General features: G+C 54.0%; 57 protein-coding genes, 1 tRNA gene and 4 pseudogenes (1 of these 62 running past the window's edge). 30 read left to right on the top strand and 32 right to left on the bottom strand.

The genetic code is table 11. The features are described 5' to 3' along the window. Positions 1–623, bottom strand: the 5' end (the start) of a protein-coding gene (locus tag CWM53_RS07410; protein ID WP_100730036.1) for a UbiD family decarboxylase. Its footprint begins 871 nt before the window's first position; only the first 623 of its 1,494 coding nucleotides appear in the window; the start codon lies at positions 621–623; its stop codon lies off the left edge, out of view. Between the two features lie 211 nt (positions 624–834). Here CWM53_RS07410 and CWM53_RS07405 point away from each other — a divergent pair, with 211 nt between their 5' ends. The 7 genes from CWM53_RS07405 to CWM53_RS07380 all read left to right on the top strand — a co-directional run bounded on the left by CWM53_RS07405 (position 835) and on the right by CWM53_RS07380 (position 6,247). Next, the gene (locus CWM53_RS07405) at positions 835–1,734 is read left to right on the top strand and encodes a LysR family transcriptional regulator (RefSeq protein WP_025712481.1); all 900 of its coding nucleotides are present in this window, start codon (positions 835–837) and stop codon (positions 1,732–1,734) included. 102 nt (positions 1,735–1,836) lie between these two features. After that, the gene (actS, locus tag CWM53_RS07400) at positions 1,837–2,550 is read left to right on the top strand and encodes an amidase activator ActS (protein ID WP_100730037.1); all 714 of its coding nucleotides are present in this window, start codon (positions 1,837–1,839) and stop codon (positions 2,548–2,550) included. A gap of 80 nt (positions 2,551–2,630) precedes the next feature. Continuing rightward, positions 2,631–2,704 (top strand) — tRNA-Gly (locus CWM53_RS07395). 164 nt (positions 2,705–2,868) lie between these two features. After that, positions 2,869–4,053, top strand: coding sequence for a tyrosine-type recombinase/integrase (locus tag CWM53_RS07390; RefSeq protein ID WP_100730038.1), 1,185 nt, complete (start codon positions 2,869–2,871; stop codon positions 4,051–4,053). 106 nt (positions 4,054–4,159) lie between these two features. Then, positions 4,160–4,519 (top strand): hypothetical protein, encoded by a 360-nt coding sequence (locus CWM53_RS31630; protein WP_206053091.1) that lies wholly within the window; start codon positions 4,160–4,162, stop codon positions 4,517–4,519. Beyond that, positions 4,459–5,403: a DUF3644 domain-containing protein gene (locus CWM53_RS07385; RefSeq protein WP_206053092.1), complete on the top strand. Its 945-nt coding sequence runs from the start codon at positions 4,459–4,461 to the stop codon at positions 5,401–5,403. The genes CWM53_RS31630 and CWM53_RS07385 overlap by 61 nt, the downstream gene beginning before the upstream one ends. 52 nt (positions 5,404–5,455) lie before the next feature. After that, complete coding sequence (locus tag CWM53_RS07380) at positions 5,456–6,247, top strand: Cthe_2314 family HEPN domain-containing protein (RefSeq protein ID WP_100730039.1); 792 nt, start codon at positions 5,456–5,458, stop codon at positions 6,245–6,247. Between the two features lie 8 nt (positions 6,248–6,255). Here the strand turns inward: CWM53_RS07380 and CWM53_RS32325 are convergent. The 3 genes and pseudogenes from CWM53_RS32325 to CWM53_RS07365 all read right to left on the bottom strand — a co-directional run. Continuing rightward, a pseudogene (locus tag CWM53_RS32325) lies at positions 6,256–6,396 on the bottom strand (DNA-binding transcriptional regulator RamA); the annotation flags it as partial. 56 nt (positions 6,397–6,452) lie between these two features. Then, positions 6,453–6,704, bottom strand: coding sequence for a DUF1471 domain-containing protein (locus CWM53_RS07370; protein ID WP_100730040.1), 252 nt, complete (start codon positions 6,702–6,704; stop codon positions 6,453–6,455). A 125-nt stretch (positions 6,705–6,829) separates the two neighbouring features. Then, entirely contained in the window at positions 6,830–7,621 is a 792-nt protein-coding gene (locus CWM53_RS07365) for an SDR family oxidoreductase (protein ID WP_100730041.1), read from the bottom strand. Between the two features lie 148 nt (positions 7,622–7,769). On the opposite strand from CWM53_RS07365, the gene CWM53_RS07360 reads away from it, so the two are divergent. Beyond that, positions 7,770–8,663 carry a LysR family transcriptional regulator gene (locus CWM53_RS07360; RefSeq protein WP_100730042.1) on the top strand — a complete coding sequence of 298 codons (894 nt, stop codon included), beginning with the start codon at positions 7,770–7,772 and terminating at the stop codon, positions 8,661–8,663. 24 nt (positions 8,664–8,687) lie between these two features. Here CWM53_RS07360 and CWM53_RS07355 read toward each other — a convergent pair whose 3' ends face one another. After that, positions 8,688–9,677 carry an aldo/keto reductase gene (locus tag CWM53_RS07355; protein WP_100730043.1) on the bottom strand — a complete coding sequence of 330 codons (990 nt, stop codon included), beginning with the start codon at positions 9,675–9,677 and terminating at the stop codon, positions 8,688–8,690. Between the two features lie 26 nt (positions 9,678–9,703). Beyond that, on the bottom strand, positions 9,704–10,555 hold the full coding sequence (locus CWM53_RS07350; RefSeq protein WP_100730044.1) for an aldo/keto reductase: 852 nt from the start codon (positions 10,553–10,555) through the stop codon (positions 9,704–9,706). A gap of 293 nt (positions 10,556–10,848) precedes the next feature. Between CWM53_RS07350 and CWM53_RS07345 the strand changes: the two genes are divergently transcribed. Together CWM53_RS07345 and CWM53_RS07340 are read left to right on the top strand one after the other, a co-directional pair. After that, positions 10,849–11,799, top strand: a complete 951-nt coding sequence (locus tag CWM53_RS07345) for an AraC family transcriptional regulator (RefSeq protein ID WP_100730045.1) — start codon at positions 10,849–10,851, stop codon at positions 11,797–11,799. A 149-nt stretch (positions 11,800–11,948) separates the two neighbouring features. Continuing rightward, a complete protein-coding gene (locus tag CWM53_RS07340; RefSeq protein ID WP_227521692.1) occupies positions 11,949–13,379 on the top strand; it encodes an MFS transporter in 1,431 nt (476 codons plus the stop codon). 124 nt (positions 13,380–13,503) lie between these two features. On the opposite strand, the gene CWM53_RS07335 is transcribed toward CWM53_RS07340, so the two are convergent. Further along, complete coding sequence (locus CWM53_RS07335) at positions 13,504–14,250, bottom strand: SDR family oxidoreductase (protein WP_100730079.1); 747 nt, start codon at positions 14,248–14,250, stop codon at positions 13,504–13,506. Between the two features lie 336 nt (positions 14,251–14,586). On the opposite strand from CWM53_RS07335, the gene CWM53_RS07330 reads away from it, so the two are divergent. Continuing rightward, on the top strand, positions 14,587–15,534 hold the full coding sequence (locus tag CWM53_RS07330) for a zinc-dependent alcohol dehydrogenase family protein (protein WP_100730046.1): 948 nt from the start codon (positions 14,587–14,589) through the stop codon (positions 15,532–15,534). Between the two features lie 50 nt (positions 15,535–15,584). Here CWM53_RS07330 and CWM53_RS07325 read toward each other — a convergent pair whose 3' ends face one another. Then, complete coding sequence (locus CWM53_RS07325; RefSeq protein ID WP_004110853.1) at positions 15,585–16,496, bottom strand: LysR family transcriptional regulator; 912 nt, start codon at positions 16,494–16,496, stop codon at positions 15,585–15,587. A gap of 178 nt (positions 16,497–16,674) precedes the next feature. On the opposite strand from CWM53_RS07325, the gene CWM53_RS07320 reads away from it, so the two are divergent. The 6 genes from CWM53_RS07320 to CWM53_RS07295 all read left to right on the top strand — a co-directional run bounded on the left by CWM53_RS07320 (position 16,675) and on the right by CWM53_RS07295 (position 21,711). Beyond that, entirely contained in the window at positions 16,675–17,133 is a 459-nt protein-coding gene (locus tag CWM53_RS07320) for a cupin domain-containing protein (protein ID WP_100730047.1), read from the top strand. A 12-nt stretch (positions 17,134–17,145) separates the two neighbouring features. After that, positions 17,146–17,922 carry a carboxymuconolactone decarboxylase family protein gene (locus CWM53_RS07315; RefSeq protein WP_100730048.1) on the top strand — a complete coding sequence of 259 codons (777 nt, stop codon included), beginning with the start codon at positions 17,146–17,148 and terminating at the stop codon, positions 17,920–17,922. A 22-nt stretch (positions 17,923–17,944) separates the two neighbouring features. Then, positions 17,945–18,682, top strand: coding sequence for an SDR family oxidoreductase (locus CWM53_RS07310; protein WP_100730049.1), 738 nt, complete (start codon positions 17,945–17,947; stop codon positions 18,680–18,682). 198 nt (positions 18,683–18,880) lie between these two features. Continuing rightward, positions 18,881–20,089 (top strand): MFS transporter, encoded by a 1,209-nt coding sequence (locus CWM53_RS07305; RefSeq protein WP_100730050.1) that lies wholly within the window; start codon positions 18,881–18,883, stop codon positions 20,087–20,089. Between the two features lie 85 nt (positions 20,090–20,174). Then, complete coding sequence (locus tag CWM53_RS07300; RefSeq protein ID WP_100730051.1) at positions 20,175–21,218, top strand: alpha/beta hydrolase; 1,044 nt, start codon at positions 20,175–20,177, stop codon at positions 21,216–21,218. 64 nt (positions 21,219–21,282) lie between these two features. After that, positions 21,283–21,711 (top strand): cyclophilin-like fold protein, encoded by a 429-nt coding sequence (locus tag CWM53_RS07295; RefSeq protein WP_100730052.1) that lies wholly within the window; start codon positions 21,283–21,285, stop codon positions 21,709–21,711. A gap of 170 nt (positions 21,712–21,881) precedes the next feature. Here the strand turns inward: CWM53_RS07295 and CWM53_RS07290 are convergent, their stop codons facing one another. Next, positions 21,882–22,766: a LysR family transcriptional regulator gene (locus CWM53_RS07290; protein WP_100730053.1), complete on the bottom strand. Its 885-nt coding sequence runs from the start codon at positions 22,764–22,766 to the stop codon at positions 21,882–21,884. A 264-nt stretch (positions 22,767–23,030) separates the two neighbouring features. On the opposite strand from CWM53_RS07290, the gene CWM53_RS07285 reads away from it, so the two are divergent. Both CWM53_RS07285 and CWM53_RS07280 read left to right on the top strand, forming a co-directional pair. Continuing rightward, positions 23,031–24,089, top strand: a complete 1,059-nt coding sequence (locus tag CWM53_RS07285) for an alpha/beta hydrolase (RefSeq protein ID WP_133123798.1) — start codon at positions 23,031–23,033, stop codon at positions 24,087–24,089. 141 nt (positions 24,090–24,230) lie between these two features. Beyond that, entirely contained in the window at positions 24,231–25,358 is a 1,128-nt protein-coding gene (locus CWM53_RS07280) for an MFS transporter (RefSeq protein WP_128347774.1), read from the top strand. Here the strand turns inward: CWM53_RS07280 and CWM53_RS07275 are convergent. Continuing rightward, on the bottom strand, positions 25,355–25,855 hold the full coding sequence (locus tag CWM53_RS07275) for an Lrp/AsnC family transcriptional regulator (RefSeq protein ID WP_087050470.1): 501 nt from the start codon (positions 25,853–25,855) through the stop codon (positions 25,355–25,357). The two genes, CWM53_RS07280 and CWM53_RS07275, sit on opposite strands and share 4 nt — an antisense overlap. An 84-nt stretch (positions 25,856–25,939) precedes the next feature. On the opposite strand from CWM53_RS07275, the gene CWM53_RS07270 reads away from it, so the two are divergent. Continuing rightward, on the top strand, positions 25,940–27,112 hold the full coding sequence (locus tag CWM53_RS07270; protein ID WP_043016100.1) for an MFS transporter: 1,173 nt from the start codon (positions 25,940–25,942) through the stop codon (positions 27,110–27,112). Between the two features lie 73 nt (positions 27,113–27,185). Here CWM53_RS07270 and CWM53_RS07265 read toward each other — a convergent pair whose 3' ends face one another. The 4 genes and pseudogenes from CWM53_RS07265 to CWM53_RS07255 form a co-directional block, all read right to left on the bottom strand. Beyond that, positions 27,186–28,250 (bottom strand): alpha/beta hydrolase, encoded by a 1,065-nt coding sequence (locus CWM53_RS07265; RefSeq protein WP_100730055.1) that lies wholly within the window; start codon positions 28,248–28,250, stop codon positions 27,186–27,188. Between the two features lie 107 nt (positions 28,251–28,357). Continuing rightward, positions 28,358–28,831 (bottom strand): annotated as a pseudogene (locus CWM53_RS32155) (flavodoxin); the annotation flags it as partial. Beyond that, a pseudogene (locus CWM53_RS32150) lies at positions 28,819–29,577 on the bottom strand (IS3 family transposase); the annotation flags it as partial. The pseudogenes CWM53_RS32150 and CWM53_RS32155, both read right to left, overlap by 13 nt. A gap of 420 nt (positions 29,578–29,997) precedes the next feature. Further along, entirely contained in the window at positions 29,998–31,386 is a 1,389-nt protein-coding gene (locus CWM53_RS07255) for an MFS transporter (RefSeq protein WP_100730057.1), read from the bottom strand. A gap of 129 nt (positions 31,387–31,515) precedes the next feature. Between CWM53_RS07255 and CWM53_RS07250 the strand changes: the two genes are divergently transcribed. Further along, the gene (locus CWM53_RS07250) at positions 31,516–32,445 is read left to right on the top strand and encodes a LysR family transcriptional regulator (protein ID WP_100675796.1); all 930 of its coding nucleotides are present in this window, start codon (positions 31,516–31,518) and stop codon (positions 32,443–32,445) included. Positions 32,446–32,807: 362 nt separating this feature from the next. On the opposite strand, the pseudogene CWM53_RS07245 reads toward CWM53_RS07250, so the two are convergent. From CWM53_RS07245 to CWM53_RS07235, 3 genes and pseudogenes are all read right to left on the bottom strand, one after another. Further along, a pseudogene (locus tag CWM53_RS07245) lies at positions 32,808–33,610 on the bottom strand (carboxymuconolactone decarboxylase family protein). A 102-nt stretch (positions 33,611–33,712) separates the two neighbouring features. Next, positions 33,713–34,276: an NAD(P)H-dependent oxidoreductase gene (locus tag CWM53_RS07240; RefSeq protein WP_074387621.1), complete on the bottom strand. Its 564-nt coding sequence runs from the start codon at positions 34,274–34,276 to the stop codon at positions 33,713–33,715. Between the two features lie 2 nt (positions 34,277–34,278). Next, positions 34,279–34,587 carry a superoxide dismutase gene (locus CWM53_RS07235; protein ID WP_074387622.1) on the bottom strand — a complete coding sequence of 103 codons (309 nt, stop codon included), beginning with the start codon at positions 34,585–34,587 and terminating at the stop codon, positions 34,279–34,281. Positions 34,588–34,725: 138 nt separating this feature from the next. Here CWM53_RS07235 and CWM53_RS07230 point away from each other — a divergent pair, with 138 nt between their 5' ends. Together CWM53_RS07230 and CWM53_RS07225 are read left to right on the top strand one after the other, a co-directional pair. Further along, positions 34,726–35,625, top strand: a complete 900-nt coding sequence (locus tag CWM53_RS07230) for a LysR substrate-binding domain-containing protein (protein ID WP_074387623.1) — start codon at positions 34,726–34,728, stop codon at positions 35,623–35,625. Between the two features lie 171 nt (positions 35,626–35,796). Then, positions 35,797–36,072, top strand: coding sequence for a hypothetical protein (locus CWM53_RS07225; RefSeq protein WP_074387624.1), 276 nt, complete (start codon positions 35,797–35,799; stop codon positions 36,070–36,072). A gap of 6 nt (positions 36,073–36,078) precedes the next feature. Here the strand turns inward: CWM53_RS07225 and CWM53_RS07220 are convergent, their stop codons facing one another. Together CWM53_RS07220 and CWM53_RS07215 are read right to left on the bottom strand one after the other, a co-directional pair. Then, positions 36,079–36,651 (bottom strand): DUF1349 domain-containing protein, encoded by a 573-nt coding sequence (locus CWM53_RS07220; protein WP_061153369.1) that lies wholly within the window; start codon positions 36,649–36,651, stop codon positions 36,079–36,081. A gap of 26 nt (positions 36,652–36,677) precedes the next feature. Then, positions 36,678–36,971 carry a YciI family protein gene (locus CWM53_RS07215; protein WP_061153370.1) on the bottom strand — a complete coding sequence of 98 codons (294 nt, stop codon included), beginning with the start codon at positions 36,969–36,971 and terminating at the stop codon, positions 36,678–36,680. A gap of 219 nt (positions 36,972–37,190) precedes the next feature. Here CWM53_RS07215 and CWM53_RS07210 point away from each other — a divergent pair, with 219 nt between their 5' ends. The 5 genes from CWM53_RS07210 (at position 37,191) to CWM53_RS07190 (ending at position 41,832) form a co-directional block, all read left to right on the top strand. Further along, positions 37,191–37,520 (top strand): metalloregulator ArsR/SmtB family transcription factor, encoded by a 330-nt coding sequence (locus CWM53_RS07210; protein WP_074387625.1) that lies wholly within the window; start codon positions 37,191–37,193, stop codon positions 37,518–37,520. A 52-nt stretch (positions 37,521–37,572) separates the two neighbouring features. Then, positions 37,573–38,865, top strand: coding sequence for an arsenic transporter (locus CWM53_RS07205; RefSeq protein ID WP_074387626.1), 1,293 nt, complete (start codon positions 37,573–37,575; stop codon positions 38,863–38,865). Positions 38,866–38,874: 9 nt separating this feature from the next. Then, positions 38,875–39,297, top strand: coding sequence for a glutaredoxin-dependent arsenate reductase (gene arsC / locus CWM53_RS07200; protein WP_074387627.1), 423 nt, complete (start codon positions 38,875–38,877; stop codon positions 39,295–39,297). Between the two features lie 497 nt (positions 39,298–39,794). Beyond that, positions 39,795–41,348: a peptide MFS transporter gene (locus CWM53_RS07195; RefSeq protein WP_074387628.1), complete on the top strand. Its 1,554-nt coding sequence runs from the start codon at positions 39,795–39,797 to the stop codon at positions 41,346–41,348. A 184-nt stretch (positions 41,349–41,532) separates the two neighbouring features. After that, positions 41,533–41,832, top strand: a complete 300-nt coding sequence (locus CWM53_RS07190; RefSeq protein ID WP_061153372.1) for a DUF1889 family protein — start codon at positions 41,533–41,535, stop codon at positions 41,830–41,832. A 61-nt stretch (positions 41,833–41,893) separates the two neighbouring features. On the opposite strand, the gene CWM53_RS07185 is transcribed toward CWM53_RS07190, so the two are convergent. Genes CWM53_RS07185 through CWM53_RS07170 form a run of 4 tightly spaced genes read right to left on the bottom strand, consistent with a single transcriptional unit; the run spans position 41,894 to position 46,593 of the window. After that, the gene (locus CWM53_RS07185; RefSeq protein WP_100730058.1) at positions 41,894–43,342 is read right to left on the bottom strand and encodes an MdtP family multidrug efflux transporter outer membrane subunit; all 1,449 of its coding nucleotides are present in this window, start codon (positions 43,340–43,342) and stop codon (positions 41,894–41,896) included. Further along, a complete protein-coding gene (gene mdtO / locus CWM53_RS07180) occupies positions 43,339–45,276 on the bottom strand; it encodes a multidrug efflux transporter permease subunit MdtO (RefSeq protein ID WP_100730059.1) in 1,938 nt (645 codons plus the stop codon). Before mdtO ends, CWM53_RS07185 begins: the two co-directional genes overlap by 4 nt. Before the next feature lie 12 nt (positions 45,277–45,288). Beyond that, entirely contained in the window at positions 45,289–46,314 is a 1,026-nt protein-coding gene (mdtN, locus tag CWM53_RS07175) for a multidrug transporter subunit MdtN (RefSeq protein ID WP_008806390.1), read from the bottom strand. Positions 46,315–46,320: 6 nt separating this feature from the next. Continuing rightward, entirely contained in the window at positions 46,321–46,593 is a 273-nt protein-coding gene (locus CWM53_RS07170; protein ID WP_100730060.1) for a YtcA family lipoprotein, read from the bottom strand. Positions 46,594–46,799: 206 nt separating this feature from the next. Between CWM53_RS07170 and yjdI the strand changes: the two genes are divergently transcribed. Continuing rightward, a complete protein-coding gene (yjdI, locus tag CWM53_RS07165; protein ID WP_074387633.1) occupies positions 46,800–47,030 on the top strand; it encodes a 4Fe-4S mono-cluster protein YjdI in 231 nt (76 codons plus the stop codon). Between the two features lie 11 nt (positions 47,031–47,041). Continuing rightward, on the top strand, positions 47,042–47,314 hold the full coding sequence (locus CWM53_RS07160; RefSeq protein ID WP_002916201.1) for a GNAT family N-acetyltransferase: 273 nt from the start codon (positions 47,042–47,044) through the stop codon (positions 47,312–47,314). 42 nt (positions 47,315–47,356) lie between these two features. Here CWM53_RS07160 and CWM53_RS07155 read toward each other — a convergent pair whose 3' ends face one another. The 9 genes from CWM53_RS07155 to CWM53_RS07110 form a co-directional block, all read right to left on the bottom strand. Further along, positions 47,357–48,769: a cyclic diguanylate phosphodiesterase gene (locus CWM53_RS07155; RefSeq protein ID WP_077268444.1), complete on the bottom strand. Its 1,413-nt coding sequence runs from the start codon at positions 48,767–48,769 to the stop codon at positions 47,357–47,359. Further along, a complete protein-coding gene (locus CWM53_RS07150) occupies positions 48,766–49,671 on the bottom strand; it encodes a fimbrial protein (protein WP_074387707.1) in 906 nt (301 codons plus the stop codon). The genes CWM53_RS07155 and CWM53_RS07150 overlap by 4 nt, the downstream gene beginning before the upstream one ends. Before the next feature lie 17 nt (positions 49,672–49,688). Next, positions 49,689–50,174 (bottom strand): fimbrial protein, encoded by a 486-nt coding sequence (locus CWM53_RS07145; protein ID WP_074194464.1) that lies wholly within the window; start codon positions 50,172–50,174, stop codon positions 49,689–49,691. A 27-nt stretch (positions 50,175–50,201) separates the two neighbouring features. Beyond that, positions 50,202–50,729, bottom strand: coding sequence for a fimbrial protein (locus CWM53_RS07140; RefSeq protein ID WP_012540617.1), 528 nt, complete (start codon positions 50,727–50,729; stop codon positions 50,202–50,204). 10 nt (positions 50,730–50,739) lie between these two features. Then, positions 50,740–53,355 (bottom strand): fimbrial biogenesis usher protein, encoded by a 2,616-nt coding sequence (locus CWM53_RS07135; RefSeq protein WP_100730061.1) that lies wholly within the window; start codon positions 53,353–53,355, stop codon positions 50,740–50,742. A gap of 80 nt (positions 53,356–53,435) precedes the next feature. Next, positions 53,436–54,140 (bottom strand): fimbria/pilus periplasmic chaperone, encoded by a 705-nt coding sequence (locus CWM53_RS07130; protein ID WP_165784154.1) that lies wholly within the window; start codon positions 54,138–54,140, stop codon positions 53,436–53,438. Between the two features lie 49 nt (positions 54,141–54,189). After that, a complete protein-coding gene (locus CWM53_RS07125) occupies positions 54,190–54,726 on the bottom strand; it encodes a fimbrial protein (RefSeq protein WP_012967260.1) in 537 nt (178 codons plus the stop codon). Between the two features lie 70 nt (positions 54,727–54,796). Beyond that, positions 54,797–55,345: a type 1 fimbrial major subunit FimA gene (gene fimA, locus CWM53_RS07120; RefSeq protein WP_061153378.1), complete on the bottom strand. Its 549-nt coding sequence runs from the start codon at positions 55,343–55,345 to the stop codon at positions 54,797–54,799. A 480-nt stretch (positions 55,346–55,825) separates the two neighbouring features. Then, positions 55,826–56,069: tyrosine-type recombinase/integrase (locus CWM53_RS07110; protein ID WP_165785038.1), on the bottom strand; the 244-nt coding region annotated here is incomplete at its 5' end.

Here is a 56,069-nt window from a genome sequence, read left to right as displayed (position 1 = left end):
TGGCCCGCCGCTTCAGCTTTCATGCGGAAGGCATCGATATGACGACCCGGCGTCAGCCACATTGAAAGCTCATCGCGGCTCTGAACACACAGGCGGTGAATGGTGATATCGGATTCACGAGTTTGCGGATCGGCGGCGTAGCACAGGCCCATGGTGATATACGGGCCGGCATCTTCTTCGGTGTTGGTTGGCGCAGGCAGCAGTTTACGCAGATCGAAATCAGCATCGCTGGCGAGATGAACCACTTCCTGGCATACCGCCGCGCCCTGCACCATGGTTGGGGCAATAGCATTTTCAACGGAATCTTTCAGCAGATGACCCAGTTTTGCCGGCTCACACTGCAGGAACTGGCTAACGCGCTGGCGCGAGCCGTTCAGACCGATGGCTACGCTGATATCGTCGAAGCCCTTAATTTTGTTAAAGACCATGACCGGGCCGTTCTTGCGTGTTGGACGCTGGCAGGTGCCGCCGGCGCCCACGTAGCGGTAAACGCCGGAGAGTTCGGCATGGGGATCGACTTCGGTATCGGTTTCAACATATTCGCCCGGCAGCGTTTTTAACAGCGCCAGAGCCGAACGTAAATCATGTACCGGTGACGGTTTTTTTTTATCTGAGTTTGCCATGAGTGTTCCTTTGAAAAGCAATTTTGCTAAGCGCACAATATTTTTCTTCGATAAATTAAACAAATACCGTTTACCGGATGCTCAGTAGATCAAAAAAGTTGGCTTTAAAAAAATGTTAATGAACAATTAATCAATATGGTGAATTTAACGCGGCTTTTTATTTCTCAGCGTTAGTGTGATACTGCCCGGAAGATAATTAATGAGGTCGGTCATGGATCTTAAACGCTTACGCTATTTTTGCCGGGTAGTGGAACACGGTTCGGTGAGTCAGGCGGCGAAGTCGCTCAACATGGCGCAACCACCGCTCAGCAAGCGGATTCAGGAGCTTGAAGAAGAGCTGCAGGTTTCGCTTTTCGAGCGCCGCGGCAACCGCATTGAACCGACGGAAGCGGGGTATTTCTTATATCGGAAAGGCTGTGAAATTTTACGCCAGGTTGAGGATACAGCCCGCGAGACGGCTGATATTGCGCAAAAGGCCCGTGTGGAAGTACGTATTGGCTTAACTCATCTGTATCAGAATTATTTCCAGCCTTTATTAATGGAGCTCTATCGGCGCAACCCTGAGACCGCGATAAATATCTCGGTGACCGACTCAAGTCATCTGGAAACATTATTAAATGAAGGTGCTATCGACCTGGCGTTAATACAGCGGCCTTATCGCAGCGAAGGCTTCGATTATATCTCCTTCGACCCCATTAAACTGGTAGCGGTCATTAATAAAAAATGTCTGTCGCAGCCGCCTTCCAACCCCTATGACTACAATGCGCTGGCGGCGATGCCGCTGGTGCTGCTGCACCGGGCGAAAGATTCCGGCACCTATGAAATGCTAATGGACCTGTTCCGTAAATCCGGCGTTAGCGCGAAGGTGATTATGCATATTACCCAGCCCGGAGTGATCCTCGACTGGCTGGAAGACGGGCTGGAAGCGGCGACATTGCTGCCATCTTCGGAAGTGAATGCCGAAAAACTTCCTCATTGCTATGTGGTTGATGTCTTCCCCTCACCGCAGATATTCTATCCGGCGCTGGTGAAATTGCCGTCGATGCCGTATCTCCCGGCGCTGATGGATATTATCGCCGGGGGTTATCCGTTTATCGCGCCGAGGGAGTAGAGATCAGAGAAAAAGCGTAGAGCATTGGGGATTGTTGCATGGACTGGTATGATATTCGCCCTGGTTGCGAGGTAAGTGGTTGTGTTAAGTGCAGGATGCCTGATGATGAAACGCTTTTATATGACACTGATGCTGGTGGCAAGCCTGGTGCTGGCCGGTTGCTCCAGCACCTCCGATTCCGGTGCGACCTACACCGTCAAACGTGGCGATACCCTGTATGGCATCTCCCGCACCACCGGCACCAGCGTTCGCGATCTCGCCCGTCTGAATAACATCTCGCCGCCTTACACCATTGAGGTGGGGCAGAAGCTGAAGCTTAACGGTAGCGGCGCGTCAAAGACGACGAAGAAAAAGTCTTCCTCTACGCGTACTGCGGCGGTCACCCCTTCTTCTGCGGTACCTCAATCCTCCTGGCCGCCGGTGGGACAGCGCTGCTGGCGCTGGCCGACCAGTGGCAAAGTGGTCCTGCCTTATTCCACCGCCGATGGCGGCAATAAGGGCATTGATATTGCCGGGACACGCGGGCAGCCGGTGTATGCCGCCGGGGCGGGCAAGGTGGTGTACGTCGGCAACCAGCTGCGCGGCTATGGCAACCTGATCATGATTAAGCACAGTGAGGATTACATCACTGCCTACGCCCACAATGATAAGCTGATGGTGAATAACGGTCAGAGCGTGAAAGCCGGCCAGCAAATTGCCACCATGGGCAGTACGGATGCCGATTCAGTGCGTCTGCATTTCCAGATCCGCTATCGGGCGACGGCCATCGATCCGCTGCGCTATCTGCCGCCGCAAGGCAGTAAACCTAAGTGCTAAAAGGTTATTTTATCGCCAGTCAGTATCCGGCGGGCTTGTCACAGGGTGCGTAAGGGCTATAATGCTTCTCGCACCTCTTCGCGGGCGTAGTTCAATGGTAGAACGAGAGCTTCCCAAGCTCTATACGAGGGTTCGATTCCCTTCGCCCGCTCCAAACTCAAGTCTCCTGAAGTCTACCCAACTCAATTTTCCCTAGATAAATCAGCGGTTATAGCTTTCTGTTAGTCTATTGAACTCAATTGTACTCCCCCAGGGTCAAGCTCAATGTGGGGGTATGGATGGGGGTATAATTGTACCCCCTGCTGAGAGGTACCCCCAATGAAGCTGACAGCTCGTCAGGTTGAAACTGCAAAACCCAAAGAGAAGCCCTACAAACTGGCTGATGGTGGTGGTCTTTACCTGCTGGTTAATCCCAACGGCAAAAGATACTGGCGTCTCAAATACCGTTCACTAGGTAAAGAGAAACTGCTCGCTATTGGCGTTTACCCCGATGTTTCTTTAGCTGAAGCCAGAAGCAAGCGAGAGGATGCTAAAAGGACATTAGCGGCTGGCAACGATCCTTCTCTTGAACGGAAAATTGAGAAACTTAGTCGTCAACAAGACGCAGAAAACTCGTTTGAGGCTATCACGCGGGAGTGGTATCAGCGTCGCTATGACCGCTGGTCTGTCTCCTACCGCGAAGAGATGCTGAGAACCTTCGAAAAGGATGTGTTCCCTTATATCGGTCACCGGCCAATCAAAGATATCAAGCCGATGGAGTTGCTTGCAGTTCTTTCAAAGATAGAAGCAAGAGGGGCAACTGAGAAGGTCCGTAAGGTTCGCCAGCGCTGTGGAGAGGTCTGGAAGTATGCTGTTGTGACTGGCAGGGCCGAATACAATCCAGCACCTGATCTAGCCAGCGCCGTGACTACTCATGAGAAAGAGCACTATGCTTTTTTAACCCAGGATGAATTGCCTGAGTTTCTTCGGACTCTCAACACCTATGCTGGTAGTGTACTTGTTAAGATTGCGATGCAATTGCTTATTTTAACGGGAGTAAGGCCTGGGGAGTTGAGGCAAGCGGAGTGGCAGGAATTTGATTTTGAGAAAAAGGTTTGGAATGTACCAGCGGAACGCATGAAAATGCGCCGCCCTCATCTGGTTCCGTTATCAAGCCAGGCAATTGACCTACTTAATCAGCTTAAACCCATGACGGGAGCAGGAGCGTTGCTGTTCCCAGGACGTAATAATCCTAAGAAACCGATGAGTGATATGGCATTGACTGTGTTGGTCAGGCGTATCGGCTATGCCGGGCGCGTTACAGGGCATGGATTCCGCCACACGATGAGTACCATTTTGCATGAGCAGGGTTTCAATTCGGCCTGGATTGAGTTACAGCTGGCTCACGTCGATAAGAACTCAATTCGTGGGACGTATAACCATGCGCAGTATCTGGACGGGAGGAGGGAGATGATGCAGTGGTATGGCGAGTTGTTATCTTTTATGTGTGATGTAAGTACATAAAATAATATATTTAGAATGTACAATGTCTTTTTATTTGTCTGCGAAAAAATTTTCGCAGACAAATCTAAAAGGATATTCATCTTTAAAAGTTAAATAGGGATGTTGTATGAAAAAATATGATCAGGTTGATAAGGCTTTTGATTTTTTAGTAGGAAAGGAAAATCGGCAAGAATTTTTTACTATTGCTGATTTAGCAGTGGCTACTGGTTGGAAAGTTCAGACATGTAAAACATATCCAACTAAAAGATGGAGTAAATATATATCAAGGGATGGCGCTCAATATACCACACTTGGATTAAAATACTTAAGTAAGGAAGACTTCAGAAATCTTCATAGTCAGAAGAGCGTTGAACCGGCCAAAAGTGAGCGAAGCATTAATTTAAAAAAAAAGCAAGAGAGTTCGCTATGCTTGCTGTTTCTGTTTACAATAATCCATTTACAGAGTTTAAAACTCATGGTTTTATAGTTAATGTAGTTATAGCATATACATCATTATTTCATGCTATATTCGCAAAAAGAGGTGTTGATTATTTTTACTTGAATGATGATGGCTCTCATAAAATTGTTGATGGTGACAAAAAAGCGTGGGAACTGAAAACCTGCTGTGAAAAATATTGGCTTGGAAAAAATACCCCAGAAAAATCTAATGTATTTTTTTTAATAGGTTTACGTAATATCATTGAACACCGAGGTCTCCCTGAAATAGATACACTAACTTTTGGTGAGTGCCAGGCTTCAATAAATAACTTTGAAGATATTCTCATTAACGAATTTGGTGATGAAAATGCTTTAATGGTAAACTTATCTCTTGCAATGCAACTTACAAGGATGTCTCAGCAAGCGCAGATCGACGCTTTGAAGAAAGTCCAATCAAAAAATTTCACTATTGTTAAGAAATATATCGAGGATTATAAAAGAGACTTGGAGCAAGAAATATTAGAAAGTCAACAATATCGACTCAGAGCTTTGTTAGTCCCCTTGATTGGTAAAAAGGCATCAAGTTCTGATATTTCTATAGAGTTTATCAATGTTAATAATCTCACCGAAGATGAACTTGAGAAATTTGATACTGGAATTGCTTTCATCAAAGGAGTGGAGAATCAATTTAAGTTGAAACCTAAAAAGGTAGTTGAGTTGGTTCAAAAAAAACATAAGTCTTTTAATCTTAGTACTCATGCAAAGTTTTGGAAGCATTTTGATGTCAGACCATCTCATGTAGATAAAACTCTAAAAGGGAAGTACTGTGGTTATATCGAAGGTTTTGATGGGTATTTATATAATCAGGAATGGGTGCGTAAAATACTAAGTGTTTATTCTGATAGTAAAGAGTTGGATAAGGTTTTAGGCTGACATTAAAATAATATTTTTTTGGGTTTTGCATTTAACTTCAGCGAGGCTTTTTATGAAAGATGATTATTATTGGTGGGATCTGGAGGGGACTGCTTTCAAAGGGGGACTTTATGATTCGATTAATACATATTTTCTGTATGATCATTCCTACGCTGATTGGAATGAGTTCTCTAAAGCAGATCCCCATATGGCATATGCGCATTTGACCTATATTAGATTTAACGCATTAGAACAACAATTCGTAGATTTAAGAGTCATCCCTCAAATGCTAGGGGTTAATAATTTGCCATTGGTTTCAAAAGTAAGAAATATAAATCGATATGATTGGCTTAAGGCAATTGTTGATTTGGCATTATTTAGATTTTCAAGCCTTCGCGATATAACCTTTCATTTTGTTAATGAGGTTTTGGAACTTAATATCCCAGATTACTCTTTAAATATTAAACAATTCGGTAAGATTATTAAAGACACTCATTCTGATATTTTGAGTAACTTAAAAATAATTGATTCCTCTGGTGGTCCTCTACGTACAGATAGAAATACAAGAGCTCATAAGGGATTCTGTAATTTATACACCGATGATGATGAGATGTTTAAGAATATGTCGTGGATAGAGGGCTATGGTTCACACTTAGAAGGATATGATTTAAATGTAATATATGAAAAATCAAGAGATAAAATATACGATCTTGTAGTTAATGAAATACAAAGCGCTCTCTCTTCTTGTAAAAATATTGTCGATGAGCTTTATTTTTATTATAGAGATAGGCATGAAGAGCTATCTATAAATTCCAGGAGTGGTGTATCTGCACATTTCTATAATTATCATGGAAAGAAGGAGTAAATAAATTATTTCACCTGTACAAAAATCCGCTGAAGATGCCACCTGGAGTATCCTGCCCGCGCAGCAACATCCTCTATCTTCAGCGGCTTATGTAAGTTTGAATTAATCCATTGAATTATCTCATCGATGATGTCTTCTGTTCTGAACATTGAACGACGCTCACTATAAGAGGGCTGTGACACATCCTGTTCGAGATGCTAATGATTTACTTATAGATTTCAGCAACCCCGTGCAGTCGATTATTCCCCGTGGTTGACAGAATTTTGAACGACGTTGCTCCTTGCTCATCAGCCTTACGAGAGAGCGCATCCGATAACTCATCAAGTGTATAGGCATTGCTTGCCGAGACGACACCGATCTTTTCTTTCCCATCTGCATGATTAATTTCTTGAGCAGCAGAAACGGAATTCACAGAAATAAATCCCATGACCAATGTAGCAATAAGTTGTGCTTTCATATCTAATATCTCTTTAAACTCTATGTTTGAAACTGAACTAGTATCAGGGGGGAACGCCCACTGTCTATATATTCAAATATACAGACCTAAGCTGTCATGAGACTGACAGCTATATGACAAAATTGTCAGGGTTGTAGATTAGTTAATTTTTTTGAATACAAATTCAGCTCGTTAACAATGCACTCCGGTTCTTCCCTGAGAGGCATATTGTCTATGTCTAAAACCCCATCATTTTTTTGTGGATCATCAGTCTGCAGATCTGCAAAGAGTGGGGTAAGATCCTGCTGAGCTTCGCCTCGCTCGGCCACCAGCTCAAAAGTTTTATTTTTTGCCTCGTCGTTGGTCAGGGCACTGACCAGAACCTGGGCGATTTGTTCCCGGGATATCACGCCATCTTCCGGTGTTCCTGCGTGGCGACGATCCCCCTGAAGCATAACGATTCGGTGTTCATCATCATTGTTGTAATCAAACCAGCCGGGCCTGACGATGGTATAGGGGTGACCAGTGGCCCTGACCAGACGCTCGGCACGTCTTTTCCAGTCATGAACCTCAGTGCGTTGATTCCAAGTGCTGAGTCGTTCAGTCACGCCAATCGTGGTCATCAGGCTGATACGAACAGGTGTATCACTGAATATTCGTAAAATATTACGCACTCCGCCGTAATCGATCGCTCTGGCACCAATACGACCCTGACCATCGGAACCGAGCGTGAAGATGATGGCATCAATATCTTTCGGCAATTGGGTGAGTGTTTCCGGCATTGAAACATCGCCGTAAAAAACATCTGTTCCACGAGGAAGCAATTTTACTTTGCGTTTATTTCTGACCAGCGCGATGGGCTGATGGCCCATTTTAATTGCGGTATTCACGACATGAAGGCCAATGCTTCCTGTCGCCCCAGCAACGAGTATTTTCATGATAAACCTTCTGATAATTCAGACTTATTTTCGATACAGCCAGAATATCAATTATCATTATTGTCAGTAATGGGGCTAAAATGATTGTGTCTATGAACACCCTTCATGAGTGTGCGATGAAGGGAATCCCTCCATAAGGAAATCGCCGATGCTTAAAGAAAACTTTAACGAACTGCAAATCTTTCTTGTGGTGGCAAGGGAGCGAAGCTTTACAAAAGCAGCGGGTAAACTGGGGGTTTCTCAGTCTGCACTCAGCCACGCGATGAAGGCCCTGGAGGAAAGGCTGAATATCCGCCTTCTGACTCGCACGACCCGAAGCGTTGCCCCTACGGAAGCCGGTGAGCGAATTATTGCCTGCCTTGAACCTCGCATTGCCGATCTTGAACAGGAGCTGGAATCGCTTGTTCAACTGAACGGCACCGCCTCCGGCAATATCCGTTTATCTGCCGGGGAGCATGCCGCGCGAAGTCTGGTATGGCCGAAGCTAAAACCCTTCCTCAGGGAATATCCCGAAATTAATCTCGAACTGGTGGTTGATAACGGCTTTGTCGATATTGTTGAGGGGCGTTTTGATGCAGGGATCCGCCTTGGCGAAAGTGTGGATAAGGATATGATTGCGGTAAGAATTGGGCCGGATATGAGAATGGCTGTGGTAGGAGCGCCGTCTTATTTCGCTGCAAATCCTGCACCTGAAACGCCGCACGAGCTACAAAATCATCGGTGTATCAATATGCGCCTGCCGACAGCCGGTGGGCTTTACCACTGGGAGTTTGAGAAGGAAGGGAAACCGTTACGTGTCAGAGTAGAAGGGCAGGTAACCTTTAATCTGCAGGCGGAAAGGATTGATGCGGCGTTATCTGGTTTTGGCATTGCCTGCATACCTGAAGACAGGGTGCAGGATTATATAAAGTCAGGAGAGCTTATTCAGGTTCTGCAGGACTGGTGTCCATCTTTCCCCGGATATTACCTCTACTACCCGAGCCGTAAGCAGCATCCGCCCGCTTTTGCGCTGATGATCGATGCGCTTCGCTACCAGGAATAACGGGTCCGTAGACCCGTCCGGGTATTAACGGCCTACACGGGCCTGGTGCTCAGGAGAGTAACGTTCGCCGACGATTTTAATCGTTTCAAGCGCCTGGGTTATCTGCCATGAGTCATCCTGCGAGAGAATGATGTCGGCAGCCCCCAAGTTTTCCTCCAGCCGATGTAGCTTGGTGGTACCTGGGATAGGAACAATCCACGGCTTTTGTGCCAGAAGCCATGCCAGCGCGATTTGTGCAGACGTCACGCCTTTCTCTGCCGCCAGTTCACCCAGCAATGAGACCAGCTTTTCATTGGCTTCAATCGCCTGCCCGGCGAAACGCGGCACCGTGCTACGGTAATCATCCTTCCCAAAAGTGGTTCCTGGCTTAATCGATCCCGTCAGGAAGCCTTTGCCTAATGGGCTGAAGGGAACAAAACCAATGCCCAGTTCCTCCAGTAACGGCAGGATCTCCTGCTCAGGCTCGCGCCACCACATGGAGTATTCGCTTTGCAGGGCCGTGACCGGTTGTACGGCATGCGCACGACGAATGGTTTGCGCACCTGCTTCGGACAGACCGAAATGTTTAACTTTGCCTTCAGCGATCAGGTCTTTTACCGTACCGGCAACATCTTCAATCGGGACATCCGGGTCGACACGATGTTGATACAGCAGATCAATGACATCAGTCTTAAGACGGCGTAACGATCCTTCCACCGCTTCACGGATATGCTCCGGACGGCTGTTTAAAATCTGCTGCTTGTTGTCGTCGCCAAAAGTAAAACCAAACTTGGTGGCGATGACCACGCGGTCACGAAATGGTTTTAAGGCTTCGCCAACAACCTCTTCATTAAGGAAGGGGCCATACACTTCAGCGGTATCGAAGAAGGTGACGCCACGTTCAACCGCTGCGCGAATGAGCTCGATAGCCTGTCGGGTATCGGTCGCCGGGCCATAGCCGTGGCTTAATCCCATGCAACCGAGCCCAAGCGCGGATACTTCGAGTCGGGATTTACCCAGATAACGTTTTTGCATTGAATGAATACCTCTTTTATCGCGACTTAAACATCAAGTTTGCGGCCAGTCAGCCATTCCACCATTGCCGGGTCACGGTGAGAGAAGAAGGCACTGGTTGCAGTGTCGAGGGCAGCAATCTGCAGCATATCTTCAGAACTGAGTTCAAAATCGAGAATATTGATGTTCTCAGCCATACGTTCTTTGCGCACCGATTTCGCCAGCGAAACGATGCCTCGCTGGAAGATCCAACGCAGCACAACCTGACCCACGCTTTTGCCGTACTTCTGGCCAATCGCCGTTAACACGGGATGCTGGAACAGGCCATTTTTACCCTCAGCAAACGGTGCCCAGGCTTCCGGCTGAATGCCATGGCTTTGATTCCACGGAACAGCATGCAGCTGCTGGTTGAAGGGGTTTACTTCAATCTGGTTTACCGCAGGGGCCACTTTGTTGAAGGCGATAAGGTCGGCCAGTCGGTCAGGATGGAAATTGCTTACGCCAATGGCGCGAATTTTGCCAGCCTGCTGCAGTTCTTCCATGGCACGCCATGCCCCATGGACATCGCCGTAAGGCTGGTGAATCAGATACAGGTCAACGTAATCAAGCTGCAGTCGGTTCAGAGAGCGTTCGAACTGGGCTTTCGCGCCTTCATAATTCGTATCCTGCAGCCACAGTTTGGTGGTGACAAACAGTTCATCACGGGCGATGCCGGTCTGTTTAAGCGCGTTCCCGACCTGGGTTTCATTCTGATAAGACGCGGCGGTATCGATCAGGCGGTATCCCGTATCGATGGCATCAATAACCGCTCTTTCGCATTCAGCGGGATCAGACATCTGAAACACACCAAAGCCCAGCAGGGGCATTTCAATACCGTTGTTCAGTTTTACAGTTTGCATGACGTTATCCTTCAGCTGTTGTGTAGGAAAAGCATAACGCAAAGTGATTTATTCGATTAGATGGGGTAATTAGCTAGGGTTTATTAGATGTGTTCATTAATTTAGAGGGGGAAGGAAGGTCGGCTTTGTGCCAGGAGCGGACATTCCTCTTTATTGAAAAGAGAAAAATATGACTAAATCATACTCTTTTCGCCTTACAGAGAAGTATTCCGGGTCTTCAATGGGTTAGATGGGAAAGAGGAAAAATGGTATTTTAATATTGGCTAATAACGATTACTTATTCGAGAGTCTCAATGGACCCATTATCTGATGTTCTGCAACTGCTGTCAGCAAGCAGTTACATCACCAGCGGCCAGTCCGCAGGTTCTTGCTGGTCTATGCGTTATCCGGGCTTCACCGGAATGAAATTTATCTCCATTCGCAAAGGATATCTGTGGTTTCGTCTGGAAGCGGAAAAGGAATGGCTCAGATTGAATCCTGGTGACGGACTTATTCTGACACGCTCAGCCCCCTTTATAATGGCAACAGATCCTGGTCTGACTGCCGTCCCTTCGGAGAGCGTCCCGTATCAGCGACGCAATGGTATTGCGGATTACGGCGGTGAGGACAGCATCCTGTTGGCCGGTAAAATGGAGATTGATCCGATGCCAGCCAGTCAATTACTGAGCGTGCTTCCTGTGCTAATCCCGATTAAGACAGGGACAGAATCTTCCTCAACGTTATACTGGCTGATGGCCCGACTTCATGAGGAAAATTTATCCCGACTTCCGGGGGCGTCACTGGCAGGAAATCATCTGATGCAGCTCATTATGATAGAGGGTATTCGCGGTTGGATATTGTCTGAAGACTCAGGCCTGAGCGGCTGGATGGGGGCATTGAAAGAACCACGAATTCTTAAAGCCGTCGAAGCTATGCATACAACCCCGGAAAAGAACTGGCAACTGATTGAATTAGCTGGTATTTCTGGTATGTCACGGGCAGGCTTCGCGCGGCGGTTCAGCGAGGCGACAGGAACTACACCTTTGAGTTACCTCACGCACTGGCGGATGCATATCGCCAGCAGGGCGCTAAGGCTCAGCAGCGAGCCGGTTAAACATCTGGCTTTCAGACTTGGCTATGCTAATGAAAGTACCTTCAGTACCGTTTTCAAGCGTGTTTATGGGATATCACCCACGGCACATCGGGCTCAATATCGGGAAGGGCCCGTATACCCTCTTCGCCCTTACCAGCATAAAAGCCTCTGATATTCCCATGACTTTGTAGTAGTGATACTTTCACGAATGTATTATGGATTCTTGATTATTATCAGTCTCAGTCAGGAAGGTTATCATTTCCCGCACATATCAGCTGGTTCCTTGCCCTGACTCAGGGCATGGCTGCAGAACTGAAATAAATGATCTTTTTCGTCAGCGACGAAAAGACATCTATCAACGGGAAAAATAAAATGACTATTACACAGGCCAGCAAGCGGTTATTTACTGCGGCATCCTGCCTGGGGATCGTTCTTGTCCAGCTTGACGTAAGCATAGTCAATGTTGGGTTACATTCGCTTAAGGAAGCCTACGATGCTGCGGTTTCGGATCTGGAATGGGTTATTAATGCATACGCACTCGTTTTTGCTGCATTGATGCTGAGTTCCGGTAGCATTGTTGATCGCTTCGGTTCTAAAAAAACCTTTATAAGCGGGGTGCTGCTTTTCATCGCTGCATCTGTATGTTGTGCGCTGGCACCGACTATCTACTGGCTTGATTTTACCCGCGGGATACAGGGGATAGGGGCTGCACTTTTATTGCCCAGCTCACTGACTCTTCTTCGCCAGTATTTCTCAGATCCGCGTGAACGCGCATCCGCCATTGCGATGTGGGCGGCTGCCGGTTCTCTTGCGCTTGTGGCAGGTCCGGTTGCTGGCGGGCTGCTGATTAAGTTTTTTGGCTGGAAAAGCCTGTTTCTTATCAACTTTCCCCTGGGGATGTTGAGCGTAATAGTGATTCAGCGTCTGGGACCAGCGAGCCCGCAATCCAGCATCAAAATGAATCTCTCCAGTCAGGGGGTTATCATACTTGGGCTGGCAATGCTGACCTTTACGCTGACTGAAGCCGGGAATTATGGCTGGGCGAACCCTGTAATTCTAACCACCCTGGTGCTGGGCGTAGCGCTAATGGCGGTTTTTCATCGCGTCGATAACCGTTCAACAAATCCCGTTATTGCGAGAGGTGTCAGAGATAATCCATTGATAGTCAGCGCAGTGGTCGTTGGGTTTCTGTGTAACCTGGTGTTCTACGGGGCTGTCTTTATTTTCAGCATCTTCTTTCAGAACCGGCTACATTTATCGGCCCTTGAAACAGGTATCGCATTTATGCCGATGATGGCATTAACCGCTCTCGTTAATTTTTGTTCAAAATGGTTTTCAGCGTGGTTCTCTGTTCGGACACTCTCCATCCTGGGAAGCCTGATCAGCATGCTAGGGTTTGCGATAATTTTCTTCATTACACCAGGCTGGACTGCTGACCAGTTGTTCATACCGATGATTCTCCTGGGGAGCGGGACGTCATTTGCTATGCCAGTCATGACCAATGTCGTGCTGTCGCAGGCAACACAAAGTACTGCGGGGTCTGCCTCGGCGTACTTTAACTGTGCAAGGCAAATGGGAGGCGTAACAGGAGTCGCCGTTTTTGGGCTTATCCTGAGCACGGGTGGCGATGACATGACTCAGGGCTTACGGTTAGTCGCTTATGCGGCGGCGGCGGTGACACTCTGCTGGGTAATCGTCAGTCTGAAAAAGCTACCGTTTCTTAAGTTGCAGGCGCTGTCATCGCATGAGTAAAAATCATAATCCGGCTTTTTATATGCCTGACGATATTGTCTGAAACCTCAATTGGTCGGGGCCGCTATTGCGGCCCCGACCAGAATAACTGGACAATCAGAATTTAAGACTAGACGTCAACAGCTTATAATTCCTGAGCTGTTGGTCTGAAAATGATTTCACTGACGCCAACATCTTCTGGTTCGTTAATTGCGAAAGCCACCATACGAGCATAGGTTTCCGCTGGCACGCCGACGTTCTCGACGTAATCCTGATTTGCCGCCTTAACGTCTTTATCCGTTATATGATCAAGGAGCTCAGTTTTTACAGCACCGGGGGAGATTAATGTGGCGCGGATGTTATGTGCCGCCATTTCCTGACGTAAACCGTCGGTCAAAGCCCGGACAGCAAATTTTGTCGCTGAATAGACTGCTGAGCTCTGGAACACCAGATGTGCAGCAACTGATGCAGTGTTGATGATGTGGCCTGCTTTTTGTGATTTCATATGAGGCAGTACCGCTGCAATCCCATGCAGAACTCCGCGTAAGTTGACATCAATCATCTGATTCCATTCATCAACATTTCCCTGGTCCAGGCGGGAAAGCGGCATCAGACCGGCATTGTTGATCAGAACATCAACACGTCCAAATGTGTCAACTGCGATCTGAATGAGGTTATTGACGTCATCCAGTTTCGTCACATCAGTTGCGACGGCGATGGCTTCTTTATTCTGCTTTTGGAGTTCACTCACAATAGCCTCTATGCGGTCTATTCTCCGCGCGGCCATCACAACCTTAGCCCCTTTTTCAGCGAGATGACGTGCAGCTGCCTCACCCATGCCGCTGGATGCACCGGTGATTACAACGACTTTGCCTTTAATGTTATCGGTCATTTTACTCCCCTGAAAAAATTGATTTGCATTGATCATATTGAGCTAGCTGGATTCTGATTCCAGTAATATCAGTCTCTCAAGGACCAGTACCAGAACGAGGAAATCTTAGCAGAGGTGTATTGATTCGATAATAGTCATAAACTTCTAGTGTTTATGAATATGGCTCATAAATTAAGCTGGGGCTCGCTGCTGAAGTTGAACTGGTGAGGATATATCTCAGAAACACTATACTGCTTTTTCATCGGGAAGGGCCGCCATGAAGGGTAGCCAATGGATAGTCCGCCTGGACAATACTCATAATGATGAAATCTGAAAACACATAGTTTAGTTGCGATAATGATTAATAAAACACTTATTTACCGGGAATTTGGCAAACCAAACCGAGTTCTGCAACCTGAAAGAGTACTGAAGGAAAAATGTTCAGTGCATCATCTGCGTGTGAAAATGTTGTACTCGCCAGTGAATGCGTCTGATTTAATTCCCATCTCAGGAGCATACCGACACCGGGTGACTTTACCCGGGATTGCAGGATATGAAGGTGTCGGAGTGGTTATTGAAGCGCCAGCAGAATTTTCATCGTTTCTGGGGCGGCGGGTATTACCCTTACGCGGTGAGGGGACCTGGCAGACATATACTGACTGTCTTCCTGAGATGGCTATCCAGGTTCCTGATGATATTGATGATATCCTGGCATCAAGAGCTTACATTAACCCTTTAGCAGCCCGGTTAATGCTGCGCGATTACCCGCCTACCAAAAAAAACATAATACTCACTGCCGCTGGCTCAGATTGTGCTCTTCTGTTGGGCCAATGGGCTCTGCAACTGGGTGCCTCTTGTGTGTATGGTGTTTATCGGTCCCCACACCATAAAAGTAAACTTCAACGCTGTGGTATTACACCCGTACAGCAGAATGATACGGTACATCTTACAAGGTGTGCCAAAGGCAGTGATATTGTTTATGACGCCGTCGGCGGTTCGCTTGCTGAGTTTTTGCTGGGCAATATGAAGAGAGATGGAAGGTTTGTTTCTTACGGTTTACTTTCGGGTCATCCCTATAAAATCCAGCCAGCCTCGCCTGCGACAAGCTGGTTTCATATCCGTAATTATCTTGATGATTTCAGTAATGGCGACTGGCAGCTTGAGTTCAGCGATATCTGGCGACTACTCCGCAAAAGTGAACTGAACGAGTATCAGCTTTTTACGTCGAATCAATGGCGGGAGGCAATTGACAGTTACTATAAGTGCGGGCGCTTACTTAAACCCATATTGATGTTAAATAAATAGTCTGAAGGTCCGCTTTTCGCTCATAGCTGACCGTCATTTATCAGGAAAGATTAACTCTGATGCTTCTCGCGTGTTGAATAGCGAAGTTCATCAACTAGCAGGCTAAATGCCGGGGTGGGTTGTCGGTGGCCTGGATAGTAAAGGTGATATCCAGAGTAAGGTTCACACCAATCCTCAAGCACGCGAACAAGAGCCCCGGATGTTATATAGGGTTCAAGCTGCCCTTCTGGTAGATAGGCTAGCCCTCGACCTTCAAGCGCCGCTTTCAGTATCATGCTTCCCGTATTGAAAACCAGTTGACCATCAACTCGCACATTCAGTTCTCGCCCGTCCTTTTCAAACTCCCATGCATAGAGTCCTCCATGCCCGGAAAGGCGCAGGTTTATACAACAGTGTTCTGTCAATTCCTGTGGAGTAATGGGCGCATGCCGGTTACTGAAATAATCTGGAGATCCCGCCACTGTCATCCGCATATCTGGCGCAATACGAACAGCAATCATGTCTTTGGCAATAGTTTCTCCGGGACGTACACCGGCATCAAAACGATCTCTTACGATGTCAGTTAGCCCATAATCTGTAAGAATTTCGACTTTAATATCGGGGTATTTTTTAACGAGACGCGACACTGCTGGCCAGAGTATTGACTCTGCTGCATATTCTGTTGCGGTAAGTCGTATTGTACCGGCTGGCTTATCACGTAATTCACTCAGCACCATTAACTGCCGCTGAATATCCTCTATCTGAGGTCCAACTGAAGCGAGTAAACGTTCCCCAGCTTCAGTTGGGACAACTCTTCTGGTCGTTCGGTTAAGCAACCGGATCCCGAGTTGTGCTTCCAGAACACGAACAGTCTGACTGAGCGCTGACTGTGAAACACCCAGACGTTTTGCCGCTCGCGTGAAATTCTGTTCCTTAGCCACCACCATAAATGCAGCAAGGGCATTCAGATTATCATCAGCCATTTAGAGGTTCTCCTTATAATTTCAATCTCATTTTACCATCTAATCACTTAATACGTCCTCAGATATACTTTCTTCGTTCACTAAATAACCATTCCTCCCGACAAAAGGCGTTTTCATTTGCAGGGAATTAATGTAATCCGCTACGCCATTTAGCCGAAAGTAACCAGCGAGGTGAAAGATGAAAGCGATTATTGCTGCAGCAGCCATGTCCGTACTCGGTGCCGCCCAGGTATCTGCCGAAAGCATTGAGATCCGTCGTAACGGGCAGACCCCTTCTGTCGTCGGCAAGGCCGATAACTTCTCAGGGAATGCGATTGTCAGCCCGTTGTTGCCGCCAAACGAGTCCACGCGCGCCAATCTGGGCCAGGTGGATTTTGCCCCGGGCGCGCGCACGGCCTGGCATACTCATCCAGCCGGACAGTTGCTGATCGTTATGGCCGGTAAAGGCTGGGTTCAGGAAGAAGGTAAAGCGCGCCAGGATATCGTCCCGGGTGACGTTATCTGGATCCCTGCTACGGTACGCCACTGGCATGGCGCCACGGCGACATCCCCTATGAGCCACCTGGCCATGACGTACATGGCGGACGGAAAAAACGTGGACTGGCAGGAGCCCGTCTCCGACGAACAGTACCAATAATCCGGAGGTCAGATGAAAACTTCAACGGCAGTTGCGCTGGCGCTTTCTCTCGGATCGGCTGGCACCCTTGCAGAAACGGGGGCGCAGCGGGGCCCGCTGTCAGACACCGACATAGAGGCAGTATCCCCCGCGCTCGGACGCTATGCCAGCACCAGGATGGCAGGAGACCTCTGGAAAAGAAACGATTTGTCGCCACGCGATCGCAGCCTCGTTACCGTTGCAGCGGTTATTGCCCGGAATCAGACCGTACTTTTACCGGAGCAGCTGGAGCTGGCGCTGAAAAACGGTGTCAAGCCGGCGGAGCTTTCTGAGACCATCACGCAGCTGGCGTTCTATGCCGGCTGGGGCAATGCCATTACGGCCGCAGCAGTTACGAAAGAGATATTCCTGCAAAAAGGAATTAACGCTGAACAGCTTCCTCGCGCGGAGGAGACGCTTCTGCCGATCGATGAAAAAGCAGAAGCAGAGCGCGCTGCCCGTGTGGAACAGAGTATCGGTAGCGCGGCGCCGGGGCTTGTCAGTGATACCACCGATGTGCTTTTCCAGGAATTGTGGCTTCGCCCTGGGCTTGCACCACGGGATAGAAGTCTGGTGACCGTGTCTGCCCTTATCGCAAACGGGCAGATACAGCAAATACCGCCGCACCTTAACCGGGCAATGGATAACGGCCTGACCCGGCAGCAGGCTTCAGGCGCACTGAGTCAGCTTGCGTATTATGCCGGGTGGCCTAATGCTTTCTCAGCAGCGCCGGTTTTCAAAACGGTGTTTGAGCAGCGTGAATCGAAATAACCATTCCTTACAGGAGGACAGTATGTCTCAGGGTATCGAAAACAAAATCATCGTCATCACTGGGGCCAGTAGTGGCCTGGGGGCAGAAACAGCCCGACACCTGACGAGGCTGGGCGCAAAAGTTGTTCTGGGCGCACGCCGTATGGAGAAACTCGAGCAACTTGCCGGCGAACTGGGGCTGGATACCAAAGCAGTACTGCGCACCGACGTGACGGACCGCGCACAGGTCCAGTCCCTTGTTGACCGGGCGGTAGAGTTGCACGGCCGTATTGACGTCATCATCAATAACGCCGGCTTAATGCCGAGTTCCATGCTCGACAAGCTGAAGGTGGATGAATGGGACCGGATGATCGACGTGAACATTAAGGGCGTACTTTACGGTATTGCCGCCGCTCTGCCGTATATGAAAGCCCAGAAGTCCGGACAATTTATCAACGTGTCATCAGTAGCCGGACACAAAGTTGGGCCCGGCGGTGCTGTCTATGCCGGTACCAAATGGGCCGTACGGGCTATTTCAGAAGGCCTGCGTCAGGAAGTGAAGCCCTGGAATATCCGCACAACGATTGTTTCTCCCGGCGCGGTAGATACCGAACTGACTAAAACCATCACCGACGAAGATATTGCGAAAGGTATGTCGAAAACCTACGAGAATGCGATCCCGGCGGATGCTTTTGCGCGGATCGTTGCATTTGCCATCAGCCAGCCTGACGACGTGGATGTTAACGAAATACTTTTCCGGCCAACCGTGCAGGTTTATTAAACCATCAACAGGCGGGTAGCTGACGCCTGCATTATTTCCGGATGGTTTATATCATCTGGAAATAAAAAGAGTAGGACCAAATAACACATCTTTGAACTCAGGAAATTCAAACCCGAATTTTCTGCGGGCCACATCGTGCCCTAAAAACGAAATACGTAAACGACATTCTGTTCATTAAAAGGTAAGAGGCTGCATTAAATGCCTGTAAAACATTCTCACACTAAGTCCGGTGCCGGTGTTGTCTCAGCGCTGATGCCGGTAATGGCTGCGGTACTGGTCGGCTTTATTATTATCGGTGTGGCACTGCCCGTCCTGCCGCTGCATGTCAAAAATGACCTGGGCTTCGGGACGTTTATCGTGGGCCTGGTCGCCGGGGCACAGTTTGCGGCATCGCTGATTTCCCGGGTGTGGTCCGGGAGTTATTCAGACAGGCGCGGCCCCAAAAAGGGGGTGGTGGCCGGGCTCATCGCCGCTGCCGTTTCAGGACTACTGTACCAGGTGTCGCTCTGGCTCGTCGGCATGCCGGTACTGTCTGTGGGTGTATTGCTTGCCGGGCGCGCGATCCTTGGCGGGGCGGAAAGCTTCATCATTACCGGCGCCGTGGCATGGGGTCTGGCCCTCGTGGATAAGGAGCATGCAGGTAAGGTTATCGCCTGGGTGGGTACCGCGATGTTTGCCGCTATGGCTCTGGGCGGGCCGGTAGGCACAATGTTATTCGAAGCCTTCGGCTTTGAGGCGATCGCACTGCTGACGTTTCTGCTTCCTTTACTGGTACTGGCGTATCTTGCTCGCATGCCCGCAGTTGCGCCCCATCCACATGCCGCGCAGGCAACCTTTGGCTCGGTCATGCACGCGGTCTGGTTACCCGGACTGGGCGCCGCGCTTGCCAGCACGGGCTACTGTACCATCCTGGCCTTCAGCTCACTGTATTACAGCGCCATGAACTGGCAGCCCGTCTGGATGGCATTCACTGCCTTTGGCGTTGCGCTGATTGCTGCCCGGACCGTTGCTGGCCATCTGCCAGATCGCTTTGGTGGCGCGCGTATTGCGCTGATTTTTGTGCTCGTACAGGCCGCCGGGCTGTTCCTGATATGGCTTGCCGGTACGTCCCTGATTGCGACGACAGGTGCTGCCTTAGCCGGTTTTGGCTACTCACTGGTTTACCCGGGCCTCGGTATTGAAGCCATCAGTGGTTCAACACCCCAGAACCGCGGCATGGTGATGGGCATCTACACAGCATTTCTTGACGTGGCGATGGCGATCGGCAGTCCTGCGCTCGGCTGGATAGGGAGCCACCTGGGACTGAACGCGATATTCCTGGCCGGCGCGCTGACAGTGCTGTCCACCGCTGTGGTGGCGTTCTTGCTGTTAAAACGCCCGGGCCAGAGTAAACAAAATCCGGCCTGAATAGGTCCTGCTGTCCGGAAGTTTAATGTTCTCCGGATTTTTCACTCCGTTTGTCTTAACACCGTTATTTAATTCAGGAGGTAATATGAAATTGCATTCAAAAGGGAAATTAAAAACCCTGGCCGCGCTGACAATACTGAGCGTTGCTCTGGGTATGGGGGCAAACATAGCTGTCGCGGCGGATATGTCCCACGGTGCGGATAATTTCTATAAAAGCGATAAGGTGAAGACTGAAACCGTTAAATTCAAAAATATTTACGGTATGGAGGTTACCGGCACGCTATTTACTCCACGCAATATGGAAGCCGGTAAAAAATATGACGCCCTTATTGTCGGCCATCCTTTTGCTGCAGTAAGACAGCAGGCTGCTAACCTCTACGCAACCAAAATGGCGGAAGCCGGTTTTGTTGCGCTGTCCTTCGACCAGTCTTTCTGGGGTGAGAGTGCGGGTACGCCGCGAGGGGCCGTGCTGCCGGATGTGTATGCAGAAAACTTCAGCGCTGCAGTTGATTTCCTCGGAACGCGCGCATTTGTGGATCGTGAAAAAATTGGCGTGATAGGTATCTGCGGTAGCGGCGGCTTTGCCATCGCCGCGACGAAAATGGATCCCCGCATCAAGGCGCTCGCCACCGTCAGCATGTACGACATGGGTGAATATTTCCGTACCGGTCTGAACCATGAGCGGACCGTGGAGATGAGAAACAAGGACCTGGCGATTGCCGCAGAACAACGCTACAAAACCGCGGAAACCGGACAACCCGTTTATGGGCCAGGGCAAAACGATCCGGTGTTCATCGAAGGTAAAGAGTCCAATGACTTTTATCAGACGGAGCGCGGTAAGGTGGCATCCAACGATCGCCGCTCAACACCGGCGACCTATGTTAAGCTCATGAACTTCCATCCGTTTATTGATATCGAGTCCATTTCACCGCGACCAATACTCTTTGTCGTGGGTGATGCTGCACCATCCCGCACCTATACCGATACCGCTTACAAAATGGCCGCAGAGCCGAAAGAGCTGGTGGAGATTAAGGGTGCTAACCGTATCGACCTGTATGACCGCACTGAACTCATCCCGTGGGACAAGCTGGTCTCATTCTTTAATACCAATCTGAAATCAGATAAATAATGTTTCTGAACGGCACTATTGCAGTGCCGTTATTCCTGAAAATATAAAAACAACGGAGAGTTTTATGTTCAAACCAATCATGCTTGCTCTGGCCTCCCTGACGGCTGTGTCATTCTCATCTGTGGGTGCCGAGGTTGAAGGCATCCGGGTCAAGATCACGGCGGGTGACCAAGTGATGACGGCAACGTTTTATGACAACGCCACCACCCGGGCGCTGGTCTCTCGTTTCCCGCTGACGCTGCCCATGGAGGATTTATATGGACGTGAAATGTGCTACCGGTTCCCGGATGCGCTGCCGGCAAACGAAACGAAAACTAGCGGTTATGACGTGGGCGATATTGTTTACTGGGCATCCCGCCACAGCTTCGTCATCATGTACGAACAGAACAATGAACGGATAGGTAACCTTCAGAAAGTGGGTCGTATCCACTCTGGAGTTGGGATTTTCAGGCATACGGGTAATATTGATGTGACATTTGAGATGGCACATTGATTGCAATTCAATTTCGATAATTTGATGCAGTAACATTATTTGTCTTCATTGAGCATAACTTAGGTGTCCGGGTCAGCGTCCGCTTTTCGCTCAAAGCAGACCTTGGAATTGAAAGCAGAGGGACTACCTGACACAATTTTGCACAGTGAAGAGTCGGGCGTTGTTAACGTTCAGATTTTCAATGTATCAATGACCATCCGCAGGGCGGGAGAGACGTTGCGATGGGGATAATAGAGAAACAATCCTTCCATTCGCAGGCTGTAACGCTGCAACACCCTGATAAGCTTACCGCGTTCTAAATCATCCGCGACCAGTTCAACAGGAACATAGGCCAATCCGAGGCCCAGTCGGGCGGCCTCTGCTTCCATATAGCTGTCGGATAAGGCCCATTGCCCTTCGGGTTGATGAGTGATTTTTTTATCATCCTGAGTGAGTTCCCACTGGTATACGCTGCCGTCGGCAAACTGATAGGCGATACAGGGATGCGTCTTTAAATCTGTCGGGGTTTGCGGAAAAGCGTAGCGACGAAAATGTTCCGGAGTCCCCACAATCGCCATCTCCATATCGGGCGTGATGCGCACCGCGACCATGCCCTGGCCGACTTCAGGCCCCAGACGGACACCAGCATCGAATCGCTCTTCGATGATATCGACGAACCGGCTCTCATTCATCAGTTCCAGTCTGATATCAGGATAGCGCTGTTTAAATACCGCCAGCTTTGGCAGCAGGCATTTATCAATCGCGTGCTGGCTGGCATTGATACGTACCGTACCGGAGGGCGTCTCTCGATAGTGCGCCAGCGTGGCAAGCCCAAGATCTAACGTATCAAATCCAGATGCCGTCTTCTGGTAGAGCTGCTCGCCTGCTTGCGTCAGCGATAGTTTACGCGTGGTGCGCACCAGCAGCTGGACGCCCAGCCTTTCTTCAAGCTCGCGAACAGAACGGCTGACTCCTGACTGAGCAAGCCCCAGCCGCTGAGCCGCTGCGGTAAAGCTGCCTTCTCGCACCACCTGCATAAACAGGTACAGCTCGTTGTAGTTCTCCCTTTTCGCCATTGAAAAATCCCCCCGGAATGACAGCAAATTCAGTATTGATTTATAACAATATGGTATCAATCTTAGCAGTAATCGCCCCCTAATCAGCACTAATTCTGCTCACTATAATGACCCCATCAAAGCAAAGCACCGCAGCGTTGTCCGTCGGAAACCTGTATCTCTCTGTTGTTTTTTATGGGGATTTTTATGAAAGCCTTCACCCGAACGCTAAAAACCGCGATGCCGGCCATGCTGTTATTCGCATCATTAAGTGGAGTCACGACAATGAGTTATGCTGATTCAACCAATCCTAATGCCCCTGTGTCCATGACAGATAAATGGGATAAAACGTTCGCCGAGAGCCAGAAAGTCGAACATCGTAAAGTCTCGTTCCCGAACCGATATGGCATCACCTTAGTGGGCGATCTTTACCTGCCTAAAGACCGTGGCGATCGCAAGCTGGCGGCGATTGCGGTCAGTGGGCCATTTGGCGCGGTGAAAGAGCAATCCAGCGGCCTGTATGCGCAGACGCTGGCGGAACAAGGGTTTGTTACCCTGGCGTTCGATCCTTCTTACACCGGGGAAAGCGGCGGCTATCCGCGAAACGTCGCCTCACCGGATATCAACACTGAAGATTTCAGCGCGGCGGTGGATTTCTTAGGGCTGCAAAAAGAGGTGGATCGCAACCGTATCGGGCTGCTCGGTATTTGTGGCTGGGGCGGCATGGCGCTGAACGATGCCGCGATGGATACCCGCGTTAAAGCGGTGGCTACCAGCGTGATGTACGACATGAGCCGGGCGATGGGCCATGGTGTGGGGGATGGCAAAGACCGTTATTCCACCGCCGACCGTCGTGCTGTTCTGCAATATCTGAATGAACAGCGCTGGAAGGATGCGCAGAGCGGCACGTTCGCACACGGTGCTCATGATATTAGCGTCGACAGCAACGGCAAGGTCAGCGCGGGCGAGCGCGTTCTGCCAGAAACGCTGCCAGCAAATCCACATCCGGTACTGAAAGAGTTCTTTGACTACTATCGCATGCCGCGCGGCTTCCACGAACGTTCCGTTAACTCGACCGGGGCGTGGACGGCAACGATGCCGATATCATTTATGAATATGCCGCTGCTGAGCTACGCCAGTGAAATCACCATCCCGACGCTGATTGTGACTGGTGAAAAAGCGCATTCACGCTATTTTGCTGAAGATGCTTACAAGGCGGTCGGTAGTAAAGACAAAGAGCTGGTGGTGGTGCCTGGGGCAAATCACGTGGATCTGTACGATAACGTGGCCGGAAAAATACCTTTCGCGAAATTCGAACAATTTTTCCAGACCAAACTGAAATAAACCCTCTCCTGAATTGATGCAAAGCCACCGGCCTCTGGCTGGTGGCTTTTATCCTGGCCTTCGTGAAATTTCACTATGTCGACGCTAAACCAAACACCATCACCTCATCATCAGCGCGCATACTGGGGCGGTATTTTTGCCATGACCCTGTGCGTGTTTGTGCTGATTGCTTCTGAATTTATGCCCGTCAGCCTGCTCACGCCGATTGCCCGCGATTTAGGCGTGACGGAGGGGTTGGCTGGGCAGGGGATTGCTATCTCCGGCGCACTGGCGGTTCTGACCAGCCTGACGCTTTCAACGCTAGCAGGAAAGATGAATCGTAAATTCCTGCTGCTGGGAATGACGGTTCTGATGGCCGTATCGGGGCTTATTATTGCGCTGGCTTCCAGTTATCTGATGTATATGATCGGTCGCGCGATGATCGGTATGGCGATTGGCGGATTCTGGTCGATGTCTGCGGCAACGGCGATTCGTCTGGTGCCGCAGCAACAGGTCACGCGTGCGCTGGCGATTTTCAATGCCGGTAATGCGCTGGCGACGGTCGTGGCCGCGCCGCTGGGAAGCTATCTGGGTGCCACGGTCGGATGGCGAGGCGCTTTCTTGTGCCTGGTGCCCATCGCGGTGGTCGCCTTTATCTGGCAGTGCATCAGCCTGCCCAGTATGGATGCGAATAAAAGCCGCACGTCACCTGGCGATGTATTCCGCATACTTAGCCGCCGCGTGGTTGCGGTTGGCATGCTGGCCTGCGGCCTGTTTTTCATGGGCCAGTTTACGCTATTTACCTATGTGCGCCCGTTCCTGGAGACCGTGACGCGGGTTGATTCCTCAGGCTTGTCGTTGATTTTGCTGATTATCGGCGTAGCCGGTTTTATCGGCACGCTGGTTGTTTCGACATTCCTCAACAGAAAATTCTACCCTACGCTGATGGCCATACCTGGGTTGATGGCCGTCATTGCCATCGGCCTGATGCTGACCGGGCATCTGGTCTGGACGGTTTCGTTGCTGTTAGGGCTCTGGGGCATGCTGGCCACCGCTGCGCCAACCGGATGGTGGACATGGATTGCGCGTACGTTGCCTGATAACGCAGAAGCAGGAGGCGGGCTCATGGTCGCGGTGATTCAGCTCTCCATCGCCCTTGGATCAACGGCAGGAGGCATCGTGTTTGACCACCTCGGTTGGCAGAGCACGTTTGCCATGAGTAGCGTGCTGCTCCTTTGCGCGGGCGTACTGACCTTTTTTACCGCACGCCAGAAGGCCGGTGCGCGTTAATCCGGCGAGGGGCCGCGCTCCAGAAAAGTGGAAAGCGCAATATAGCTGCGTACGGAACGTACGCCCTCAAGGCTCTGAATCTCCATCAGGAAATTTTCCAGCGATTCGGTATCGGCGGCGCGTACTTTGATAAAGACGCAGCCGTCGCCGGCAACGGTATGCAATTCTTCCACCTCCTTGCGGCTGGTGAACTGCAAAAGGGCGCGCGTCGCCTGATAGCTACTGGTGTCGATAACCAGAAACGTTAACAGCGTCCGTCCCAGCTTGCAGCCATCCAGGACCGCCACGGTACCCTTGATCACCCCATCGCGCTTCAGTCGTTTTACGCGATCGTGAACCGCCGGGGCTGATAAGTTCACAATCTCACTCAATTCCGTGTAGCTGCGTCCTGCATCCTCTGCCAGGGCACTTAATATTTTTCGGTCAATGGCATCCAATTCCGCCGGTTTATGTCTTGTCTGCCGAATACCATCTTTTTCTTTATCAAATGCGCTCATAGGGCTTCTCAATCTGAATGAAAATATGAATATACTTAATTCTACCTAATATTATTAAGCCATAAAACGAATAATGGAGTTGCAATGCCTATCGCACTTTTCGCCCTCGCCGTGGGCGCATTTGGTATCGGCCTGACGGAATTTGTCATCGCCGGGATCCTGCCACAAATCGCAGCAGAATTTAGCGTCAGTATCCCGAAGGCGGGAATGATGGCGACGTCATACGCGCTGGGCGTATTTATTGGTGCACCGCTGTTAACGATTATTGGCGCGAGGATCCCCCGCAAGGCCATGCTGATTACGCTGGCGGGTATTTTTACGGTCGGTAATATCATTACGGCCATCGCGCCGACGATGGCGATAGCAATTGTCGGTCGTATTATTACCTCTTTTAATCACGGTGCCTTTTTTGGTATCGGCTCGATTATTGCCGCATCGCTGGTGGCACCCGGACGCCAGGCAAGCGCCATTGCCTTTATGTTTTCGGGGCTGACGTTAGCCAATCTGCTTGGCGTTCCGGTGGGTACGTGGCTTGCGCAAACCTTTAGCTGGCGGCTGGTATTCTGGATCATTGCTGGTATCGGGGTGCTGACGATGGCAAGCATAGCCGTGCTGGTTCCGCATATTGCGAAAGGCAAAGCTATTGCTTTACGCAACGAACTGAGAGCCTTTGTTGACCCGCAGGTGCTGCTGGTCATGGGGATCACGATTTTCGGTCCGGCCGCCTTTTTCACCTCGATTACCTATATTGCGCCAATGATGGTGCAGGAGGCCGGTTTCTCCTCAGGCGGCGTGGCAGGGTTAATGGTGCTGTTTGGTCTGGGACTTGCTGTCGGTAACTGGATTGGTGGACGCTTCGCTGACCGCTCTCTGTTTGGCACGCTGTTCGTTACCCTCGCGGCTCAGGGGTTGGTGCTGCTGGTCTTCTGGGCGGGTGTTGAAAGCCAGTGGGTTGCCGGCATCTCAGTCTTCCTGATGGCGGCCTTCGGCTTCGCGACGGTCTCACCGATTCAGAAACTGGTTATGGAGCGCGCCAGCCATGCGGGAGCCCCGACAATGGCGGCCTCGGTCAATATCGGCATGTTTAATCTGGGAAATGCGCTGGGGGCATGGGCCGGTGGGGTAACCATTGCTGCGGGTTTTGGACTGGCTTCTCCGAACTGGGCGGGCGCAATTCTGTCCTTCATTGCGTTGGGCCTCGCTGTTCTTGCATGGCAAAGTGCGCGTAAAGGTTATATTTTGCCGGTACTTGAATAAGTTACACAAGGCGATGAGCGACCACTATGTGTTGGGCGCTCTTTTAAATGATTTAGGTGATTTTCTAAAACGGCTACTGCAAATTTTGCTCTTTCAAGAATTTACTCACCAAATCAGCAATCTGCACATTATTTAAATCAGAGAACGGGAAGTGGGTATTCCCTTTGATTCCCACTTCAGGTAGATGCGTCACCGTGACATCCCCGCCATGCTTGTTCACCACGTCACGCCACTCACGCGCCATCGCCAGACGTACTCGCCAGCTGTCCTGCGCGGGCATGGCGACAGGCTTATCCGGTATGTTATCGCCGTAAATAATCAGAATCGGGATTTTGGTCAGTGCCATAAACTGCGCTATTGGCACAGGCTCACCCTTCAGCGTGTCGAACGCGCTTGGCATAGGGGCTGGGAGTTCTTTTTCCGGGAAGACAAAGCTGCTGCCAGGCTCAAAAGCGACAATGGCTTTGACCTTGTTGTTTTTCATCGCCGTGTACCAGCCAGGTCCGCCGCCCTGAGAGTGGGTGAAGAGGATTGCCGGGCCGGATTTATCCACGACGGCGGACATTGCATCCGAGATAACATTGATATCAAACGGTCCGGTATTCGGGGTCATCTGACGGAAATACTGATTCAGTGCTTCTTTGTCGTGAGAGAACTGAACGCCCTTAAAATACTCTGGCCACACGCCAACGCGGAACTGATTGAACCACATTTGTTCATCCGGTTTTGGCGTAACAGTACCTTCTACAGTCGTGCGTCCGGCGCTGCCCCGACGCGGCTGATCGACAAGATAAGTTGAGAACCCGCGACGCAGGAATATATTCTGGAACCCTTCGCGCCCATCCGGGGTACTTTCCCAGGTACGGGAGAACTGACCTGCGCCGTGCAGCATGACGATAGGGTATTTATGCGGATTCTCCGGGATTTGGTAGAACACTGAGGCATGATCGCCATGATAGGTTTGGCCAGCAGAGTCCAGCGGCTTTTTCGCGTCAAATTTTCCTGGTGCGGTGATGATGGTGCCACCAGCAGAAAAGCTTCCCTGTTCCTGAATGACCAGCGGCTCGGCATAGACCGACTGAGCCACCAGACCACCCGCCATTACGCAGATGGCCAGCGTTTTTAAGATTGTCTTCAAGATTACATCCTCTGTTATGTTTGCTGTTCAATCATATCTGAGTTGTCAGCGTTAATTATTTAGTACCCCTGATTGCCCTTATTTGGCAGACTCATGAATGCGGACGATTAAATGCGTATTGTCTCTAACCAGCTGGTGACCGTTTCAGTGGTTCTTCGCTCCTGGTCGCATTCAATGACCAGCGGTTTTTCCCGACGTGCAGTCGGAGCAAGACGGGTAAGGATGTCGTCGCTGTCTCCTTTACCGTAGCCACCGTGAGTAATGAAGGGGATGAGTAATTTGCCCGCAAGGTTGTGGCTGCTGAGAAATGCTTGCACAACAGGCGGCACGCTGGTCCCCCAGATCGGAAAGCCTAAATACAGGGTCTCGTAGCGTGAAATATCTGCGACGCTATTTTTCAATGCGGGTTTGACTCCCCGCTCACGCTCATTTTTCGCCTGTTCAACGGTCTGAAAATAGTCTTCCGGATAAGGCGTAGCCGGTTCGGTTTCAAACAGATCGGTATTCAGGCTGCGGTGAATGACGCCCGCAATCACCCGTGTATTTCCGCTGCGGGAAAAGTACGCCACCAGACAGCGATTTCCGGCCCAGATATACGTAATATCTCCGCACCACACCCGGTCTGGCTCGGGCACAGCGAACTGACGCTCGAGCAGATTCGGCAGGCAGGTATGCGCCTGACGGGCATTTTTGTACTGATGTTTTCCGGGCTGACAACTGCTCAGGTTCAGATATTTCATCAGACGTCCGGCACGGTAACGGCTCATCGGGACGCCGTTTTGGGTCAGCATGTCAGCCAGAGTGCGTGCCCCCGCAGAGCCCCGACTCTGGTTCCACGCCCGACGTATTTCGCTGCACAACCTGACGTGTCCCGGATTAACCATATCGCGTCGTTTTCGCCAGTACCGGTAACTGCTGCGGTGTATTTCCAGCGCGGAGCACAGGCTGACAACCGTGTGGTTGTCACTCAGTCTGGCAACTATCGTGAACCGTTCAGCGAGTCGGACATCAAGAGCGCAGTAGCCTTTTTTAATATCGTATTTTGCTCCTCCAGACGGCGAACCTGCTTTTCCAGCTCGCGGATACGTTGCTGGTCTGGAGTAATCGGTGTGGCAGAGGGCGTAATTCCCTGGCGCTCTCGCCTGAGCTGGCATACCCAGCTCTCAAGCGTGGTAGAACCGACATTCATCGCTTCACTGGCTTGTCGATAGGAGTAGCCCTTATCAACAATCAGCTGTGCACATTCCAGCCTGAACTCGGGGGTGAAAGTACGCTTAGTTTTCTTGTTCATTAAGTCACCTGTTTTGTGTTGAGGTGAGGATATCACCTTTAATCAGGTGGCCAAATTTACTGTGCCACTACAAACCGTAGCTAGTTTAGAACAATTGCATTTCTACCTTTGAGTATGAAAGCATTTTGCTATCATCACGCTATCTGCTGATTTATCAATACGAGGGAAGAGATGGGATTTCAAGCATCCTTGCTTTGGGGGTATGTATGGGGGTATAAATTCACTTATAACTTAAAAAATTGTTTAAATTCAATTTAATGCACTTGTTGTTCGATTCCTTTCGCCAGCTCCAAACTCAAGTCTCCTGAAGTCTACCCAACTCAATTTTCCCTAGATAAATCAGCGATTATAGCTTTCTGTTAGTCTATTGAACTCCGACGGAGGACTCCACTTTGGTTGCGGGATCAGCGTCTTGCGCTGTTGGCGCTGGAGTAGCGTTTAGTGATATTTTCGCATTTATCCTGTTTCCGCAGGATGAGTGATTTTACGCAACCGACTCGCGCTGACGACGACCGATACCGTAGAGGCCGCGGCGGCGATCCACAGCGCAACATGAATTAACCTTTCATCTGCTGCCAGCAGAACGCCTACGGCGGCGGCACCCAGGCACTGCCCGAAAGTGCGCATAATGGATAAAACACCGGACGCATAACTCGCGTGCTCACGAATAACGTTTGAGAGCATTTCCCGGTTATTGGGACTCTGAAAGCAGCCAAACCCTATTCCGCACACCAGACTTCGCAGGCAGATATCCCACATTGAAGGGCCGGCGGGTAACGTCGCCAGCAGGATCAAACCGACGACAAAAATCACCAACCCCAGGGTGGATATCGCCGGGGCTGATATCGTGTCCGCCCAACGGCCTGCATGCGGCGCAATCAGCACGATCCCTAACGGCCACGGCGTAAACAGCAGGGCAGACATCACCGGACTGTAGCCGTATTCGCTCTGAAACAGGAAGGGCAGCGCAATAAAAGTGATCCCCTGGCTGACAAAAGCAATCATCGACGTGAAGGCCGCGAGGGTAAAACGTTCATTTTTAAACATGGTCGGCGGCAGTATGGGATGACCCGTGCGGCGGATTTGCCAGATAAAAGCCATGCCGCTCAGCGCAGCGAGAACCATCCAGCAAAGGCTGCCGAATTGATAAGTAGCGTCCTGGAGGCTGTTCGCCGCCATGATCGTCGAACCCAACAGCAGTGCCGACAATATGGCGCCCAGGGTGTCGAAGGGCGCCTGCATACGGATCGCATCCCGCGGCAGCGCTTTGACCGCCAGCAGTAAGGCGAGGGTGCCGGGAAGAACGTTTATCGCAAACAGCCATTGCCAGCTCAGGGTGTGAAGGATCGTACCGCCCAATACCGGGCCGATCGCGGAGCTGGAGGCAATGAGCAGGGCATGGAACCCCAGAATGCGGCCAAGTAATCGTCCGGGAAATACGGACCTGAGTATTGCGGGGGCAATACTCAGCGTCGCCGCGCCGCCGATCCCCTGAAGCACGCGCATACCGATAAGCACTTCGGGCTTATTCGCCAGCGCGCAACCCAGTGATGTCAGGGTAAAGGTCGTCAGGCCCGCCAGAAATACGGGGCGATAACCCAGGCGGGCCGCAAGCGCCGCGAATATCGCCAGCGTCATCGCAGCCGCCAGCAGATACCCGTTGGCGAACCAGACGGCAATACTGGCAGGTACCTGCATCTCCTGAGCCATTGAGGGCAGGGCAATGTTGATCATGGTGCCATCAAACACGCCCATTAAGGTGGTGGTCATTATTGCGGCCATCACCCGTGCGCGCGCCGGGCCAGGCAGTCCTTCGTCGCCGGGTTGACTGGAAAAGAGCGTCATCATTTGTCCTCTGAGAAGAGTGTATGGATGACAAAACTATAAAGATGGCTTTTACTGGGCGGAAGACGCACTATTTTCACTTTATTGTTGCATCAAACGCCTTATCTTAATGTGCCGGGAGGAAGGGTGATGTCTGATCCCGATTTTAATTTGCTGGTAGCACTCGACATATTGCTGAGTGAAGCGAGTGTCGCAGGAGCGGCTCGTCGTCTGAACCTCAGCACCTCGGCCATGAGCCGGACATTAAGCAGGTTACGCGATGTCACAGGAGACCCGATCCTGGTGCGCGCCGGGCGTAACATGGTACTGACCCCGTGGGCCGAAGCGACCCGGGATCGCGCCAGGCGTGCAGTGCACGAGGCCAGGGCGGTATTGCAGCCCTCAACGGAAACGTTCAGCGCGAGAAGTCTGGCGCGTCTTTTTACCATCAGGGCAAACGATGGTTTTGTGGTGGCGTTTGGGCCTGCGCTCATAGCCGCGGTTGCCGACGCCGCGCCGGACGTCTGTATACGCTTCGCGCCTAAGCCGGAAAAAACGTCGCGCTATCTTCGGGAAGGGCTGGTTGATCTGGAGATTGGCGTTCAGAGTAATATGGGGCCAGAAATACGGCTACAACGACTGTTTGAGGATCGGTTTGTTGGCGTCGTGCGTAAAGGGCACCCGCTGGCTAAGCAGGCAGAAATAGGCGTGGGTGATTATGTCGCCTGGGGCCATGTGGTAGCGTCACCCGAGGGCGCGTTGCACGGATCCGTTGACGATGCGCTGGCCGAACTGGGGACAAAACGTAAAATTGCGAGCGTCGTACCGGGATTTCCGACGGCACTGTCCGTGGCGCTGGAATCGGATCTTATCGCCATGATACCCGCACTCTATTTACTCAATCAGCAGGTAACGGACCAGGTACATGTTTTCGAGCTGCCGTTCAAAAGCCGTCGTATTACGGTATCGCAGATGTGGCACCCAAGAATGGAACGCGACCCCGGTCACCGCTGGCTGAGAGAGCAAATTCTTGCGATATGCGGTGTGGGGAGGTCAGTCATGACTAAGGTGCCTGTATAGCGATTGCTATAACATCAATTTATATTAAATTAATAACACAATTCATTGATAGTTAAGATAAAATACATTAAGCGAAGTCGCGGTGTAGTAGCTGAATTGAGATGTTCTTCTCTGACCAAATAGACATGTCCGCGCTACCGTCTCACCACAGCGATCGCTGCTTTCAAAGGATGAGACTCATGACGGCATACGGAACGGAAATTTTCTCAATGAGTGATGTGAACAGACTCACGATCGAAGTCTCCACGCGTCGATAGACCGTTTATGTCCTTTCCGCGAGATTTAATCGAAAGCCCTCGTGCTACCTTTAAATTAACAATTAACGATAAATAAAGGACAGCTTTCCTGTCCTTTATTCTTTTTTATTCAGCTTTGCTCTCGCGCGCTCGCAATACCTCGCCGACCACCGGGGCGGCGGTAAACGCATTTGGCCATCCCGCGTAGAACGCCGCCTGGGTGACCACTTCTCCGGCCTCTTCAGCCGAAAGCCCATTATCCATGGCTCTGTTTAGGTGGTAGCCAATCTGCGCGCTCTGTCCGGCGGCGATTAACGCGCTGACCGTCACCAGACTTCTGTCGCGGGGCGTAAGCGCGGGCCGTTGCCAGAGGTCGAGAAACAGCGGGTCGGCGGTAAATTTAACCAGGCCAGGCGAAATGGGGCCGACATTTTTCTCCACGGTCTCTGCACGCTGTTTCTCTACCTGTTCATTGAGTGGCAGCAGTGTCGGCGAGGCGGCGGGCAGGGCCTCTGTCGTGATGTCGCGGGCTGCAAAGATCGCTTTGGTCACGCTGACGGCTGACATCGCATTGGGCCAACCTGAGTAGAACGCCAGATGGGTAATGATCTCTGATACTTCCGCTGGCGTTACGCCGCTATCGAGAGCGACTTCAATATAGTGCTTAAGCTCGCCTGGCTGGTTGCGGGCAATCAGCATGGCCACAGTCACGATGCTGCGGTCGCGGGCAGACAGGGCGTCACGTTGCCAGAGGTCGTTGGTCATCGCTTCACGGCCAAAGCGTACCAGCGCCGGGGAGACCGCGTGAATGTCAGCGTCCGAAAGAGTGGAAGGGGGTATTTTCATCATCATTTGATCTCTTTTTCGTTGGCATCAGCAAAATCAGACAGCACAAGCGACATGGCCGCCGAGGCAATCGCCCTTTTCATGTTTTATTCTCCCTGCTCAAAGAACGAAAAACGACTGCACCCATGCCTTTGCTTTGCAGAAGATTTAGCGCCATCAACGGCATCTTCATTTGCTGCTTTAGTTTATTCGGCCAGGGATTTAAGCTGCGCGATCAGTCTGGCCGCGTGTTCCTGGGCACGCGCCTTTTGCTGGGCGATTTTGTCGGCATCCCGGTCGGCGTAGCTGATGCCGCAGGTATAAACCGGTGCCAGCAGCTCAAGATTGCACAGCCTGGCCGTGGTCTCGAAAGGAAGGAGGTACTCTTCAATGGCGTGGCCAAAGAAACCGTCAGTGGTGTAGAGCGCCTGCGGTGCCCCGGTAGTGAAAGAGAGAAGGAGCTTTTTACCGCCCAGTTTCGCCGTTGAGCCGTGAGCAAAGCCGTGAACAAAGACCTCGTCCAGCCACTGTTTCATTAACCCGGGCAGCCCATACCAGGAAAAAGGAAACTGCCAGACAATCACATCGGCCCTGAGCAGGCTTTCCTGCTCTGCGGTGATGTTGATGTTGCCGTGCGGATAGAGCCAGTCCAGACGGCGGATTTCCGCGTCGGGCAGGGCGGTTGCCACTTCGTCGAGGATGGTGGCGTTAGCGATGGAAAGATTGAGATCCGGATGCCCGGAAACGATAAGGATATGAGGCGTTCCCATCGTTACTCCTGATGTTTAAATTCGGCTGAGAAGAGATTTTCCCAGCTCATAAACGAGCCGAGTGGAATACACTCGAAGGTTAATAAACCCGCTTTTGCCAGCGGAAATTCGGCCATGACGTTATTCGCCTCTTCCACGGTGTCGCATTCGAGGAAAATAGCGACGCCGGGTCTGTCCTGACGGAAATAAATGTCACGGATAAAGCCAGACTTATACAGTCCCCAGGCATGCAGGGCTTCCGCGGTAAGATGCGGCGCATAGTGTTCCAGCGTCGCGCCGGGCGCGGGAATATCCAGACATAAAATTCGCATGATGGTCTCCAGAATTCAGTTATCAGCGGGAAGAGACAAAAGTATACGAGCCACAGCTGGCGAAGATTAGGCGGTCATTGACTTAAGAATATTTAGCCTGTACTTAATAATCAGGCGAGGTTGGCTTAAGGAGATGCTATGAATAACGCCCTTTATAATCAGATACGCATCTTTCAGAGCATTGCGCGCGAAGGCACTATCTCGGCCGCCGCGAGGAAATTAGAAATCACGCCGCCGTCAGTCAGCAATGCGCTCAAGCTGTTGGAGGAGCACATTGGCCACCCCCTTTTTGTGCGCACCACCCGGCGAATTGAGCTGACGGAAACCGGCCAGCAGCTGCTGGAGCAAACCGCTGCGGCGGTGGAGGTCCTGGAAACATCGCTGGAGAGCCTCCGCGACCAGAATCAGGAACCCTCCGGGGCGGTGAGAATTACCCTCTCGCGCTTTGCCTACCTGCTCATTCTGAAACCGGCGATGGCGGCATTCTGTCAGCAATATCCGGGGATCCAGCTGGAAATATCGGTCTATGACGGTACCGTTAATATCATTGAAGAACGTTTCGACCTTGGGATCCGCTTTGGCGATATTCTTGAAGGCGGAGTGGTTGCCCGCCCATTAATGAAACCGTTTCGAGAAGGGTTGTATGCCTCCTCAGCCTATCTTGCCGAATATGGCGTGCCCGAGGTGCCCGCCGACCTCAACCCTCACCGGCTGATTGGCTATCGCTTTATTACCAACAACCGCATCCTGCCGCTGATCCTCAATGACCACGGCGAGCAACTGACCGTCGAGATGCCCGGACAGTTAATCAGCAATGACATTGACGTCATGGCAGATGGTATCCGCCATGGACTGGGGATTGGCCGCTTATTTGAACCCATCTGGCGGCTTCAGCCCGATCGAGAACAGTTTATACCGGTGATGGAAGACTACTGGAAAACCTACCCGCCAGTTTATCTCTATTACCCGAAAAACGCGGGCAGAACGAAAAGAGTGAAAGCCCTGATTGATTTTCTGATAGCGCATACCGCGGAATAGAGGCTATTTTGCGTGCGAAATGTCTGAAGGCGCCGGACCTGTCTTTCCCTCAGTCTTAACCCTATACTCCCTGCGGATAAATCAGTTTTTATCGCGGTGCATTTTGCCGTTCAACGGCTCATCCCATCGTCAACGCGATGGACGGGGAATATCAATAAGGGAGAGGCAGCAATGGGCAGACGCTTAATGGTCTGTATGTTCGCGCTGGTGGCGTTTTCGGCCAGTGCAGCGCAGGGCGTTCACGGTGGCCATAACGGCCAGTCGGTGATCGCTGGCGCCGACGGCGGCAACGGTTCAGACGGTGGCAATAGCGATAACTCATCGGGTCGGGCAGGGTGCCCGGGTGGCACCGATCCTGATAAGCACGGCCATTTTTACCTGCCTGGCACCAGCGAACCCTGCAATCCTGGCACCCAGGATGCAGAGAAAGTCAGGTCCTCCCGCTAGCGCCGCTCAGCTCAGATCGTGCAGCGCTTTGTCTGATGGCGGGGAAAGCTGAATATCCTGAAACTCAACCGCCAGTCCGCCACGCTCCGGTGAGCAGCACATGACGCCCGCTTTCACCGGGCCTGGCGGAAAGTAGCCCAGACGCAGCAGCGGCCAGCGCTCGCCGTCAGTCGAATATTGCAGCCTTAACGCATCGCCTTTGCGGGTCAGCCGCAGCCAGAAGGTGCGTGGGTCGCCGGGAAAAAGCCCGGTGGCCCAGTCGGAGTGATTCAGCGTCAGTACGCTGCCGATGGCCGGGGCATCGTCATTGAATTCAATTCCCGCCTTCAGCCAGGTCTGCTCGTCCGCCATCATCATCAGCCCGGCCTGGTCGTAAAGCGTGGTGAAATCCGCACATATTTTTGCCTGCAGGGTAAAATCGCCTTCCACCTCAGCAGCGTAAAGATGGCCAGAGAAGCGCTCGAAGCCATACCAGGTATGGCGCCAGAAGTCGGTATGCTTATCGGTGACCACCGTCAGACCGCCGGAAGTGCAGCGCCATTCGGCAGGTTCATTGATCCAGTGAAATGACGGCTGCATTTATCCTCCGGAACCGTTCAGACGACCTATAACAGTGACTGCAGCGCGGGTGACGCCATGCTGGCCTCAAAGGGAATAATCTCTGTACGGGCGAGACCCAGCTGCTGGAAGGGGTCCTGACTCAGACGCGATTCCAGAATTTCCCGGCTGTCACATTTCGCCAGAATCACCCCGCCGGTGCGGGGAAGGCGGCGGCCAGAGGCGAGAAAGAGGCCGTCAGCATAGCCTTTTTTGAGCCATTCGACGTGCGCGGGAATGGCGTCATCCACCTCTTCGAGCGGTTTTATATACGTTAAAACAACCACATAAATCGTGCTCATCCTGAAAACCCTGTCAATCCGATGGGATCTCCAGCCTGACACATTTCGATGAGGGATAAAAGAAAGCGCGGCATTTTTCCGTGCTATTGCGCAAGGGATGGCGTGTAGCCACTTAATAGAGGCTTATCGCAGGCGTGAAATAACACATATGTTTTTACGAATGTATATTGATCTTTATTGGTGGTTCCGTATGCTGTCCGTCACGCTTGAGGAGAAATCATGTCTTTATTGCCCCTGCAACTGTTCAAAAACCTCGCCGATGAAACCCGGCTGGGGATCGTATTGCTGCTCAAGGCGCGTGGAGAGCTGTGTGTTTGCGATCTCTGTACGGCGCTCGCCCAGTCCCAGCCCAAGATCTCTCGCCATCTGGCGATGCTGCGGGAGAGCGGATTGCTGCTGGATCGTAAACAGGGTAAATGGGTCTATTACCGCCTCTCTCCGCAGATGCCAGCCTGGGCGGCGCAGGTGATAGAGCAGGCCTGGCTCAGTCAGCAGGACGATGTGCGGCTGATGGTCAGCAGACTGGCTGGCGGGGCGGGTTGTCAGTAAAAATTTTACCTAAATATATCTGTTTTTTCGAATGTGATTGGCGGGGGGAAGAATGTTGCTGGCAGGTGCGATTTTTGCCCTGACCCTGGTGCTGGTGATCTGGCAGCCGCGGGGTTTAGGGATCGGCTGGAGCGCGGCCTTTGGTGCGGCGCTGGCGCTGGCCACCGGTGGAGTACAACTAGCCGATATCCCGGTGGTGTGGCATATCGTCTGGAATGCGACCGCCACCTTTATCGCCGTTATCATTATCAGCCTGCTGCTTGATGAGTCTGGCTTTTTTGAATGGGCCGCGCTGCACGTTTCCCGCTGGGGAAGAGGGCGGGGTCGCCTGCTGTTTACCTGGATTATCCTGCTCGGCGCCGCGGTGGCGGCGCTGTTTGCCAACGACGGCGCGGCGCTGATCCTCACCCCTATCGTGATTGCCATGCTGCGAGCGCTGGGATTCAGCAAGGGAACGATGCTGGCCTTTGTCATGGCCGCCGGATTTATTGCCGATACCGCCAGCCTGCCGCTGGTGGTGTCGAATCTGGTGAATATCGTTTCGGCAGATTTCTTCGCCATCGGCTTCAGGGAGTACGCTTCGGTGATGGTGCCGGTCGATCTCGCGGCGATCCTCACCACCCTGGCGATGCTGCACCTGTTCTTTCGCAAGGATGTCCCGCCAGCCTGGGATATGGCGTTACTGAAAGCGCCGGTCACGGCGATAAAAGATCCGGCGACCTTCCGCACCGGCTGGGGCGTGCTGCTGCTGTTGCTGGTCGGTTTTTTCGTTCTTGACCCGCTGGGGATCCCGGTCAGCGCCATCGCGGCGCCGGGAGCGGGGATCCTGTTTGCTATCGCGAAGCGCGGACGGGTGATTAACACCAGCAAGGTGCTACGCGGCGCCCCCTGGCAGATCGTGATCTTCTCGCTGGGAATGTATCTGGTGGTGTATGGCCTGCGAAACGCCGGGTTAACGGATTATCTGACCACGGTGCTGAACATGCTGGCGGAGCGCGGGCTCTGGGCCGCGACGCTGGGCACCGGTATCCTGTCGGCCTTCCTCTCTTCAATAATGAATAATATGCCCAGCGTGCTGGTCGGCGCCCTGTCGATTGATGGCAGCGCGGCCACAGGGACGATCAAAGAGGCCATGATTTATGCCAACGTCATCGGCTGCGATCTGGGGCCCAAGATCACGCCGATTGGTAGCCTGGCCACGCTGCTCTGGCTGCATGTGCTGGCGCAAAAGCACATCACCATCGGTTGGGGGTATTATTTTCGCTGCGGCATCACCATGACCCTGCCGGTGCTGCTTGTGACGCTGGCTGCGCTGGCGCTGCGTCTCTCCTTCAACCTGCCATGAGAACGTGCTATGAGCATCACCATTTACCATAACCCGGAGTGCGGGACCTCGCGTAATACGCTGGCGCTGATCCGCAACAGCGGCGCCGAGCCCACCATTATCTATTATCTGGAGACGCCGCCGTCGCGTGATGTGCTGCGCCAGCTGATTGCCGCGATGGGCATTCCGGTACGTGCGCTGCTACGGCAAAACGTTGAACCCTACGACGCGCTGGGGCTGGCGGACGATCGGTTTACTGACGATCAGTTAATCGACTTTATGCTTCTGCATCCGATCCTGATTAACCGTCCGATCGTGGTGACGCCGCGGGGCACTCGACTCTGCCGCCCGTCAGAGGTGGTGCTGGAGATCCTGGCCGCGCCGCAAAAAGGCGCGTTCGTTAAGGAAGACGGTGAGCAAGTCATTGATGCCACGGGGCAGCGTGTGAAATAGCGCCGGCTTTAGCCGCTGGCCTCCATCATCCTCTGCATGTCGTTTTTGTCCCGGCCTGGCGGAATGTTCCCCGGGCAAAGCCCGGACCTCTCCCGAGGGAGAGGTCCGCATTGCTAAGCAATATTGCCGCTTAACGCCATTTCTTCATCATTACGCTCATTTCCCTTACTCTTCCTGCCGTTATCTTCCCCGTCTGAACCGGCTGTCTGTGTCCTTTGATAATCAGTTAACATATTGTTTTTAATTAATAATTTTCGTTTTTGGCCTGAAAATATAAAGTCAACGTCGTTTGCGTTTTTGCGAGCGTTAAATCTGTAAAACTAGATGTTTGTCGAGTTTTCATCTAAAAAGAGAGGGTGTGGGGCTGGACAAAACCATTGCGTGGTTATCAAATGGTTAAAAATTCTTGTAGTTGATGTTAAGGCAAACAAATTATAAATCGTCAGCCCGCTTTGTACGGTTAACTTGCGCTGCGGTGCACCTTACCTGGAGAATTTATGCATTCCTCTGTTAATAAAAACGAAAGCCGAACCTTTTTCGGTCATCCTTACCCCCTCGGCTCCCTGTTTTTCACGGAAATGTGGGAGCGTTTCTCGTTTTACGGCATCCGTCCCTTACTGATCCTGTTTATGGCGGCGACGGTTTACGACGGCGGGATGGGACTGGCGCGGGAGAACGCCTCGGCGATCGTCGGAATTTTTGCCGGCAGTATGTATCTGGCTGCGCTACCGGGCGGCTGGCTGGCGGATAACTGGCTTGGTCAGCAGCGGGCCGTCTGGTACGGCTCTATCCTGATTGCGCTGGGGCACCTGTCGATCGCCCTGTCGGCATGGCTGGGCAACGACCTGTTCTTTATCGGCCTAATGTTTATCGTCCTCGGTTCCGGGTTGTTTAAAACCTGTATCTCGGTGATGGTCGGCACCCTGTATAAAAAAGGCGACGCGCGTCGCGACGGCGGTTTTTCTCTGTTCTACATGGGGATCAACATTGGCTCGTTTATTGCGCCGCTGATCTCCGGCTGGCTGATCAAATCGCATGGCTGGCACTGGGGCTTCGGCATCGGGGGGATCGGGATGCTGGTGGCGCTGGTCATTTTCCGCCTGTTTGCCGTGCCGTCGATGAAGCGCTATGACGCGGAGGTCGGCCTCGATTCCACCTGGAACAGCCCGGTGGCGAAAAAGAATGGCGTTGGTGCGTGGCTGCTGGCGCTGACTCTGGGAGTGGCGGTGCTGGTCACGCTCATTAGCCTGGGCACGATCGTGATTAACCCGGTGGCGGTGGCCAGCGTGCTGGTCTATGTGATTGCCGCCTCCGTAGCGCTCTATTTCATCTGGCTGTTCGTCTTCGCCGGGCTGAATCGTAAAGAGCGGGCGCGCCTGCTGGTGTGCTTTATTTTGCTGGTCTCGGCGGCCTTTTTCTGGTCGGCGTTTGAACAGAAACCGACCTCCTTTAACCTGTTTGCCAACGACTACACCAACCGGATGATCGGTGATTTTGAGATCCCTGCGGTCTGGTTCCAGTCGATTAACGCCTTATTTATCATTCTGCTCGCGCCGGTATTCAGCTGGGCGTGGCCTGCGCTGGCGCGCAAAAACGTGCGTCCGGGCAGTATGACCAAATTCGTCATTGGTATCCTGTGCGCGGCGGCGGGCTTTGGCCTGATGATGCTGGCGGCGCAGAACGTCCTGAGTAACGGCGGGGCCGGTGTGTCGCCGCTGTGGCTGGTGGGCAGCATCCTGATGCTGACGCTCGGTGAGCTGTGCCTGAGTCCGATTGGTTTGGCGACCATGACCCTGCTGGCGCCGGAGAGAATGCGCGGCCAGATGATGGGGCTGTGGTTCTGCGCCAGCGCGCTGGGTAACCTGGCGGCGGGCCTGATTGGCGGTCATGTGAAGGCCGATCAGCTGTCGCTGCTGCCGGACCTCTTCGCCCGCTGCTCCATCGCATTGCTGATCTGCGCCGCCGTGCTGGCTGTGCTGATTGTCCCGGTCCGCCGGATGCTGGAGAACAGTCGGTCCAGCGCCGGGCAAAAATCCGTCAGCAACGCCTGACGCGCTCCTCAGGCCGGCCCTACGGGGCCGGCTTATTTTTTGCACGAAACCCGCCTCAGCAGTACAAAATCCGTTTTTCAGAATGCGCGATGTCCCATAACGTGAGCGTGTTCTTTGAAATTACGTCGCTTTCCGGTCCATAGTGTAGTCAGGTTTACTATGTGGTTAATATAAGGACACACCTATGCCAGCAGTCATTGATAAAGCATTGGATTTTATTGGTGGTATGAATACGTCTGAGCCAGTACCACAGTCTATGGATGAAAGTACCGCGAAGGGAATTCTCAAATATTTGAAAGAACTGGGCGTGCCCGCCACCCCGGCCGACGTCGCTGAACGCGGTCAGCAGCAGGGCTGGAGCGCCGGGTTTACCGACAAAGTGGCGGAATGGGCTGAACGGGTCGCCGCCGGCGAGCGAATGGTCATCAAGCATCCGGAATTCTTTTCCACCTATATGCAGGAGGAGCTGCGCGCCCTGGTGTAATCGCCGCGCATCCACCCCGCCTCTTCTGCTTAATGCCTTCCCCTCGGGGAAGGCATTTTTGTTACTGCCCGCGATAGCCGCCGCCCAGGGCTTTGATCAAGGTAATGTCGGTGCTCAGTCGCTGCGCTTCAATATCCAGTAGCAATAGCTGCTGGGCGAGGACCGCCCGGCGGGCTTCTTCGGCGGCGTAGCGGCTGAGCAGGCCGCGCTGATAATGGGCGCGAGCGCTGTCGGTGGTGGTCTGCGCCGCGGTGACTTTTAGCTGCTGCAGCGCACGCTGTTGGTTCAGATCGTTAAGCTGGCTGGAGCTGATGGCGACATCGCGAACTGCGTCCAGCACCGCCTGGTTGTACTGCTTGATCAGGATATTGCTGGCGGTGCGCACCGACTGCAGATTAGCGTTCAGACGACCGCCGTCGAAGATCGGCAGATACATCCCGGGCAGCAGGTTGATCTGCTGGAAAGAGGACTTAAACAGATCCCCGACGCTCAGGGCGTTATATCCCCAGAACGCTTTGATATCAAAATGAGGATAGAAGGCCGCTTTCGCCGCATCGACCTGGCTCAGGGAGGCGGTGACGTAGCCGCGCAGCGCCTGCAGGTCCGGGCGGCGGGCCAGCAGCTCGAATGAGAGCGATGGCGGCAGCGTCTCCTGGAGCGCCGGCAGCGCCACCGGATGGATGGCCGGCATGCTCTGCGCATCAGCGCCGATCAGCGCTCGCAGGGTTTCACGATACTGGGTCAGCATCCCCTCGGCGCTAATGATCTGCTGGCGAGCGGCGAGCTGCTCGGCCCGGGCATTGGCCACATCCACACTGTCTTCCACGCCGCGTTGGGTCCGGTGCTCGTGGGCCGCTACCGAGAATTGGGCAATACCCTCCAGCTCCTGCAGCAGCGCGATTTTCTGGAACGTCGCCTGCATGGCGAAATAGAGTTGCGCCACGCTGCTGGCGATGTCGAGCTCAATGCCGGCGGTTTCCGCCAGCCGGGCATTTTTCTCGCCAATGGCGGCGGCGACCCGGGCGCGATCGGCTCCCCAGAGATCGATATTCAGCTGCGCCCCGACGCCAACGGTATTCAGCGTATACCAGGGACCGTTCTTATCCACCGGCAGGGAGTACGAGTAGGGCCAGCTAAAGGATTTGTCGGTGATCCGCAGGCGGTTTTGCGCCGCGACGGCGGTGGCCTGCAGGCCCATTGCCGACTGGGCGAGTTCCACCGTGGACTGCGACTGGGAGATGCGCAACCGGGCGGCCTGCATGGTCGGCGAGTTCTGCAGCGCCCGGTTGATCAGCAGGTTGAGCTGAGGATCATCATAGGCCTCCCACCAGCGGGCTGCCGGCCAGTCGCTGTTCGCCAGGTGGATCACCTGGGCCAGCTGGGCCTGCTGCGGATTGACGATGGCGACCTGGGAAGGCTCATCCTGGATCAGCGCGCAGCCGCTGAGCAGCGTCAGCGTCAGGGTAAAGAGAGTGACCCGCAGTCGCGCGGGGAAAGGAAGCATCATCATGACGTTTTAGCCTGTTGCTCAGTCGCTATCGGTGTCGGGCCCCAGTCGGGCAGGGTGGCCAGCGCGGCAGCCAGCGCCGGGCCAAAGGGGTTGCGGAGATCGGCGGCCAGCGTCCCGTCAGGCGCTGCCGCCTCCTGTTCGATACGTTCGGCGTAGCGTCGCAGCTGTTCGGCGCTGCGGGTCAGCGTCGGGTCTCCCGGCGCGGCGTTGAGCCGGTAGCCTTCGCTGAGGCGGGCGATCTCCTCGGCCTGGGCGAGGGTGGCGCGCATCGGCCAGCCTTTCGCCTGGGGCCAGGGATGGGCCCAGGTGCCCAGCGGTTCAGCACGAACCCGATGGAGCAGCGCTTCACTGTCGGCGAAGGCGACAAACAGGGGAGCCAGCGGCACCGCCTCCTTCGGGGCGGCGAGACAGTCCGCCAGCCGGCGATAAAGTGCCGCAAGGCGGGATTTCAGCTGTGGTGCTTCGCTGTCCGGCCAGAGATACAAATGAACAATGGAGGAAACCAGCACCCCGAGCAGGATGCCGAGCACCCGATCCCGCAGTTCGGTGAGGTTGGTTAGTGGACCAAACCAGCTGAGGAAGGCCAGCGCAAAGGTGAAACCAATCTGGATCCCGGCGTAGGCGATACGCTCCGAGCCGGCGGCAATCCACGCCGCCAGCGCCAGCACCGGCAGGGACATCGCCAGCAGTCCCGACAGCGAGTCGGTCCAGGGCTGGACAAAAACGATTAACAGCAACGCCAGCAGGGTGGCGAGCAGCGCCCCGCCGATGCGCAACCATGTCTTTTGCATCGTGGCGCCCAGCCCCGGCTGGGCGACGATGACGCAGCTCAGCATGATGGTGTGCAGCCCCTGCCAGTCGGCAGCGGTATAGAAGACATAGCAGATTAGCGTCGCCAGCAGGGTCTTGAGCGCAAAATGGAGATAAGCCGGGTTGCGCCAGGCGTCCGGTACCAGCAGGGGCGCCTTCTCCACCTCACCCTGCGGCAGGGCGACGGGCTCACCCTGCGCCAGCTGCTGCAGGAGGGTAGCCATCTCCTGCAGAACCGCGTGATTAATGCCGCGGCCGCTGAGCGTCAGGGGAGGAATGGCGCCGTCAAACTGTTCCTCGCTGAGGGCACTCTTCAGCTTCAGTACCGCCTGCGACAGCTGCTGGCGATCTTCGCTATCTGCCTCGTCCGCTTGCAGCAGCGCCGCCAGCTGATAGCAGCGCAGGGTGGCGGCCAGCCGCGAGCGCCAGGCCTGCGGTTCGGCGGCTATCTCCGGCGTGGCCCGGCTGGCCTGGGCGAACAGCGACTGCAGCTGGTTGAACTGCGCGGCGGTCTCGCCGAAGGTCGGTGGCGCTTCATCGCCAGGAGCCGTCAGCCGCCGGGCGACCTCGTGCAGCATCCCTGCCAGGCGCGCCTTAAACTGGTTGCCGGGAAAGGCCTGCTGAAAACAGGCGTTGACCAGCAAAGTGACGAGGATCGCGGTGTTAATCGCCACCCACAGCCAGAGCAGCAGCCGCACCAGGATCTCGCTCTGACTGGTCATTGACGGGAAGGTCTGAGCGTAAATCACCGCCAGCGCCACCACGAAAAAAGCCAGTCCCAGCTTACCCAGCACCCGCATCAGGTAGATGGCGCAGAAAAAGAGCGCCACGGAGGCCGCCAGGCGGATCAGCGGGTAGTCATAGGTCCACTTGATGATCAGCAGCACGCCGCCGAGCGCCACGGTGACGGTGACAACAAAGACCACGCTGACCAGCTTGATCATCAGCACGTTAGGCTGACTGACGTAGAACACGACGATCAGCGCAACGGCCAGGAAGGGGATCTGCAGGGTCATAAACAGGGTGATGAGCACCGCGCAGCTCAGCGTCAGGCGCAGCGTGTAGCTGGCGCGTCCCGGCGCGTCGCGCAGTTCCTGGCGTAAAAAATGGGCGAGAGGAAACATAGCGTCCCCCGGCTATGGCTGCAGCACGGCGCTGGCCGAGGCGCCCATACGGAACAGCGCCGGATCGGGATCGCTGACGGCGATTTTCACCGGGAAGCGCTGCGAGACGTGAACCCAGTTAATGCTTTTCTGGATCAGCGGCAGCCCTTCGATGACGCTCCCACCTTCGGGCAGGACCCCGGAGCCGACCGAATCCACCACGCCGTTAAAGGTCCGGTTGTGGTTGGTCATCACGGTGATCCGCGCCGCCACGCCGGGGCGCACGTTGTTTAGATCGGTCTCGCGGAAGTTAGCGATCACATACCAGCGATCGTCATCCAGCAGGGTGAAGACTGGCTTCAGCGCCGAGGCGTACTGGCCGACGGTGGTTTTCAGCGCCACCACCACGCCGTTGAACGGCGCGCGCACTTCGGTAAATTCCAGATGCAGTTCAGCGAGGGCGATTTGCGCCAGGATCCCGGCGCGTTGCGCTACCATGGCATCCACGCCGGTCACGGCAGCCGAGGCCTGTCTGGCCTGCAGCAGCGTGGCCTCCAGCTCCGCCCGTGCCGCTTTCTCAGCGGTGCGCGCCTGATCGAGATCTTCCTGGGAGGCAAACCCCTGCGGCACCAGCGGCTCAAGGCGGGTGCGCGTGGAGGTGGTCTGCTTGACCAGCGCTCTGGCGCGCTCGACGGCGGCCGCCACCGACTGGGCGTTATACTCCTGCGCTTTGATGGTGCGCTGGGTCAGCATGATCTGCGCGTCGAGGGTCGTCAGCCGCGCTTTCGCGTCATCGAGCATCGCCTGATAGGGGCGGGGGTCGATGCGGAACAGCAGATCGCCTTTTTTCACCCGCTGGTTATCGCGAATGGGCATCTCCACGATGCGTCCGCTGACCTCGGGCACCACATCAATGGTATCGGCATAAACATAGGCGTCATTGGTCTCCGGCGAGGTTTGCAACTGCCAGATAACCAGGATCAGCGCCAGGATAGCGGCAAGGACCAGCGCCAGCAGAGGCCACTTTTTGCGTAACAGGGGAGTGCGGGAAGTTGTCATAAGCGATCAGTGAACAAAAAACAGAAACCACAGCAGCGTGGCGAACAGGAACATCAGCGCGACATAGCTGAAGACCAGGGGAGAAAAGCGTGGCTGCCAGCCTTTACGGGTAATCAGGATATGGCAGGGGATCAGTAAAAACACCCCGCCCAATAAGCAGAAAAACCAGCCGGGGAACGCGGCGCCCAATACCGGGATCGCGGGCGAAAGTGAGCAGCCGGAAAGCGGTAAGACGAGCAGTAACCGCGCCGGGCGGGCGATGGTGGCAATATGATTCAATAGAGCATCCCTGAGTGATCATACCAGTGTGTGATGAGTGTAATCGCCTCGTTGCGGGAATGAAAGTCAACGGATCGCCGACTGCGGGATCCTTACCCGATGGGAAAGCAAGATGTGAGGCGCCAATTCCCACGCTTACGCGTAGTCAGCCTCGACGTGTAGGACTATGCTTAGCCTGAAACATAAAAAAAGAACGAGGCAATGTCATGGATAAGGAATTACTGGAAGCGGGCTACCGGGTCTACACCGGAGAGAAAATCGACGTCTACTTTAATACGGCGATCTGTCAGCATTCGGGGAACTGCGTGCGCGGCAGTGCGAAGCTTTTTAACCTGAAGCGTAAACCGTGGATTATCCCGGATGAAGTGGATGTGGCGACGGTGGTAAAAGTGATCGATACCTGCCCGAGCGGCGCCCTGCACTATCGTCATAAATAAGCGAGGAGAAGATGGAAATACTGGAAGGGCACAACAAGTTTTATGTTAACGACGCGCAGGGAAACCAGGTGGCGGAAATTGTTTTTGTTCCCACCGGCGAACACCTCAGTATTATCGAACATACCGATGTTGATCCCAGCCTGAAAGGCCAGGGCGTGGGGAAACAGCTGGTGGCGAAGGTGGTGGAAAAAATGCGCCAGGAGCAGCGGAAGATCATCCCTCTCTGCCCGTTTGCCAAACATGAATTCGATAACACCCGCGAATACGACGATATTCGCGCCTGACGTACCGGCACCGGTGCCAGCCGGTGCGCTTTTCTCGCGCCATCAACGATCCGCCGGATCGCGCTGATGGGAAAAGCGGCGGATCAGATCCGGGAGATGCTCGCGCCGCATCGGCGGTGAAAACAGATAGCCCTGGAAACGGTCAATACCCAACGATTTTAACTGCGTAAACTTCGCCAGCGAATCCACCCCTTCCGCCACACAGCGGCTGTCGCTTAACTGGCAGTAGTAGGCCAGGCTTTTTATCAGCGCAAGCGCTTTTGGATCGTGCTGGGCGTCGTTGACGATGCTCATATCCAGTTTATAAGCATTGAAGTGCAGTCGACGCGCCGGAAAGATGACGCTCCCCTGAGAAAAGCAGTCGTCCAGCATCACCCGCACGCCAGCTCGTTGCAGTTCCTCCACCTGGGCGGTGGAGCGGCTCTGACGGCGAAAATCGATGGTTTCAGCATATTCCAGCACCAGCCTTTCCACGCCCTCTGGCTGCCGGAGCTGCTGGCGAGCGGCTTCCACCATCCGCAGCAGGCTATCACTGGCGGCGAGCGAGGAAGGAATATTGACCGAAAAATAGAAAGTACCCGGATGCTCATTAATATTCTGCACGGCCTCCTGCAGGACAAAAGCCGTGAGCAGCAGCCAGGCGTAGTCGGCGCGAAACTGCGGCAAAAAAGCCTGCGGATGGAGAACCTGGCCGCGGTGGCGCCAGCGGATCAGGATCTCCACCCCCTGTAGCTGTGAGCGACTATCGACGATAGGTTGAAAAACCGGGAAGACCTGACGATCGTGGATCGCTTGTACCCATTCCTGTTCAAACGCCGACAGTGAGCTGGCGGATGAGCGCGGTAGCAGCGTGCGCGGAAAGCGGGGGGCCAGATGCGGGTGATATTCCACCAGCTTTTTCACCCCGGCTAGCCGCTGGGTGTAGAGCGTTTTCTGGCTCAATCGGAGACGCTGGGCCTGCTCGCCTATCGTCTGCCCTTGCAGCAGGGCGAGGATCACTTTGAACTCGGCATGGCTCAACCCGGCGGCTCGTTTGTCGTGGAGCAGGGCGGCTTCACTGGCAAGCCGCTCAAGTCGCGGTGCGTTCTCCAGCCGATCGGCCAGCTCCGTGCAGGACAGATCGGCGGGGGCGGTATGGACGTTGCGCAGACGATCCGGATGACTCACCTGATAAAGCAGCGTTTGCCACAGCCAGATGGCCGGGCTGCGGCTCAGAATCAACATCGGTAACGGCTGCGAGGTCTGGTCGAGCAGCCTGGCCGCCTGGCGCAGCGTGGTGAGCATCCACAGGGGATCGTCAGGGAGAAACACCACGATCCGCTTCACGGCGGTCAGCTCCCGGAGGGACACGCCCTCGACTGGCAGCTCAACGGGCCGCTTCGCGGCGTTCAGCATCAGCTGGCTCAACCCGCGGGCGGCCAGCGAGCAGGGTGAGAGGATATAGTCGGTCATCATTGATAGACAAAGGTGATGCCGATGATCGACTGCACGTTGCCGGCGGTGACCTGGCCTGTGGTCCGGGCATAGGTTGCCGTGAGACCGAGATTAACTGGCGAGGTACTGACGGTGCCCAGCGAGACCGTGCTGTTCGCCGGCACGGCGCTGCCGTTGCGGGTCAGCTGAACGCCTATCCCCTGCGCCGGCGAGGCGGAGGCGGTATTGGTGAAGATCGCGTTGGCGCTATCCGCGGTGGTGCCGGAGAGGTAATACCCCAGCTGCTGGCTTTGCGCGCAGTGCACGGTGAGCGGCACGGTCATCGATCCCGGGTAGTCGGGGAGGGTGACGGTGACATCGCGGGCGGAGACATCGCAGCCGCCGGTGGGGACCACCACGTCGTTGTTGGCGTAAATGTTCCAGATGAACTGGAAGGAGTCGCTATTGTAGTTGTTGGTCTGATGCAGGATCAGCACCGCGATTAACGATCCTGCGGTGATCGCCACCCCACCGGCGGTGCTGACCGGCGTCAGATACAGGACGGTGGGCCAGGGCTTATCGGTCCGTGAATCGTAAACCACCCGCGCCGTTTCCGTGGTGGTCGGGAAGGGGTAAGAGGTGCCGTTATATTTCACGGTGCCGGAGAAACTCGACAGCACGCCGCCGTAGGCGGATCCGCGCTGCAGGGTGACGTAGTCAGTGATCGTTTCCGGATAGTCGTTATGGCAAAAAATCTGCGTGGAGAGGTCGACCACCAGGTTTTGCCCGACGTTAACCGCCGGTGTCAGATTAACGTAGACGTTGGCTGACCCGCCGCCGATGGGGATCGTCGCCCCGGTGGCTGTTTTGCAGGCAAAGGACCAGGCGTTCATCGACCAGCCCAGCAGCAGCAGGGTGGTGAACAGGGGGATAATTTTTTTCATCATGATGCTCTCCTGGCTCAGGCGTAGGTATAGGTGACGTTAATCACCGCCTGAATGGTGCCTTGCGTGGCGCCGCCGTTGACGGACAGGGCTCTAACCTGCAGCGGGAAGCGAGCGGACTGGCTGGCCTCATCCACCTGTACCGACTGGCTGCTGCCATTGTTCAGCGTGGTGCCATCCTCGCTCTGCAGTTCGAGCTGAATATTGCCCGCCGTTCCCTGGTTTTTGTAATAGCCGGTACTGTCCGCCGTCCCGCTGAAGGTGGCCTTCACCCGTGAAGTACCCACGGGGCAGTTACTGAGATCCAGCGCCACGCTGTGCCAGGCCGATGCCGAGCCCGCGCCGATCAGGCTAAAGGTATAGAGATCGCCCAGCTCGACGGTGGCATTGACGGTGGAAACGGTACAGGGTCTGGCCACCACCTTCCCGTTGACGGTGAGGGTGACGTCGGCCGCCCGCAGGGAAGCGCTCGCGGTTAACAGGCCGGCCAGCAGCCAGCCCACGTGGGTCCATTTCATTTCAGCCTCCGCTTACTGAAATTCCAGCGTGAATGTCGCTGTCGCATTGACATGCCCGGCGGTGACGGGCACCTGAGTGGCCATCAGACGGGCGTAAAAGTTGAGAATGTTGGTCTGGCCCGGCGTCAGCGTGGTCCAGGACATGGCTGACGACGGCGCATTGACCGGCAGCCGGGACTGCTGCTGATCGAGAATTTCCACCCCCATTCCCGCCGCCGCCGAGGCGCCGGCATCGAGTTTTAACAGGCTGGTGTTGACGCTGTCCGCCACGCCGGTGAAACCGACCTTCACCGCGGTGACGGAAGTGCCGCAGGGCGACAGCACGATGCGGAACGGCACCGGCGGCGTCGTCGCTCCGACGGCATAAAACTGCTTCGCGGCGTTGTCCTGAAAATCGACAGTGAAATCCTTCGACTCGCCGGCCACTGCGCAGGCGTTGTCGCGCACATAGCCGCTGATGGTGATCGTGCTATCGGCAGCGAAGGCAAACGGCGTCACCAGGGTGAGCAGGGCGCCCAGCAGATACTGCAGTGTTTTCATCATGATCTCCTTAGCGGCACGCGGCCGACAGCTGGCTGAGCGCCTGCTGCTGACTCTCCGGCGGCAGACGATAATCGGCCACGCACTGAGCGTCCGGGCCATCGCCCCATTTCACTCGCACCTTGCCCGCCAGCGGCATCCCGCTCAGGTAGACCTGGCCGTTATCCGCGACAATGCTGCCGCTCTGGTTGCTGTCGCCGGTGGCGAGGGCGCCAAACGGCACCGGTTTGCCGCGGTGGGTCAGCGTCATCAGGATCTTCATCCCCACCTGCGCGTTAAAGTTGGCGCGGACGATCGCCCCATGGGTGGGCACCACGCTGACCACTGCATCATCAAGGTCGACATTGTCCGCCAGGGTGTTGGTGTCCAGCGCGATCCGGTTTTCGCGATACTCGGTGGCATAAGGCAGGACGGCATACCCGCGCCAGTCGGTGCGTACCCCGGTCTGGTTTTCCACCTTCACGCCGCCGGCGCCGGGGGCTTTCACCAGCACCACGGTATCGTTCAACGGCTGGCTCAGGGTGATGCCGTTGGCGTGCGCCAGCACGCCGCCGCTGACCCCGTAGTAGAGCTGTTTAAAGCCGTCGCTGCGGCTGTAGCCGACGTTGGCGTTGCCGTAGCCGCCGCGGTAGTTGAGCGCGGTATAGCCTGTGCTCCCGCTGTCGCCGTTGCCGCCGCCGGCATAGCCGGTCTGTACGCTATAGCTGAGGTTGTTGTCTTCCAGCAGGGTGCCGTACAGGCCCGCCAGATTGGTCATGCGGCCATTAAGATCGTGCGACAGGCTGTAGCTGGCGCTGGCGTGCCGCCAGACCGAGCGGCTATCGGAACGCAGCCAGTGGCTGAAGGGGATATTGACGTTGACCGCCAGCATCTGATCGCGCCCTTGCTGCCAGGCGTTTTTGGTCAGACTGTAGCTTAGCGACCAGTTGATATCGTTTACGGCGGCGTTGAGGCCGGCCTGCAGTTGCTCATCGGCATCGTCGGTACCCCAGTAGGTCTGGTGGCTGCCGCTCAGATAGAGGGTGGCGGTACGCCCCAGCTGCTGGGTCACGCTCAGCTGCACCTTGCCGCGCTTGCTGTAAGCCAGATTGTAGTAGTCGGTAAATTTGGGTTTCACCTGGATAACGCCGTCCTGGGTTTCCACACTGTAGCCGCTCATCCGGCGGTAGGTGGTATCGGCAAAGTTATAGTAGCCGCGGGTGGAGTAGCGGTAGCCCACCAGCTGCAGGTTAGTCCCGGTCTCATCCAGGGATTTGTTATAGAGAAAACGCACCGACTGCCCCTGATGCTCGCTGTCGTCCGCCAGCGTGGCGTTGGCTTGGGTGATATCCAGCGACAGGGCGCCGAAATAGCCCATGTTTTTCCCCACCCCAAGGTTAAAGGCGCGATAGCGGTCCGCCAGCTGAGTGCCGCCGTACAAGGTCCAGCCGGCCGGCAGGCCATGCATGGCCGTGCTCTGGAAAAAATCGGGCGTCTCCTGCTGGCTGTTGCCGCTGCGGTACTCCCCGGCGGTGAGGGCGAAGCGGGTATGGCCTTCACGCTGCAGCACCGGCACCGTTGACCAGGGCACGCTGAAGACCTGGCGGGAGCCATCCGCTTCTTTAATCGTGACCTGCAGATCGCCGCCATTGCCCGCAGCGTAGAGATCGTCGATGGTAAACGGCCCCGGTGGCACCGTGCTCTGGTAGATTTCATAGCCGTTTTGCCTGATTGACACCTGCGCCGTGCCGCGGGCGATCCCGTGGATCACCGGCGCGAAGCCTTTCTGGCTGTCCGGTAGCATATTGTCGTCCGAGGCCAGCTGGGCGCCGCGGAAGTTGATCCCGTCGAAGACATCGCCGTTGGTATAGCTGTCCCCGATGGTGAGCCGCGAACGCAGAGGCGTGATGTCCCGCTCAAGCCAGCTGTTAACGTGCTGCCAGCGGTTTTCACTGGAGGAAGCGCTGCCGCTGCCGCTACTGTAGCTCCACGTGCTGTTATCGCGCAGACGCCAGGCGCCAAGGTTCAGGCCGCTCTGCAGATTCAGATAGGCGTAACGGCTGCTGCCACCCGTGGTGTTATGGACGTTATTGCCCGTGAAGTTATAGTTAATCAGCCCGGCGGTGATACCGTCATCCCACAGCTCCGGCGGAATATAGCCGCGCGCGCGGGTGCCCATAAATGCCTGGGGCACGGTGAGATACAGACGCTGTTGGCCAACGTCAAAGCGCGTAGTGGCTTCGCTGATAAGCGTCGTTAGCGGCACGCAGGCTGCGCTGTCCAGCGAAGCCATGCCCGGCACCCGCCCGGTATCCACGCCCATACTCGCCAGCTGGCCGCGCGTCAGACAGGGTGACAAGCCATGGCCCTGCGCGTTGGCCTGGAAAGTGACGTCCCGGGTGGTCATAAAACCATTGTTGAGATAAATATCGACGCGATAGGTGCCTGGAGGCACCTCCTGGCCTTTTTCAAATCCCGACAGGTCAGCCACCGCCGCCGGATCGTCAGCTAAAAAGCGGGGGTTAAAATAGAGGTCCGCCCGCACGGCAAACGGTAGTGAGCTGAGCCACAGCGTCAGCGCCGGAGTAAGCAGGCGCCGGGCGCTTCGGCAACCCCAATGGTCCAGTCCATATTTTCGATGTGACATAATCCCTCCGGTCCGACGTTGCCCGGCTGTCAGTGCTTCTGGTCATGCGCAGCGTGGCCCGCGCGGCGGGGTACTCTGGGTTAACGTAGTACGCCATTCATTTTCGGCGTCAGCGCGCCGTAATCGTTAATCGTGCGATAGGTGATGGTGTTCCCGGCATCTGCGGGCAGCTTGACGCTGGTTTTGCCCATCGGCGGCACGAGGGCGTTTTCCAGAATGCGCGTCCCGGCGTTCAGTTCGGTCACCGTCAGGTAATAAGGGGTTGGGTTCGTCAGCGTCAGCGACGATCCGCTGCGGCTAAAGGTCAGCTTTTCCGCTGCCTGATCCGGGGGCAGGGTCAGTTTTCCCGGACGGTAGTAGAGCTTGATGCGGCTGATAATCGCCAGCTGCAGGGTATTGTCGCTGAGCTTGGATTTATCCATCGAGGGGATCGCCTTCACGTTCATCCAGAACAGGCTTTCCCGATCCTGCGGCAGCTGGTTATTGGTGGCGTCGATAATGCGCAGGGTGTTCTCTTTTTTGCCCTGCATGGCAAACAGCGGGGGAGTGATGACAAACCGGCCATCTCGCTGACCATCGGCATTTTCCACCCATGACTGAATAAGCCAGGTGCTGTTGTCATCATTATTGGTCACCGCGAGCTGGACTTGTTTCTGTCCCGCCGGGTAGATAACCCGGGTCGCGCCCAGCGCGACGCCCGCCTGCGCGCTGGCGCTCAACGCACCGGCGACGAAAAGTAAACATCCCGCCAGTATGCCGCGTGTCGTCGTTGCCATTTTTCTCACGTTATCTCCTTGTCTGCTCACCGTGTTGTCCTGTTTGTCTGCGGATTAATTACTGATAGGTCAATGAGAACCAGGCCTGGGCGTTGGCCGCGCCGCCGGTGACCTGGCGTCCGGTCGCCCGATATTTGGCGACAAAATTGAGCGTCGTTGGTCCGCGGTAGAGCGGTACCCAGCGGTCAGGCGGACGATTGAGCGGCAATTGCTGGCCCTGACTGTCGAACAGCGCAATGCCAATCCCGCTGGCGATCCCCGGGCCTTCGCCCACCGAGAGCACATCGGGATTTTTACCATCAGCCACACCGTGAAATGCCACGCCCACATGCTGGCTGACTGCGGTACTGCAATCCTGTAAATGAATCGCGAAAGGGATCGGGTTACTGTCTTCCCCGACATCATGAAATCGGTTACTGCTGATCTGCCCCAGATTGACTGTCATCTGCCGATCGCCCGCTTCGACGCGGCAGGAACTCGCCATAATCAGGCCCTGAAAACGCATGCTGCCCCCAGGCAGCGTGACGTTCCACTGATTACCGGCCAGGGCCAGCGGGGGTAGTAGCAGCAGCAGACCTGATTTCATTCCCTGCATCGTTTCACTCCAGTTGGAAATAGAGAGCGGGCCCTCCTGGCCCTGATTGCCTCCCTGCGTGGATCGGGCCTTACTCGTACTGCACTTTGAACGTGGCATCCGCGTTCGCCGTACCGGCGGTCGCTGCGCCGGTCGCGTAGTAACGCGCCTGGAACGGGATAATGTTGGTGCCGTCATTCAGCGTGGTCGCGGCACTGAAGGTGGCGCCGTCCAGCGCCAGTGGCGTGCCGGTGTTGTCGAGGATCTGCACGCCAACGTTGGTTGCGCCGCCAGCGGCTGAGTTTTGCAGTGCCAGAACGGTGGTGTTGCTGCTGTCAATGGCGGTACCGGAGAAAGCGACGGAAGCTTTGGTCGCCACTGTGGTGTCGCAGTCATCCAGCTGGATGTTGAAACCGACGGAGGAGCTGGTGCTACCCGCGGTGGCAAGTTTCGCGGAACGCACCTGACCTAACTGGACGGTTTGATCGATAGAGCCGGCATCTACCGCACAGGCCGCATTGACGACTTCCCCTTTAAAATGCACTGTCCCGCCGTTGACCGTGGTGGTATCGGCCAGCGCCGCCGCGGAGCTCAGAGACAGGGCTGACACAACAACCATTGCCAGTGTTTTGATTTTCATACTGTTTTCCTTTGAACGATGTCGAAATAACGAACCGGATTGGCAGCCGATGTGCCTTCCAGGCATTTCAGATTTCAGCCGAGTAGTCAGGCTGCCGGCTCTGCACAGTTTTCACCCAACTGATGAGACAATTGGGGCCATTTTGACTCGTCGGGATAAGTGACCTGTTTTTGGTTTTACTCTGGCGTTTTTGTGGTTTTAAATTCTGCGTGATTGGCTTTTTATGGGTATATTATCTGGATGAGTAGGAGGGAGTGCGAAAGGTATAGCGATGGTGCTGGCGAAGGATCGCCGGTGCAGCTGGAATCTGATGAGAGAAAAGTGAGTGATTTCGGGATTAAAAACACATAATAATCAATACAATATGATTTTTTCTGCAGAAATATGGCGCAGTGAGTTGCAAAACATTACAAAACATTTTTATGATATAAACAGTTTGGCCCCAATTGACCTGTTCGCAATTAATTATATTGCCTTAAATCAATCAGTTAAATCGTTTTTCTGTTGCAAGCCTTTTTCCTCTAAAAGATTATTTCTTTCCCAAATTCCGGCAAAACGTGCCGCATTACTGGCGGTGTAGCGTACCGTGTGACGAATATTACGATGTCCCAGATAATCCTGTATCAAACGGGTATCTGTACCTCTTTCCGCCAGTTCATAGCCGCAGGCGTGACGCAGCATATGGGGGTGCGTGTGCGTGACGGTGCCCGCATTTTCGCCGGCG

It is taken from the genome of Klebsiella sp. A-Nf5, assembly GCF_002810545.1.
GTDB classification, from domain to species: domain Bacteria; phylum Pseudomonadota; class Gammaproteobacteria; order Enterobacterales; family Enterobacteriaceae; genus Klebsiella; species Klebsiella variicola.
The sequence above is the reverse complement of the archived record's forward strand: the minus strand, read 5'-3'. Positions and strand labels throughout refer to the sequence as shown.

Coding starts and splice junctions, on each gene's coding strand:
- CWM53_RS07320 (WP_100730047.1), top strand. CDS start 16,675: ATGAAAGCGATTATTGCTGCAGCAGCCATGTCCGTACTCGGTGCCGCC.
- CWM53_RS07160 (WP_002916201.1), top strand. CDS start 47,042: ATGGAAATACTGGAAGGGCACAACAAGTTTTATGTTAACGACGCGCAG.
- CWM53_RS07310 (WP_100730049.1), top strand. CDS start 17,945: ATGTCTCAGGGTATCGAAAACAAAATCATCGTCATCACTGGGGCCAGT.
- mdtN (WP_008806390.1), bottom strand. CDS start 46,314: ATGACAACTTCCCGCACTCCCCTGTTACGCAAAAAGTGGCCTCTGCTG.
- CWM53_RS07230 (WP_074387623.1), top strand. CDS start 34,726: ATGAATAACGCCCTTTATAATCAGATACGCATCTTTCAGAGCATTGCG.
- CWM53_RS07155 (WP_077268444.1), bottom strand. CDS start 48,769: ATGATGACCGACTATATCCTCTCACCCTGCTCGCTGGCCGCCCGCGGG.
- yjdI (WP_074387633.1), top strand. CDS start 46,800: ATGGATAAGGAATTACTGGAAGCGGGCTACCGGGTCTACACCGGAGAG.
- CWM53_RS07140 (WP_012540617.1), bottom strand. CDS start 50,729: ATGAAAACACTGCAGTATCTGCTGGGCGCCCTGCTCACCCTGGTGACG.
- CWM53_RS07285 (WP_133123798.1), top strand. CDS start 23,031: ATGAGTTATGCTGATTCAACCAATCCTAATGCCCCTGTGTCCATGACA.
- fimA (WP_061153378.1), bottom strand. CDS start 55,345: ATGAAAATCAAAACACTGGCAATGGTTGTTGTGTCAGCCCTGTCTCTG.
- CWM53_RS07390 (WP_100730038.1), top strand. CDS start 2,869: ATGAAGCTGACAGCTCGTCAGGTTGAAACTGCAAAACCCAAAGAGAAG.
- CWM53_RS07195 (WP_074387628.1), top strand. CDS start 39,795: ATGCATTCCTCTGTTAATAAAAACGAAAGCCGAACCTTTTTCGGTCAT.
- CWM53_RS07340 (WP_227521692.1), top strand. CDS start 11,949: ATGATCTTTTTCGTCAGCGACGAAAAGACATCTATCAACGGGAAAAAT.
- actS (WP_100730037.1), top strand. CDS start 1,837: ATGATGAAACGCTTTTATATGACACTGATGCTGGTGGCAAGCCTGGTG.
- CWM53_RS07185 (WP_100730058.1), bottom strand. CDS start 43,342: ATGATGATGCTTCCTTTCCCCGCGCGACTGCGGGTCACTCTCTTTACC.
- CWM53_RS07335 (WP_100730079.1), bottom strand. CDS start 14,250: ATGACCGATAACATTAAAGGCAAAGTCGTTGTAATCACCGGTGCATCC.
- CWM53_RS07235 (WP_074387622.1), bottom strand. CDS start 34,587: ATGCGAATTTTATGTCTGGATATTCCCGCGCCCGGCGCGACGCTGGAA.
- CWM53_RS07355 (WP_100730043.1), bottom strand. CDS start 9,677: ATGCAAAAACGTTATCTGGGTAAATCCCGACTCGAAGTATCCGCGCTT.
- CWM53_RS07250 (WP_100675796.1), top strand. CDS start 31,516: ATGTCTGATCCCGATTTTAATTTGCTGGTAGCACTCGACATATTGCTG.
- CWM53_RS07220 (WP_061153369.1), bottom strand. CDS start 36,651: ATGCAGCCGTCATTTCACTGGATCAATGAACCTGCCGAATGGCGCTGC.
- mdtO (WP_100730059.1), bottom strand. CDS start 45,276: ATGTTTCCTCTCGCCCATTTTTTACGCCAGGAACTGCGCGACGCGCCG.
- CWM53_RS07290 (WP_100730053.1), bottom strand. CDS start 22,766: ATGGCGAAAAGGGAGAACTACAACGAGCTGTACCTGTTTATGCAGGTG.
- CWM53_RS07270 (WP_043016100.1), top strand. CDS start 25,940: ATGCCTATCGCACTTTTCGCCCTCGCCGTGGGCGCATTTGGTATCGGC.
- CWM53_RS07370 (WP_100730040.1), bottom strand. CDS start 6,704: ATGAAAGCACAACTTATTGCTACATTGGTCATGGGATTTATTTCTGTG.
- CWM53_RS07325 (WP_004110853.1), bottom strand. CDS start 16,496: ATGGCTGATGATAATCTGAATGCCCTTGCTGCATTTATGGTGGTGGCT.
- CWM53_RS07150 (WP_074387707.1), bottom strand. CDS start 49,671: ATGAAAAAAATTATCCCCCTGTTCACCACCCTGCTGCTGCTGGGCTGG.
- CWM53_RS07240 (WP_074387621.1), bottom strand. CDS start 34,276: ATGGGAACGCCTCATATCCTTATCGTTTCCGGGCATCCGGATCTCAAT.
- CWM53_RS07125 (WP_012967260.1), bottom strand. CDS start 54,726: ATGCAGGGAATGAAATCAGGTCTGCTGCTGCTACTACCCCCGCTGGCC.
- CWM53_RS07360 (WP_100730042.1), top strand. CDS start 7,770: ATGCTTAAAGAAAACTTTAACGAACTGCAAATCTTTCTTGTGGTGGCA.
- CWM53_RS07300 (WP_100730051.1), top strand. CDS start 20,175: ATGAAATTGCATTCAAAAGGGAAATTAAAAACCCTGGCCGCGCTGACA.
- CWM53_RS07405 (WP_025712481.1), top strand. CDS start 835: ATGGATCTTAAACGCTTACGCTATTTTTGCCGGGTAGTGGAACACGGT.
- CWM53_RS07255 (WP_100730057.1), bottom strand. CDS start 31,386: ATGACGCTCTTTTCCAGTCAACCCGGCGACGAAGGACTGCCTGGCCCG.
- CWM53_RS07280 (WP_128347774.1), top strand. CDS start 24,231: ATGACCCTGTGCGTGTTTGTGCTGATTGCTTCTGAATTTATGCCCGTC.
- CWM53_RS07135 (WP_100730061.1), bottom strand. CDS start 53,355: ATGTCACATCGAAAATATGGACTGGACCATTGGGGTTGCCGAAGCGCC.
- CWM53_RS07345 (WP_100730045.1), top strand. CDS start 10,849: ATGGACCCATTATCTGATGTTCTGCAACTGCTGTCAGCAAGCAGTTAC.
- CWM53_RS07225 (WP_074387624.1), top strand. CDS start 35,797: ATGGGCAGACGCTTAATGGTCTGTATGTTCGCGCTGGTGGCGTTTTCG.
- CWM53_RS07215 (WP_061153370.1), bottom strand. CDS start 36,971: ATGAGCACGATTTATGTGGTTGTTTTAACGTATATAAAACCGCTCGAA.
- CWM53_RS07190 (WP_061153372.1), top strand. CDS start 41,533: ATGCCAGCAGTCATTGATAAAGCATTGGATTTTATTGGTGGTATGAAT.
- CWM53_RS07295 (WP_100730052.1), top strand. CDS start 21,283: ATGTTCAAACCAATCATGCTTGCTCTGGCCTCCCTGACGGCTGTGTCA.
- CWM53_RS07305 (WP_100730050.1), top strand. CDS start 18,881: ATGCCTGTAAAACATTCTCACACTAAGTCCGGTGCCGGTGTTGTCTCA.
- CWM53_RS07330 (WP_100730046.1), top strand. CDS start 14,587: ATGATTAATAAAACACTTATTTACCGGGAATTTGGCAAACCAAACCGA.
- CWM53_RS07350 (WP_100730044.1), bottom strand. CDS start 10,555: ATGCAAACTGTAAAACTGAACAACGGTATTGAAATGCCCCTGCTGGGC.
- CWM53_RS07380 (WP_100730039.1), top strand. CDS start 5,456: ATGAAAGATGATTATTATTGGTGGGATCTGGAGGGGACTGCTTTCAAA.
- CWM53_RS07210 (WP_074387625.1), top strand. CDS start 37,191: ATGTCTTTATTGCCCCTGCAACTGTTCAAAAACCTCGCCGATGAAACC.
- CWM53_RS07315 (WP_100730048.1), top strand. CDS start 17,146: ATGAAAACTTCAACGGCAGTTGCGCTGGCGCTTTCTCTCGGATCGGCT.
- CWM53_RS07205 (WP_074387626.1), top strand. CDS start 37,573: ATGTTGCTGGCAGGTGCGATTTTTGCCCTGACCCTGGTGCTGGTGATC.
- arsC (WP_074387627.1), top strand. CDS start 38,875: ATGAGCATCACCATTTACCATAACCCGGAGTGCGGGACCTCGCGTAAT.
- CWM53_RS31630 (WP_206053091.1), top strand. CDS start 4,160: ATGAAAAAATATGATCAGGTTGATAAGGCTTTTGATTTTTTAGTAGGA.
- CWM53_RS07275 (WP_087050470.1), bottom strand. CDS start 25,855: ATGAGCGCATTTGATAAAGAAAAAGATGGTATTCGGCAGACAAGACAT.
- CWM53_RS07385 (WP_206053092.1), top strand. CDS start 4,459: ATGCTTGCTGTTTCTGTTTACAATAATCCATTTACAGAGTTTAAAACT.
- CWM53_RS07365 (WP_100730041.1), bottom strand. CDS start 7,621: ATGAAAATACTCGTTGCTGGGGCGACAGGAAGCATTGGCCTTCATGTC.